Genomic DNA, 55,692 nt, shown 5'->3' on the forward strand with positions numbered 1-55,692 from the left:
CCTGCAATACCACGGGCGGTCAGCCAATTTCCCTTGCCAACCTGCGAGCCGCTTCGGCATTGGCGCGACAGGCTGGAATTCCGATGGTCATCGACGCCACGCGCTTTGCCGAAAACGCCTGGTTCATTCGAGAACGTGAAGCGGAATACGCGAATACAAGCATTCCAGACATTGTTAGAGAAATGATGTCCTGCGCCGATATTGCGGTGATGTCTTCCAAGAAAGACGGGCTGGTCAATATCGGCGGTTTCTGCGCTTTTCGTGAAGACGAAAGTCTTTTTAGGTCGGTTCAGGAGCGTTGCGTGGTCAGAGAAGGTTTTATTACCTATGGCGGTCTGGCGGGCGAGATCTGGCGGCGCTTGCAGTCGGGCTGGAAGAAGCGATGGATCTGGAATATCTCAAATACCGCGTGGGGCAAGTGGCATATCTTGGAGAGCAATTGCGCTCAGCAGGAATTCCGATTCAATTTCCGACTGGCGGACATGCGGTTTTTGTCGATGCCGCAGCTTTGCTTCCGCATATTCCGTCAGAACAATTCCCTGCTCACGCATTGGCGTGCGAGCTTTATATCGAGTCTGGTGTGCGCGCAGTCGAAATTGGCTCCTTGTTGCTGGGCCGCAATCCGCATACCGGCGTGCAGGAAAAAGCGCCACTCGAATCCATGCGGCTCACCATTCCGCGACGGGTTTATACGAACGACCACATGGACTATGTAGCCGACGCATTGGCCGCGGTATCGAAACGCGCGAATTCCATACGGGGCTTGAAATTTACTTATGAACCCGAATTGCTGAGAAATTTCACGGCAAGGTTCGAGTGGGCGAGCGCATGACCTGCCGCGTCGCTGTTCTGGCACGTCGACGACGCAACATCCACCCCCGAATGCCGCCCAAATGACAGTGCCTCTCATCCAGGGCCATACTGCCGGCTCTTTGTACTCCGACACAGCAACCGCATGACCACCAATGCCACGCGCTCCGAGCGCGACACCTTCGGCCCCATCGACGTTCCCGCCGACAAGCTGTGGGGCGCGCAAACGCAGCGCTCACTGCAGAACTTCGACATCTCCGGCGAGCAGCAGCCGCGCGAGATCATCAAGGCGCTGGCGCAGGTCAAGCGCGCGTCGGCCGTGGTGAACCACGCGCTGGGCCTGCAGGACGAGAAAAAAACCAAGGCCATCGTGGCCGCGGCCGACGAGGTCATTGCCGGCAAGCACCCCGGCGAGTTCCCGCTGGTGGTGTGGCAGACCGGCTCGGGCACGCAGACCAACATGAACGTCAACGAGGTGCTGGCCAATCGGGCCAGCGAAATCCTGGGTGGCGAGCGCGGCGAAGGGCGCCTGGTGCACCCGAACGACGACGTCAACCGCAGCCAGTCGAGCAACGACGTGTTCCCCACCGCCATGCATGTGGCGGCCGTGGAAGCCATCACGCACAAGCTGCTGCCCGCCATTGCCAAGCTGCGCGGCACGCTCGACCAGAAGGCCAAGGACTTTGCCGACATCGTGAAGATCGGCCGCACCCACCTGCAGGACGCCACCCCGCTCACGCTGGGCCAGGAGTTCTCGGGCTACGTGGCGCAACTGAAGCACGGCGAAGCGCATGTGCGCGCCGCGCTGCCGCACCTGAGCGAACTGGCGCTGGGCGGCACGGCCGTGGGCACCGGGCTGAACGCACCGAAGGGCTATGCCGAGCAGGTGGCCGCGGAGCTGGCGCAGCTCACGGGCCTGCCTTTCGTGACCGCGCCCAACAAGTTCGAAGCCATGGCCAGCGTCGACGCGCTTGTGCACGCCCACGGCGCGTTGAAGACGCTGGCCGCCAGCATCAACAAGATTGCCAACGACGTGCGCTGGCTTGCGAGCGGCCCGCGCAGCGGCATCGGCGAACTGAGCATTCCGGAGAACGAGCCCGGCTCGTCGATCATGCCGGGCAAAGTCAACCCGACCCAGAGCGAGGCCGTCACGATGCTGGCCGCGCAGGTGTTCGGCAACGACGTGGCGATCAACATTGGCGGTGCGTCGGGCAACTTCGAGCTGAACGTGTTCCGCCCGATGGTGGCGCACAACTTCTTGCAGAGCGTGCGTCTGCTGGCCGACGGCATGGTGAGCTTCAACGACCACTGCGCGGTGGGCATCGAGCCCAACCGCGAGCGCATCACGGAGCTGGTGCAGCGCTCGCTGATGCTGGTGACAGCGCTGAACACGCACATCGGGTACGACAAGTCGGCGTACATCGCGAAGAAGGCGCACAAGGAAGGAACGAGCCTGCGCGAAGCGGCGATTGCTTCGGGGCACCTGACGGCCGAGCAGTTCGACGCATGGGTGGTGCCGGAGAACATGACCGGGCGCTGAGCCACCGACCTGGCGACGCCATGAACAAAGGACCCTCGCGGGTCCTTTCTTGTTTGTGGGCGATCGGTGCGCGATCGGTGCGCGATCAGTAGCCGATGGTGTAGCGCTGGCGCGAGTGCGTGGGCTTTTCCAACTCGTCGATGAAGGCGATCGCGTAGTCCTCGAAAGTGATCCAGCTGCGGCCTTCGGCGCTCACCAGCAGGTCGTCCTGCCCCAGGCGGAACTTGCCCGTGCGCTCGCCTTCGACAAACTCGGCGGAGGGCGACAGAAAGGTCCAGTCGAGCTCTTTCTCGCTGCGCAGCGCGTCCAGGAACACGCCGCCGGCCGAGGCTTCGGCGCGGTAGGCATCGGGGAAGTTGGGCGTGTCGATCACCTTCAGACCGGGCGCCGCGAACAGGCTGCCGGCGCCGCCGACCACCAGCAGGCGCTTCACGCCCGCGCGCTTTACCGGTTCGACGACGGCGGCAGGCGGCACGGTGGCGAAGTGCGCGGCGCTGAACACGGCGTCGTGGCCGGCCAGGGCTTTTTCGAGCGCGGGCGCGTCCAGCACGTCGAGGTCGACGGCCTTCACGTGGGCGCGGTCCGCCAGCTTGGCGCTGGCCTTGCGGGCAATGGCCGTGACGGTGTGGCCGCGGCGCAGAGCTTCTTCAAGCAGTTGGCTGCCGGCGCGGCCGGTGGCTCCGATGATGGCGATGTGGCTCATGAGGGACTCCTGTGAAAGGTCGAAAAACCCGGAAAAGATCGGAAGGGACCGGAAGGGACCGGATGGGGTGATCCCATCTTAGGTTTCCGATTTCGAAAGAAAAACCTCGATTTGCGCGTTTGTTTATTTCTAAAATCGTGCGAATGGACCGATTGAATGCAATGCGCGTGTTCGTGAACGTGGTCGATGCGGGCAGCCTTTCGGCCGCTGCCGACAAGCTCGACATGTCACGCCCCGTGGTCACCCGCTATGTGGCCGAGCTGGAGCAATGGACCGGCGCGCGGCTGCTTCACCGCACCACGCGCCGCCTGAGCCTCACGGCCGCCGGCCAGGAGCTGCTGCCGCGCTGCCGCCAGGTGCTGGAGCTCACGGGCGACATGCAGGCCGCCGTGCGCCACCCGGCCGAAGCGCCGCGCGGGCAGTTGCGCATCACGGCCAGCACCTCGTTCGCGCAGGCCCAACTGGCCGATGCAGTGGCCGACTATGTGCTGCTGTACCCGGGCGTGGCGGTCGACCTGGTGCTGCTCGACCGCGCGGTGAACCTGGTGGACGAGCGCATCGACCTGGCGATTCGCGTGGCGGCGGAGATCGACCCCAACCTGATTGCGCGTCGGCTCACCGACTGCCGCTCTGCGGTGTGCGCGTCGCCGGGCTACCTGAAGGCGCACGGCCAGCCGCTGCATGTGGCAGAGCTGGCGCAGCGCAACTGCCTCACGCATTCGTACTTCGGTCGCAGCCTGTGGAACTTCACGCGCAAGGACACGGGGGAGCCGGCCTCGGTGGCGGTGGGCGGCAATGTGTCGGCGAACGATGCGGCCAGCCTGATGGTGCTGGCCCGCGCGGGCGCCGGGGTGGCGATGCTGCCGACCTACCTGGCGGCGCCACTGCTTCAGTCGGGGGAGCTGGTGCGGCTGTTCGACGAGTTCGAGCCGCAGGTGGTCGGCATGCATGCGGTGTACGCCTCGCGCAAGCACATGCCGTCCACGCTGCGCACGATGCTCGACTTTCTGGCCGAGCGGTTCACCGACGTGCCGGATTGGGATGTGCCGGGCGTGCCGAACTTGCCGCGTGCCATTGCATAGGGCACGCGGGCTTTTTCGGTCAGTGAGGCGCGCCGACCTTCGTCGCGTTCGCGGTCATCAGCTTGTCGGTGTACGCAATGGCGATGGCCGACAGCAGAAAGGTGATGTGAATCACCGTCTGCGCAATCAGCACGCGGTCGGTGTAGTTGTCCGCGTTGATGAAGGTCTTGAGCAGGTGAATCGAGCTGATGCCGATGATGGCCGTGGCCAGCTTCACCTTCAGCACCGACGCGTTCACATGGCTCAGCCACTCGGGCTGGTCGCGGTGGCCTTCCAGGTTCATGCGGCTCACAAAGGTTTCGTAGCCGCCCACGATCACCATGATGAGCAGGTTGGAGATCATCACCACGTCGATCAGCGCCAGCACCACCAGCATGATGACCGTCTCGTTCAGCGCGCCGACCGGGGCGGCGGTCTTGTAGCCGATGCTGGTGATGAGGGCCTGCAGCGCGGTCTGGCTGCCGAACGCGGCCTCCACCAGATGCAGCAGTTCGACCAGAAAGTGCACCACGTACACCGCCTGCGCCACGATCAGCCCCAGGTACAAGGGCAGTTGCAGCCAGCGGCTCGCAAAGATCAGCTTGGGCAGCGGCCCCATGGGCACGGTCCGGCGGATGGGCGGGTTCAGAGGATCGAAAGGATCTGGAGCGGACATCGGGAGGGTGGTCGTGGAGGACGAAGGATTCTAGGGGTGCCCCCGTGTCGCCCTCGTGATAACCCTGCGAACTAACATCGGACAGCCCGCCCCCCGTCAGTGACCCGTAAGTGCGGCGGTCGACATTACGCCCGCATTCCATCCAGGAGACAAAGAGCATGAGCACCCCATCGAAGAACATTCAATCCGTGCTGGTCGAGAACCGCGTGTTCCCGCCCGACGCCCGCGCCACCGAAGGCGCACGCATCTCCGGCATGGCCGCCTACGACGCCCTGTGCAAGGAGGCCGAGCAGGACTTCGAGGGGTTCTGGACCCGCCTGGCCAAGGACAACCTGCAATGGACCAAGCCCTTCACCCGCACGCTGGACGAGTCGAAGGCACCGTTCTACGAATGGTTCGGCGACGGTGAGCTCAACGCCAGCGCCAACTGCCTCGACAAGCACATGGGCACCCCGGTCGAGAACAAGACCGCCATCGTCTTCGAGGCCGACGACGGCACGGTCAGCAACGTCACTTTCAAGGAACTGCTGGCCCGCGTGAGCCAGTTCGCCAATGCGCTGAAGGCCGCGGGCATTCAGAAGGGCGACCGCGTCGTCATCTACATGCCGATGACGGTAGAGGGCGTCATCGCCATGCAGGCCTGCGCGCGCATCGGCGCCACGCACAGCGTGGTGTTCGGCGGCTTCTCGGCCAAGGCGCTGCAGGAGCGGATCATCGACGCGGGCGCGGTGGCGGTCATCACGGCCAACTACCAGCTGCGCGGCGGCAAGGAGCTGCCGCTGAAGGCGATCGTGGACGACGGCATTGCCCTGGGCGGGTGCGAGTCGATCAAGACGGTGTTTGTGTACGAGCGCACGCCCACCGCATGGGCGCGCGTCGAAGGCCGCGACAAGACCTTCACCGAAGCGCTGCAAGGCCAGAGCACCAGTTGCCCGCCCGTGCCGGTGAATGCCGAGCACCCGCTGTTCATCCTCTACACCTCGGGCTCCACCGGCAAGCCGAAGGGCGTGCAGCATGCCACCGGCGGCTACCTGCTGTGGGCCAAGCTCACGATGGACTGGACCTTCGACATCAAGCCCGAAGACGTGTTCTGGTGCACCGCCGACATCGGCTGGATCACCGGCCACACCTACGTTGCCTACGGCCCGCTCGCGGCCGGCGCCACGCAGGTGGTGTTCGAGGGCATTCCGACCTTCCCGCATGCGGGGCGCTTCTGGCAGATGATCGAAAAGCACAAGGTGAGCGTGTTCTACACGGCGCCCACGGCCATTCGCTCGCTCATCAAGGCGGCCGAGGGCGACGAAAAGGTGCACCCGAAGAACTGGGACCTGACGAGCCTGCGCATCCTGGGTTCGGTCGGCGAGCCGATCAACCCGGAAGCCTGGATGTGGTACCACCGCCATATCGGCGGCGAGCGTTGCCCCATCGTCGACACCTTCTGGCAGACCGAAACGGGCGGCCACGTCATCACGCCGCTGCCGGGCGCCACGCCGCTGGTGCCGGGCTCCTGCACGCTGCCGCTGCCGGGCATCATGGCCGCCATCGTCGACGAAACGGGCAAGGACCTGCCCAATGGCGCGGGCGGCATGCTGGTCATCAAGCGGCCCTGGCCCTCGATGATTCGCACGATCTGGAACGACCCCGAGCGCTTCAAGAAGAGCTACTTTCCAGAGGAGATGGGCGGCACCATCTACCTGGCCGGTGACGGCGCGGTGCGCAGCGAAGACCGCGGGTACTTCCGCATCACAGGCCGCATCGACGACGTGCTGAACGTGTCGGGCCACCGGCTGGGCACGATGGAAATCGAGTCCGCGCTGGTGTCCAAGACCGACCTGGTGGCCGAAGCCGCGGTGGTGGGCCGGCCCGACGACGTGACGGGCGAGGCGGTGTGCGCCTTCGTGGTGCTCAAGCGCAGCCGACCGACCGGCGAGGAGGCCAAGCAGATCGCCAACGAGCTGCGTGCCTGGGTCGCCAAGGAGATCGGCCCCATCGCCAAGCCCAAGGACATTCGCTTTGGCGACAACCTGCCCAAGACGCGCAGCGGCAAGATCATGCGGCGCCTGCTGCGCAGCATCGCCAAGGGCGAGGAGATCACGCAGGACACCTCCACGCTGGAAAACCCGGCGATCCTGGAGCAGCTGTCGGAAAAGCTCTGACGCTGCGCGCGGTGTAAACGCGCTTTACACGCCCTGTAGGACGTGGCCGTTAATGCGGCCATCTGCGCCGAACGGGCTGCTTCGCTGAGGTAAAACCATTGGAGTCACCGTGCGGCTTGCAGCGCACGGGCATTTGCAATTTCTGCATTTGCGCCCGGTGTGTTTTCGATCTTTCCGAAGGAGGCCCCCCATGGGCGTGAGATCCGCTTTTCTTTTCGTCATCGTGCTGCTCATCGCAGCACTGGCCGCGCTGAACTGGGGCGCGCTGTCGGCGCCTTCGGAGGTGTGGCTGGGCTTCATGACGGTGACCGCACCGCTGGGCCTGCTGATGCTGGGCCTCACCGTGGTGCTGGCCGCGTTCTTCCTGGTCTACGTGCTGTACCTGCACAGCTCTGTGCTGCTGGACACCAAGCGCCACACCAAGGAAATGCAGGTGCAGCGCGACCTGGCCGACAAGGCGGAGGCTTCACGCTTCACCGAGTTGCGCAACTTTCTCGAAGCGCAGGAGAACAAGCACATGGGCCAGAACGCCGACCGCCAGACGGCGCTGCTCGCGCGCCTGGATCAGCTCGAAACCGCGGTGCGCCTGCGCTCCGACCAGACCGACAACACGGTGGCCGCGCACATCGGTCAGCTCGAAGACCGCATCGAGCGCCGGCCGATGCCGCTGGACATCAACCCGCAGGCCTGATGGTGCGCTGACGCTCTGCTGAGCGTCACCAAGCACTTGCGCTCTGCGGAGCGTCGCTTGGTTACTTCGTCGACAACACCCAGGCCGCGAGCTTCTTGGCGTCGGCTTCGTTGACCTGGTTGTTCGCCGGCATCGGCACAGGGCCCCACACGCCGGAGCCGCCCTTCATGATCTTGCTGGCCAGGGTATCGACCGCGCCCTTGTCGTCCTTGTACTTGGCGGCCACGTCCTTGAACGAGGGGCCGAGCACCTTGCGCTCGACCGCGTGGCAGCTCATGCAGTTCTTTGACGTGGCCAGGGCCAGGTCGGCCAGCGCGGGTGCGGCAAGCGCCGTCAGGCCAAGGCCCAGGGCCACCGACAACAGGACTCTTTTCATGGGTTTAATTTGTTAATTGCTAGGTTACATTCGTCTCAACGCGATTGTAGGTAGCGCCGTGCACGGCGCGCGGCTGCGTTGCCAATACAAAACCTGAGGGATTCGCAATGTGGTTTCTGGCGTTGGGCCTGCTGGGCATAGCCCTCAAGTACTTTGAAGTGGGCATGGTGGCCGGCTGGAACTGGTTCATTGTGCTGTCGCCGTTCGCGATGGCGCTCGCATGGTGGGCCTGGGCCGACTGGTCGGGCTACACCAAGCGCCGGGTGATGGAGCGGCAGGACCAGCGCAAGCAGGACCGCATCAACCGGCAGAAGACCAACATGGGCACGAAGACCGGCCCTCGGCGCTGAAGCGGCCAGATCAGCCGTAGCGCCCGAAGCGCATGGGCAGCGAGACCGCCCCACGCGCATTCGGCGCGGCGCACCGGTTCCGCAAGGTCCCGGGCGCCTGATTCCTCAAACCATCAGAACTTGTCGAGCACCGCGCCCGAGCTGGCGCTCGACGCATTGAACGCGAACTTGGCCTGCACGCCGCGCGTGTAGCGCGGGGCAGGGGCCTTCCAGCCTTCGCGGCGCTTGGCAATCTCTGCCTCCGGCACGTTGAGCTCCAGCACCAGCTTGTGCGCGTCGATGGTGATCGAGTCGCCCTCGTTCACGAAAGCGATGGTGCCGCCCGCGGCCGCCTCAGGCGCCACGTGGCCCACCACCATGCCCCAGGTGCCGCCGGAGAAGCGGCCGTCGGTGATCAGGCCCACGCTTTCGCCCAGGCCCGCGCCAATCAGCGCGCCGGTGGGGGCCAGCATTTCAGGCATGCCCGGTCCGCCCTTGGGGCCCAGGTAGCGCAGCACCATCACGTCGCCGGCCACGATCTTGCCGGCCAGGATGGCGGCCAGCGCCGACTGTTCGTCGTCGAACACGCGCGCCGGGCCGGTGATGACAGGGTTCTTCAGGCCGGTGATCTTGGCCACCGCGCCTTCGGGCGACAGGTTGCCCTTCAGGATGGCCAGGTGGCCTTCGGCGTACATGGGCTTGTCGATCGGGCGAATCACGTCCTGGTCGGCGCGCGGCACGTCGGGCACGTCGGCCAGCACTTCGGCGATGGTCTGGCCGCTGATGGTGATGCAGTCGCCGTGCAGCAGGCCGGCCTTCAGCAGCACCTTCATCACTTGCGGAATGCCGCCGGCCTGGTGCAGGTCGACCGCCAGGTACTTGCCCGACGGCTTCAGGTCGCACAGCACCGGCACCTTCTTGCGCATGCGCTCGAAGTCGTCGATGGTCCATTCCACTTCGGCCGCGTGCGCAATGGCCAGAAAGTGCAGCACCGCGTTGGTCGAGCCGCCCGTGGCCATGATGACGGCCACGGCGTTCTCGATGGCCTTCTTGGTCACGATGTCGCGCGGCTTCAGGTCCTTTTTGATGGCCTCGATCAGCACCTTGGCCGACTCCTTGGCCGAGTTGGCCTTTTCGTCGTGCGGGTTGGCCATGGTGGACGAGTAGGGCAGCGAGATGCCCAGCGCCTCGAACGCGCTGGACATGGTGTTGGCCGTGTACATGCCGCCGCAGGAGCCGGTGCCGGGAATGGCGCGCTTCTCGATCTGCAGCAGGTCTTCGTCGCTCATGTTGCCCGCGGCGTTCTGGCCCACGGCCTCGAACACGCTCACGATGTTCAGGTCCTGCCCCTTGTAGCGGCCCGGCAGGATGGTGCCGCCGTACACGTAGATGGCGGGCACATTGGCGCGCAGCATGCCCATCAGGCCGCCGGGCATGTTCTTGTCGCAGCCGCCGACCACCAGCACGCCGTCCATCCACTGGCCGCCCACGCAGGTCTCGATGCAGTCGGAAATGACCTCGCGGCTCACCAGCGAGTACTTCATGCCTTCGGTGCCCATGGCCATGCCGTCGGAGATGGTGGGGGTGCCGAACACCTGCGCATTGCCGCCGGCTTCCTCGATGCCCTCGATGGCCGCGTCGGCCAGCTTCTGCAGGCCGGAGTTGCACGGCGTGATGGTGCTGTGGCCGTTGGCAACGCCCACCATCGGCTTCTTGAAGTCGCTTTCCTCGTAGCCCATGGCATAGAACATGGAGCGGTTGGGCGCGCGGCTCTTGCCTTCGACGATGTTGGCGCTGCGGCGGTTGATCTGGAGCGGTTTGGTGTCCATGGTGTTTCTTGTGTCGTGGGGTGGGGAAAATCGCGAAAGGGGGCACGAGGGGTCCGCGAGGGGCTCAAGTATCCGACTTCTGATTGATTGGTTCCAATCCGATTTGGGGTACGCATTGATATGCTCGGCATATGAAAGAAAGCCTGATCGACCTGCGGGCCTGGCGCCAGTTCGTGGCCGTGGCCGAGGAGCTGCACTTCGGCCGCGCCGCGCTGCGCCTGCACATGACGCAGCCGCCCGTCACGCAGGCCATCGCCCAACTGGAGAAGACGCTGGGCGTGGTGCTGTTCGACCGCACCCGCAGGCGCGTGGCGCTCACGCCCGCCGGCGAAGCCTTGCTGCCCGACGTGCGAGAGCTGCTGGCCCGCGCGCTGGCGTTGCCGGCCCGGGCGCGCGCGGCGGCGGCGGGGCAGGTGGGTCGGGTGCGCATCGCGTTCGTGTCGACTGTCGGCTTCGAGCAGTTGCCGGCCTGGGTGCGCGAATTTCGGGTGCTGTGCCCGGAGGTGGCGCTGGAGCTGGTCGAGGCCACCGGCGACGTGCAGATCGAAGCCTTTGCGCGCGGCGAGATCGACGCCGGCCTGATGCTGCATTCGCCCGGCGCCGCGCCGCCGGGGCTCGCGCGCCTGGCGGTGTCGCTGGAGCCGCTGGTGCTTGCGCTGCCCGAGCGGCATGCGCTGGCCCGCGTGCCGCGCTTGCAGTTGGCCGACGTGCTGGCCGAGCCGCTGGTCATTTTTCCGCGCCGCATCGTGCCTTCGCTGCACGACGCCATCTTCGACCTGTACCACGCGGCGGGGCGGGTGCCTCAGCTCTCGCAGGAGGCGATTCAGATGCAGACCATCGTCAATCTGGTGTCGGGCGGCATCGGCGTGGCCTGGGTGCCGGAGAGCGTCACGCAGTTTCGGCGTGCGGGCGTGGTCTACCGGCGTGCCGCCGAATTTGTGCCGGCCGCACGGCGACGCAGCGCGCCGGTGTTGCCGGCCTGCGAAACCAGCCTGGTGTGGCCCGAAGAGGCGAACAACCCGGCGCTGGCGCGGTTCGTGGCCTTCGTGCGGGAACGCGGGCGCTGACGCGAAAGCCGACACCCGGGCCCGAATGCCCCCGTGCCCGGCGCGACATCCGGCGCGGGCACAATCTGCGCCATGCTCATGTATCCGCAGATCAACCCCATCGCCCTGCAGCTCGGGCCGGTGGCCATTCACTGGTACGGCCTGACCTACCTGGCCGCGTTCGCACTCTTCTACTTTCTGGGCACACGCCGCTTGCACCATGAGCCGTACCGCTCGCTGGTCGGTGCCGGTGCCTGGCAGCGCAAGGACATCGAGGACATTCTTTTCCTTGGCGTGATGGGCGTCATCGTCGGTGGGCGGCTGGGCTATTGCCTGTTCTACAAGCCCGATTTCTATCTCACGCATCCGCTCGAAATCTTGTACGTGTGGCAGGGCGGCATGAGCTTTCATGGCGGCCTGCTCGGCGTGATCGGCGCGATGGTGTGGTTCTCGCATTCGCGTGCGCGCCCGTTCTGGCAGGTGATGGACTTCGTGGCGCCGTGCGTGCCAACGGGCCTGGCCGCGGGCCGCGTGGGCAACTTCATCAACGGCGAGCTGTGGGGGCGCTTCAGCAGCCCCGACCTGCCCTGGGGCATGGTGTTTCCGCAGAGCGGCTCGATGCTGCCGCGCCACCCGTCGCAGGTGTACCAGTTCCTGCTCGAAGGCCTGTTGCTGTTCGCGGTGATGTGGCTCTACGCGCGCAAGGAGCGCAAGCAGGGGCAGGTGGCCGCGGTGTTCCTCATCGGCTATGGCGTGCTGCGCTTCGTGGCCGAGTACTTCCGCGAGCCCGACGACTTTCTCGGCCTGCGCGCGCTCAGCCTGAGCCAGGGTCAGTGGCTCAGCGTGCCGATGGTCATTGCCGGCATCGCGCTGTGGTTCTGGTTCGGCCGCGCCGGCACCAAGACCGCCACCGCACGCGCCTGATCCGTAAGTTCGCAGGGTAAGTCCCAGGCCGCGCAACGGTTGCGCGGCCTTGCGCCGCATTGCTTGCAGGCTCAGAATTACGCGTAATTACAGGAAATTACGCGCGCATCGCGCACCTTGCCATCCGACGATTCCCATGCGCCTGGTCCCCAACTCACTGCACGACGAGGTCGCCGCCACGCTGCGCGAGCAGATCTTCGACGGCACGCTGGCGCCGGGCAGCTTCCTGGACGAGGCCGCGCTGTGCGAGCGGCTCGCCATCTCGCGCACCCCGCTGCGCGAAGCGCTCAAGGTGCTCACCGCCGAAGGCCTGCTGCGCCACGAACCACGGCGCGGCTGCTTCGTCAACGAGGTGACCGAGCGCGACCTCGACGAGATCTTCCCCGTCATTGCGCTGCTCGAAGGCCGCTGCGCCTACGAGGCCGCGCGCAACGCCAGCGACGCCGAGCTGCACGAGCTCGACGCGCTGCACGAGCGGCTGGTGCGCCATGCCAAGGCCCGGCGCATCAACGACTACTACGCCACCAACCACATCATTCACGAGGCGATCATCCAGCTCGCCGACAACAAGTGGCTGGCGCAGGTCATCGGCGACCTGCGCAAGATATTGAAGCTCGCGCGGCTGCAACAGCTGCATGCGCCGGGGCGGCTGGAGCAGAGCCTGTCGGAGCACCTGGCCGTGTTCGCGGCGCTGAAGGCGCGCGACAGCGAAGGCGCCGACGCCGCCATGCGCACCCACATGACACGCCAGCGCGAAGCACTGCGCGAAGTGATGCGCCATCAAAAATCCAGGGTGATGCCGTGACGGCCCCCGCCAACATCGGAGTCCCCCAATGAGTGCGACCGAATGGTTCCAGGCGCGGCTGCGTTCTGGCGAAAAGTCCAAGGTGCCCGTGGCGCCTGAAGGTGCCGCCAAAAGCGCACCCAAGAACGCGCCCAAGCCCAGCGAACGCTCCAGCGCCGAGCGGCTGCAGGTCACGCTGCGCAAGGCCGATGAAGCCTTGACGCCGCGCGCGCTGCGCCGCGTTCTCACCGACCTGCAGGCCGTGATCGACCCGCGCGTGAGCGAGGTAGAGGGCGGCCGCCGGGCCCACGCCATTGCGCAGGCTTACCGCGCCGCCACGCCCGAGGAGCGGCGCGACTACTGGGCGCTGATGAGCGAGCATTTCGCCGCCGATGCGCAAAAGCTCAAGACCGCCCGCGACCAGCACCAGAGCGCGGTCGGCACGCCCGACGAAGGCCAGGCCGAGTTGCGCCTGCGCCGCGCGCTGGTGTCGCCGCGCATGCGCCTGCTGCAGCGCTTTGCGGTCGAGCCCGAGGGCATGCGCTTTCTGGTCGACCTGCGCGCCGACCTGCTGCCCAACCTGAAGGCCGACAAGCGCCTGCTGTCGCTCGACGCCGAGCTGGAGCAGCTTTTTTCCACCTGGTTCGACGTGGCCTTTCTGGAGCTGCGCCGCATCGACTGGGACTCCCCGGCCTCGCTGATCGAGAAGCTCATTCGCTACGAGGCGGTGCACGACATCAAGAGCTGGTCCGACGTGAAGAACCGGCTCGACGACAGCGACCGCCGCTGCTACGGCTTCTTTCATCCGCGCCTGCCCAACGAGCCGCTCATCTTCGTGGAGGTGGCGCTGGTCGACCGCATCAGCGACGGCATCACGCCGCTGTTGGACGAGGCCGCCGTGCCGGTGCTGCCGGCCAAGGCGACCACTGCCATCTTCTATTCGATCAGCAACACCCAGACCGGCCTGCGCGGCGTGAGCTTTGGCGACTCGCTCATCAAGCGCGTGGTCGAGACGCTGCAGGACGAGCTGCCGCGCCTGAAGGCCTTTGCCACGCTGTCGCCGATTCCGGGCTTTCGCACCTGGCTCGCGAAGAACGCCGCCGACCTGCTGCAGCGGCTGGACGACAAACGCGAGGCCGAGCTTGGCCGCCTCGTCGGCTCGCTGCCGCCGACCGCCGAGCGCCTGCTCGCGGCCGTGGACGCGGCCCCCACCTTCGACACCAAATCGCCGCTGCGCCAATGGCTGCTGCAGGCCGCGGCCGAGTACCTGGGCCGCGCGCTGGTCGACGGCACACCGGCCGACCCGGTGGCGCGCTTTCACCTGGGCAACGGTGCGCGCGTGGAGCGGCTGAACTGGGCCGGCGACCCGTCGCCCAAGGGGCACAAGCAGTCTTACGGGCTCATGGTCAACTACCTCTACGACCTCAAGCGCCTGGACAAGCACCGCACCTGGCTGGCAGACGGCAAGGTGGCGGTATCGGGGGACATCGAAAGCCTGTACTTCAAGAAGGGCTGACGGCGTACGCAAGCCGGCAACGGTGCCACAGAGAAACAGCACGCCGGCAGCCGCATGGGGCGGCAAGATCCACAACGACAAGGAGATGAGACAAATGAACCCAGGTTTTCAACGCCGCGACGTCCTGCGCGTGGCCGCCGCCGGTGCGGCCGTTCTGAGCGGTGCCGCGCGCGCCCAGCAAGCGTGGCCGACCAAGCCCGTGACCATGGTCGTGCCCTTTCCCGCGGGCGGCGGCACCGACGCGTTCGCGCGGCCGCTGTCGGGGCAGTTCTCGCGGCTGACCAACCAGTCGCTCATCATCGACAACCGCGGCGGGGCCGGCGGCACGCTGGGTGCGAGCGTGGCCTCCAAGGCCTCGGCCGATGGGTACTCGCTGTTCATGGGCGCGGTGCACCACGCCATTGCGCCTTCGGTCTACCCACGGCTGGACTACGACATCGAAAAAGACTTCGTGCCGCTGATGCTGCTGGCCAATGTGCCGCAGGTGGTGGTGGTCAACCCCAAGCGCGTGCAGGCCACGAGCATCAAGGAGCTCATTGCGCTGGCCAAGGCCAACCCCGGCAAGCTGAACTACGGCTCGGCAGGCGCGGGCACCTCGCACCACCTGGCGGGCGAGCTGTTCAAGCTGCAGACCGGCACCTTCATCACCCACATTCCGTACCGCGGCGCGGGCCCGGCGCTGGCCGACCTGATCGCGGGCAATGTCGACCTGATGTTCGACGGCCTCGGCTCCTCCGCCCAGTACATCAAGAGCGGGCGCATCAAGGCGCTGATGGTGGCCGGCGCCAAGCGCAACCCCGCGTTCCCCGACGTGCCTTGCGCCGCCGAGGTCGGCCTGCCCGACTACACCGTGACCACCTGGTACGGCCTGTGGGCACCCAAGCGGCTGTCGGCCGAGCTGCAGCCGCAGATCGTCGACGAGATGAAGAAGATTCTGGCGGCCGACGACATCAAGAACATCTGGGCGCAAAACGGCTCCGAAATTCCGACCCTCACCGGGCCCGCATTCGGCAGTTTCGTGAGCGCCGAAATCAAGCGCTGGGCCACGGTGGTGAAGGCCTCGGGCGCGCGCATCGAATGACGCTGGGCAGCAGCATTTCCCCGCGCAGTGAAGGCGCCGTTGCGCTGCATCGTGAAGGCGCCATCGCGTTCGTCACGCTGTCGAACCCCGGGCGCCTGAATGCCATGACGCGCGCCATGTGGCGTGAGCTGCGCGCGGTGTTCGACGGCCTGCAGCAGGACCTGCTTCAGAACGACAGCGGCCTGCGCTGCGTGGTGGTGCGCGGCGATGGCGCTGCCTTTTGCGCGGGCGGCGACATCTCCGAGTACCCGTCGTTCCGCTTCGAGGAAAGCAGCCTGCGCGCGTTTCACGAAGACGAGGTGTGGGCCGCGTTGCAGGCGATGCTCGATTGCCCGGTGCCGCTGGTCGCGCAGATCGAGGGCGCCTGCATGGGCGCGGGTGTCGAAATGGCGAGCTGCTGCGACATTCGCCTGGCCGGCGCGGGCGCCAAGTTTGGCGCGCCCATCGCCAAGCTGGGCTTTCCGATGGCGCCGCGCGAAGCCGCGCTGGTGCACGGTGCCATCGGCGATGTGCTCGCGCGCGACATGCTGCTGGCCGCCGGCGTGCACGGCGCGCAGCGGCTGTACGACGCGGGCTTTTTGTTGAAGGTGCTGCCCGACGACGAATTGCCTGCCGCCGTGCAGGCGCATGCAGAGCGCATTGCGGGGCTCGCGCCGCAAACCGCGCGGCTGCACAAGAAGACCTTTGCCGCGCTGCGGGCCGGCGCCACCTCTGCAACCTCTGCCACCTCTCTGAACGGTCTGCACGGTCTGCTGGCCACCGCCTACGACTACGCCGACTCCCCGGAGCACCGCGAGGGCATCGCCGCCTTTCTCGCCAAGCGCACCCCCAATTTCTGAAGTACCCGCCCACAGAAGAACCGATGAAGAAGACCGCCAACGCCAACCTGTTCGCCGCCCTGCGCGCTGCTTTCCCCGCCGACCTCGACAGCATTGCCGTCGAGACCGAAAGCGGCCTGTTCTATTCGTGGCGCGACCTGGAGCGCGCCAGCGCCATGATCGCCAACCTGCTCGACGCGCTCAATCTGGAGAAGGGCGCGCGCATTGCGGTGCAGGTCGAGAAATCGGTCGAGGCGATGCTGCTGTACCTGGCCACGCTGCGCGCGGGCTATGTGTTTCTGCCGCTGAACACCGCCTACCAGAGCGCGGAGATCGAATACTTCATCGGCAATGCCGAGCCGGCCGTGGTCGTGTGCACCAGCCGCAATGCGGCATGGGTCGCGCCCATTGCCACCGCGGCAGGCACCCGGCATGTTTTCACGCTGGACGACGACCGCACCGGCACGCTGCTGGAAGTGGCCGCGCTGTGCAGCGACCAGCATGCCGTGGCGCAGCGCAAGCCCGACGACATGGCCGCCATTCTGTACACCAGCGGCACCACCGGGCGCAGCAAGGGCGCAATGCTCACGCACCGCAACCTGCTGTCCAACGCGGAGGTGCTGAAGGACTACTGGGGCTGGACCGAAGGCGACGTGCTGATCCACGCGCTGCCCATCTTCCATGTGCACGGCCTGTTCGTGGCGCTGCACGGCGCGCTGCTCAACGGCAGCAAGATGCTGTGGTTCTCCAGGTTCGACCCCAAGCGCATCGTGCAGAAGATGCCCGAGGCCACGGTGTTCATGGGCGTGCCCACGCTGTACGTGCGGCTGCTGGCCGAGGCCGGCCTCACGCGCAAGGCGGTGCGCAACATGCGCCTGTTCATCGCGGGCTCTGCGCCCCTGCTCATCGAAACCTTCGACGAATGGCGCGAGCGCACCGGCCACACCATCCTGGAGCGCTACGGCATGAGCGAGACGGCCATGCTCACGTCCAACCCCTACACACCGGCGCAGGGCGAGCGCCGCGGCGGCACGGTGGGCTTTGCGCTGCCGGGCGTGCAACTGCGCGTGCGCGACGACAGCGGGCGCGGCTGCACCACCGACGAAATCGGCAACATCGAAGTCAGCGGCCCCAATGTGTTTTCGGGTTACTGGCGCATGCCCGAGAAGACGAAAGAAGAGTTCACCGCCGACGGCTTCTTCAAGACCGGTGACGTGGGCAAGATCGACGGGCTGGGCTACATCACCATCGTCGGGCGCAGCAAGGACCTGATCATCAGCGGTGGCTACAACGTGTACCCGGCCGAGATCGAGGGCTACATCAACGAGATGGCCGGCGTGGCCGAAAGCGCCGTGGTCGGCGTGCCGCACCCCGACTTTGGCGAGGTGGGCGTGGCCATCGTCATTGCCAAAGCGGGCGCGTCGCTGGACGCGGACGCCATCGTGGCCGAGCTGAAAGCCAAGCTCGCCAACTTCAAGATTCCCAAGCACTGCGTCGTGGTGCCGGAGCTGCCGCGCAACACCATGGGCAAGGTGCAGAAGGCGCTGCTGCGCGCGGAGCACAAGGGGTTGTTCGCGGCCTAGGCTTTGGGGGTGGGGTCGGGTGTGGGGTCGGGCGTGGGTTCGGCCCGCTGGAACACGATGTCCGGCACGGCGGGCTCGAACGGCGCCGCGATGCGGTCGATGCGGCCCTCGCGGTCGTACAGGAAGCTCAGCGCCAGTTCGTCGGGGTGGAACTCGGTGGGCCGGTACGGCGTGGTGAACACGTCGTAGTGCCAATGCGCGAGCGGGCCCGAGCAGGTGCGCCAGCGCCAGGCCAGTCCGCCGGCCTCGCGTGAAATTTCGATGCGCCCGTAGGCCGGGTGGTCGTAGTGACCGGTGTAGTCGTCCAGCGCGTGACTGGGCTGCGTGCCGGTGCGGCGCTTGTCTTCACGGGTGCTGCGCTCCTTGTGCTGCTGCGCAATGAACTCGCGCCGCTTCGGCATGAGGCGGGCGAACCAGTCGATCGGCTCGCGCCCGCTGACCTGGTCGAACACCGCATAGGTGAGCATCGACGTGACCACGCTCGGCGCGCGGTTGGTCAGCACCACCACGCCGGTGCGGTGTTGCGGCATCACCGTCATGAGCGTGCCCAAGCCCAGCCACGAGCCCGAATGGCCGTAGGTACGGTCGCCGCGGTAGTTCTCGCAGAACAGGCCGAAGCCATAGTGCGAGTCGCCAATTTCGGGCTGCTCGGAGCGCGCCATGTGCACATGCGGCGTGCACATCTCGCGCAGCGATTTCACCGACAGCAACTGCTGCCCGTTCACCTTGCCTTCGTCGAGCAGAAAGCGCGCCCATTTCGCGATGTCGGTCACCGACACGTTCATGCCGCCGCCCGCCGTGGTGCGAATGGGCCACAGCGGGGAGGGCGTGCATTCATTGCCGACCATCGCGTGCGGGCGGGCCGCGTCGTCAGCGGCGGCCAGCGCCTCGATGGTGAAGCCGACGTTCTGCATGCCCAGCGGCGCGAGCAGCCGCTCGGTGGTGAAAGCCTCCCAGCTCTGGCCGCTCAGGCGTTCGGTGACCATACCGGCCACCATGTAGCCCAGGTTCGAATACTGGAAGGTGTCGCGCAACTCGCGGCTCGGTGCAAGGTGGCGCAGCAGCGGCAGCATCTGCGCGCCGTCCAGGTCGCCGGGCATGTGCACCCAGTCGTGCCGCGGCAGGCCGCTGCGGTGGCACAGCAGGTCGCGCACGGTGAGCCGCTCGGTCGCCAGTGCGTCGTGCAGTCGGAACTCGGGAATCACGTCTCGCACGGGGCGGTTCCATTCGAGCCTGCCTTCGTCGACCAGCAGGCCCAGGCCCGCCGCGGTGAACGACTTGGTGATGGAGCACAGCAGAAACTGCGTGTCTGCCGTCACCGGATCGGCGCCGCGCATGTCGCGCACGCCGTAGCCTTTTTGCAGCACCACCTCGCCGTCGTGAATCACCGCCAGCGCGAGGCCGGGAATCTTCCACTCCTGCATCGAGGCCTGTACGAGGTTCTCCAGGTTCTCCAGCTTCTCCAGATCGCTCCACATGTCGGGGCCTTGCCGTTGGGGTAGGGGCGCGAATGCTAAGGCATCTGCGCTCCTGCCCGCGGCGCGGAACGCCTTCAGCCCATGCCGTTCATCAGCCCTGTGCGTGCATGGCAGTTGATGTACTCGTAGCTCTGCGCATCGGCCGTCAGCACCGACACCTCGTGGTACACGCGCAGCTGCAGCTGAAAGTTCAGCGCCTGCACATAGCGCATGAAGCTGCCGAAGATGGCCACGTGCGTGGGGTGCGACTCGGCCCAGCGCTCCATGTCGGCCAGCGAGCGCCAGTAGCTCAGGCCGAAAGACTTCTGCAGCGGTGCACCCTGCGCGTCCAGGTGGTGCATGTAGCGGTTGCTGTAGCAGCCGATGCCCAGGCCCTGGTCGCGCAAGAAGTCCATGCCTTCGCGCAGCACCGGCTCCATGTCGTCGAGGTAGAGCGCGCGTTCCTGGCCGGCGGTGTCGGTCCATTCCTGTCCCGATCGGATCACCGCAATGTTCTCGTGGCCCGCAATGCGCACGCGCTGGCCTGGGACCGGCGTGCCGGCGGTGACCGCGCGCGTGCCCGACGGCACCATCGCGTCCGTCTGCGACAGCGGCACGCGGTCGCGCATCGACCCCCAATAGCCGTGCTCCTGCAGCTCGCCGCTGAGTTCACCCATTACCACGCCCACGCCTTCGAAGCGGTCGGGTGTGTTGAACATGGTCTCGAAGCGCTCGACCTGCGGTGAGGCCACTTCGCGGAAGTAGCCCAGGCCCTCGGACAGCCGCTCGTCGGAGCGCCACCATGCATCGATGGCGGGCGTGGCGCACCAGCGTGCATACGCTGCCGCATCGCTCCAGTAGGCGATCGCCACCATGTTGTCGAAGCCGTCGGCGTCGACGAAGTGCGCCAGGTCGTGGTGGCCCGGCCCCTCGGGCAGGGCGAAGTCGCGGGCGATCTTCATCAGTGCGGCGCAGGCGCGGCCCTGCATTGCCGTACCGCGCGACTGCACGCCGAAGTAGCCCATCACCACCTGCGTCACGGCGGTTGGTGCGCGGGCCGACCACACGGGGTAGGGCGGGGTGTAGTCGTCTTCCACGCGCCGGTGGCGCTTGCGGGGGCACCTCAAGTGCTCGGCGATGGCGGATTCCATGGCGCGCTCTTGCTGCTCAGGCCGCGGCCGTTTCGGCAACGCTGGTTTCTGGCTCGCTGCTCTCCGGCTCCGGCGTGCGCTGCACCACCACGGCTTCACGGCGCGTCTTGTTCAGCAGCAGTTGGGTTACGTCGGGGCGCGAGTAATGGCCGCTCGGGTCGGCCGCGGCCTTGGCGAGCGAGATCATGCCCAGGTCGATGTCGGCGATCACCAGCCCTTCTTCGTCTTCGGCCAGCGGCGTGCCCAGTGGCGAACCGTCGGGCCCGTAGATGCGCGCATAGCCACCGCCGATGCCCAGCATCTGCTGCTTGCCGGCGTCTGTGCACATCAGCTCGCTCATGGCCTTCGACACGGTGGCGCAGGGCGCCAGCACAAAGCAGCCGCCCTCGACCGCATACACCTGGCTGGCCGCGTTGTTGACCTCGTGGCCCAGCGCATGGGCTGCGCCGCGGTACAGAGAAAAGCTCGGCCAGGCGCCGCAGTGAATCTGCTCGTTCTGCGCATACATCGCGTACTTGCTCAGCGGCTGCAGGTGCTCCCAGCAGCACAGCGAGCCGATGTTGCCGATGGGCGTGGGCACCACATGCAGGTCGGAGCCATCGCCTTCGCCGAACACGGTGCGCTCCACGTGCGTGGGCTTGAGCTTGCGGCGCGTCTGCACCGTGTGGCCCTGGTCGTCGATGAGGGCCTGCGCAATGTAGAGGCTGCCCGCGGCCTTCTCGCTGTAGCCGAGCGACAGCCAGATCTTGTGCTTGCGCGCCGCGTCTTTCAGTCGGTCGAACTCGGGCGAGCCGATGACCAGCGAGTTGTCGTGGTACCGCTGCACAAACTGCATGCCCCAGGCCGGCGAGTCGAGCCAGATCCACCACGGGTAGCCGGGCACCCAGGTCTCGGGAAAGGCGATGAGCTGCACGCCTTGTTTGGCGGCCTGCGCCATCAGGTCGATGGTCTTGTCGATGGTGGCGTCGAGGTCGAGGAACACGGGCGCGGCCTGCACGGCGGCGACACGCAGCTTGGGGTGAACGGTGGTCGGCATGGTGTTTCTCCAGGGGCAGTGAAAGTGCAATGAATGAGCAAGTGACGTAACGGACCGCATGTGCAGCGCACCGGGTTTGCGCTGTGGCATGCGGGTTGCTTGAAGCGTAGATTCGCGGCGCCGGAACGCCTTGACCCGGATTGGCGGCGTTCTTGTTCCAGCGTTGCATGCCGTGTTCTTGGCCTTCCACAGCCTTTCTTCAAGCCCTTCGAGGAATCCCATGACCCAGTTGCTCAGCACCGACGCCGTCTCGCGCGACCAGCGGCTTGCCTACTGGACCGACATGATCTGCAACGTGTACGTGCAGCTCGAATGCGACGCCGTGCATGCCGACGACAGCGGCGACTTCACCGGCAGCATCCGCCAGCACACGCTGCCCAGCCTGGACATGTCGGTGGTCACCTCGGGTCCGCAGAAGGTGGTGCGCACGCCGGGGCACATCGCGCATTCGAGCGACGACTTCTTTCTGGTGAGCATCCAGGCGCGCGGGCAGGGCGTGGTGCGCCAGGACGGGCGCGACGCGGTGCTGTCGGCGGGCGACTTCGCGCTATACGACAGCACGCGGCCTTATGAATTGCTGTTCGAGGAGGCGTTCGAGCAGATCGTGCTCAAGCTGCCCGGCGATCGGCTGCGCAGCGAACTGCGCGACACCGAGTCGCTGACGGCCACCACGGTGTCGGGCCGCGAAGGGGCGGGGCACCTGCTGCTGGGCATGATCCGCACGCTGCGCGAAGACATCGACACGCTGCAGCCCGCGTCAGCGCTGGCGGTGGCGCATGGCGTGCAGAACATTCTGGTGGCGGGGTTGCAAACGCTGCCCGCGGCGCGTGCACCGTCGCTGAGCAACCTCACGGCGTACCACCTGGCGCGCGTGAAGCGGCACATCGACGCGCAACTGGCCGACCCGATGCTGTCGGTGGGCACGCTGGCGGCGCAACTGGGGGTGTCTGTGAGCCACATTCACCGCGTGTTCAAGAGCGAGCCGCTCACGCCGTCGCAGTACATCTGGGAGCGCAGGTTGGAGGCCTGCAGCCGCGACCTGCTGGAGCCGCGGCTCGCGGGCCGCCCGGTCGCGGAAATTGCCTACGGCCGGGGCTTCAACGACGCGGCGCATTTCAGCCGCGCGTTCAGGGAGCGCTTCGGCTGCTCGCCGCGCGAGTGGCGGCAACAGGGTGTGAGTTCGCGCATCCAGTAGGGTGGCCGTTCGGCCTGCCAGGCCTCAGCCGTGCAGACCCTTCCACAGCATGTACGCCGCCAGCAGGTACAGGATGGTCGCGAACACGCGCTTCAACTTTTTCACCGGCAGGCTGTGCGCGGCCCTGGCACCCAGCGGCGCGGTGCACACGCTGCACGCGGCAATCACCACCAGCGCAGGCAGCCAGATGTAGCCGAAGGCACCGGCCGGCAAGCCTTCGACCGAATGCCCCGCAATGACATAGCCCAGCACATTGGCCACCGCAATCGGAAAGCCCAGCGCCGCGCTGGTGGCCACCGCGTTGTGGATGGCCACGTTGCACCACGTCATGAACGGCACGCTGATGAAGCCACCGCCCGCGCCCACCAGGCCCGAGATGAAGCCGATGGCGCCACCGGCCGCAAGCTGCCCGCCGGTGCCCGGCATCTGCCGCGTCGGCTTGGGTTTTTTGTCCAGAAACATCTGCGTGGCCGAGAAGCCGACGAACAGCGCGAAGAAGATGGCCAGCGCCGTGCCCTTGAGCAGCGCGAACACGCCCAGGCTGCCAATGAGGCTGCCGATGACGATGCCCGGCGACAGCCGCTGCACGATGTCCCAGCGCACCGCGCCGCGCTTGTGATGCGCGCGCACGCTGGACACCGACGTGAAGATGATGGTGGCCATCGACGTTGCAATCGCCATCTTCACCGCCAGGTCGGCCGGCACGCCGCGCTGGCCCATGATGATCGTGATGAACGGCACCATCAGCATGCCGCCGCCGATGCCCAGCAGGCCCGCGAGGAAGCCAGTGCCCAGGCCGAGCAGGGCCAGTTCGGCAATCAAGAGGGGGTCGAGCAGGGCGGCGAGGTTCACGGTGGCGTCAGAAGGGAAAGTGCTGCTGCAAAAAGCAACGGCCCCGTGCAACTGGTGCAAGGGGCCGTGGCCGGAAAAGGTGTCTGCAGATGGTGTGCCGGACCCGCATCCTGAACCAGGGTTCAGGTGGGCGAGGGCAGCAAGACTTCGGGTTCATCTAACGCGAGATGATCACGCCCGTCTAGCGATGTACCAAGCCCGGCTCCGGAGAGCATTGGAACAAGGAAATATTAAGCCCGACACGTCTGCAGACAAGGCGGATTTTACGCCCCGTATGCGCCCACCGCGCTCATTCAGAGCAAATGTCCATCGCCGGCCAGGGCCTGATCGAGTCTTTGAATGAGCTGGCCGGCTTTGGTGTCGGTTTCGGTGGTATCTGTGCTGGGTGTGCCTGCGGCAACCGCCGCGGGCGCGGCGGCGGCGGCTTCAGTGGTCGCGGCCTGTTGCGCGGCCAGGTCGAACGCCAGGTTCAGCGACGCCAGCACCGCGATGCGGTCGCGGGCCTTCACTTTGCCTGCATCGCGGATCTTGCACATGGCCGCGTCCACGCGCTCGACGGCTTCGCGCAGTTGCGCCTCGCCACCGTCGGGACAGCCGAGCAAATAGCTCTGGCCCATGATCTGAACTTCAATCTGCTTCATGCGGGGGAATCTTGGGAGGGGGGTTCTACCGGCAACCGCTCCAGCAGGGCGTCCAGGCGTGTGCGGGCCGCTGCAAGCCGCGACTTCAGGGCGTCGCGTTCGCGTGCCAGCGCATCGACCTGTTCCTGCAACAGCGCATTGGTGCGCTGCACCTCTTCGTGACGCACAAGCAGGCGTTCAACGCGCTCGGCGATCTGGTCGATGGGGCTGGAGGCGGGCATGGTTGGCGATTGTAGTTTCCTGGGAAAGCGGTCTTGCCGACGCCGGGCGCAGCCGCCAGCGTGGTCGGCATTCTGCGGCCTCGCGTGCCACCGATCAAACCTTTCATGCCTCGCTCAGGCGCACATAGGTGGCCAGCAACGCGCTCTTGGCGACCACGCCCAGCAGCACCGGGTTGGCCGTGCTCTCTATCACCGGCAGCCGCTCGCCCAGGTGGTCCAGAAAGCGCTGCAGTGCTTCGCCCAGGCCGGTGTCGGCGGGGATCGGCTGCAGCGCCTGCGACAGCAGTGCGCCCGCGGTGGTTTCGGCAGGCGCGGTGCCCAGCGCGCCAAGCGGCACCACGCCCAGGTAGCGGTTGCCCTCGTCGACCACATACAGGTACTTCACCGGGTGCTGCAGAAAGAGCTTGCTCATCGCTTCGCGGTCTGCGTGCGGGCCGACCACGGTTTCGGCCGGCTGCACCAGGTCGCGCATGTGCAGGCCGCGCAGGCGCAACTGCGTGTCGCGCTGTTCGTTGCGGCGCAGCGTGATCTCGTACATGGAGCCCGCGTTGGCCGAGCGCGCCACAAAGTACGCGATGACGCTGGCCGCCATCAGCGGCAGCATGACCTGGTAGCTCAGCGTCATCTCGAAGATCATCAATATCGCCATCAGCGGCGCCTGCGTGGCGCCCGCCAGAAACGCGCCCATGCCCACGATGGCGTACGCAAACGGTGCCGAAGTGGCGGCCGGCCACAGCGCCTGCACCCCCTGACCGAACAGCGCACCCACCATGCAGCCGAAGAACAGCGCCGGCGTGAACACGCCGCCGACCGCGCCCGACCCCGCGGTGGCCAGCGTGGCCGCCGTCTTGGCGACCAGCACCATCGCAATGAGCGCCCAGGGCCACGGCGTGTGCAGCACCGCGTTGACCACGCTGTAGCCGTTGCCCCACACCTCTGGCATCGGCACCGATATGGCGCCCATCACCAGCCCGCCCAGCGCCAGCCGCAAAGGCAGCGCAAGCGGCAGCCGCGAGAACAGCGCGCGGCTGCCCTGCAGCGCGCGCAGGAAGCCGATGGCTGCAAAGCCCAGCAGCACGCCGAGCACGCAGAACAGCACGACCTCGGTGCCGTGAATTTCGGGGAAGGCCGGCATCCTGTAGGGGGGCTGGTAGCCGGGCAGTGAGCGCATCGCCACGTTGGCGACCACCGACGCAATGATGATCGGCCCCACGCTTTCCATGGCAATGGAGCCCAGCACGATCTCCGCGACGAAGAAGGCGCCCGCAATGGGCGCGTTGTAGGCGGCGGTGAGGCCTGCCGCCGCGCCGCAGGCCACCAGCAGACGCAGCCGCTCGACCGGAAAACGAAACACGCGCCCCAGCAGCGACGCCGCCAGCGCGGCCAGCTGCACCATCGAGCCTTCGCGCCCGATGGAGCCGCCGGTGCCGATGCTCACCAGCGACGACGCACTGCGCACCAGCGTTTGCGCCACCGGAATGCGCCCGTCGCCCAGCACGATCGCTTCCATGTAGTCGGAGGTGGCGCTGCGCACCGCCACGCGCTTGGCCAGCACCAGCAACCCGCCCGCCACCAGCCCGCCCAGCGTGGGGCAGGCCACGCGCGCCCACCATGGCAGGCGCTTGGCCATGGCCACCAGCCCGTCGCCGGGGCCGAGCAGCAGGTGCTCGAAGTGATAGAGCGCCGCGCGAAACAGTTCGGTGGCCAGGGTACCGAGCAGCCCCGCTACGATGGCCCACAGCAGCATCGACTGCCAGCCGGAACCACCCAGCATGCGCTGCAGCGCCGAACGAAGATTCAAAAATACCGAGGCGGGCCGCATCATGGGCGCCGATGTTAGCGGCGGTGCGCAACTTTCGACTTAAAGCTGGATCTCTGGGCCTAAAATGCCGGCCGTTGGTGCTCGCGGCGTGGTTCACACGGCGCAGTTCAACGGGAAGCAGGAGTGAACGCCCCCCGACCTCAGGTCGGTACCCGGCCGAAGCCGCCTGCGCTGCCCCCGCAACGGTCAAGCAGACGGCGCCGCAAGGCGCCAACCCCTTTCCATTCAAGCCACTGGGCGCCCTGAAACAGGTGCCTGGGAAGGCGGTAGGGGTTGTTCTGCCAGCCCGGATACCGGCCAACAAGGCGGCTGCCGCATGCATCGAAGCATGGGGTGGCCATGGTGCCCATGGCGCTGGCGGGGAGGCCGGCGAGGGGTATAGACGTTCGTTCGGTCCATTCAATGATTTCCCACGTTTGCTTTTCCAGCGGCCGCGCACCTGCGCGCCGTGTTCGCCTCGCTTGCTTGCCACTGGCACTGGCTTGCGCATTTGGCGGCCTCGTCCATGCCCAGGAGGCACCCGCCCTGAGCGAAACGGTGGTCACCGCCAACCGCACGCCGCAGGCGCTGTCGGAACTGGTGGGCGACGTGTCGGTGGTCGATCGCCAGGCCATCGAGCGCAGCGGCGCAACCGGCGTGGCAGACGTGCTGGCGCGCCTGCCCGGCATCGAGATCAGCCGCAACGGCGGCGTGGGCAACACCACCAGCCTGTTCATCCGCGGCGCGGAAACGCGCTTCACGGCGGTGTACCTGGACGGCGTGCGCATCGACTCGCAATCCACCGGCGGCGCCGGCTGGGAAGGCATTCCGCTGTCGCAGATCGACCGCATCGAAGTGCTGCGCGGCCCGGCCGCCGCGGTGTACGGCTCTGACGCCATTGGCGGCGTCATTCAGCTCTTCACGCGGCGCGGCGAAGAGGGCGTGCGCCCCTACGCGGGCATCGGCATCGGCAGCAAGGGACTGCGCCGCATCGAAGGCGGCGTGAGCGGCAAGTCGGGTCTGTTCGACTATTCGTTCGGCGTGGCGCATGAAGAAAGCAAGGGCTTCAACGTGCAGCCCGTGGACAAGCGCACCCCCAGCAAGGACGGCTTCACCAGCCCCGACCGCGACGGCTACCACAGCACCTCGGGCAATGTGAAGCTGGGCTTTCAGCTCACGCCCGACCAGCGCCTGGACGCCACGCTGCTCACCAGCGACACCACGGCCGGCTACGACGCCACCGTGTCCTACCGCACCAAGCTGCCCATTCAGTTCCGCGACGACGAGGCGAACAACACGCTGCGCACCGCGGGCCTGACCTGGTCTTCGAAGTGGAACGACATCTACAGCACCCGCCTGCAGGTGACTGACTCGCAGACCGTGTACAAGACGCAGCCTTCGTTCTACCGCACCGAAACCAACCTGCGCGGCTACCTGTTCCAGAACGAATTTCGCTTTGGCCCGCACCTGGTGACGGCCACCTTCGAGCGCCGCGAAGACGCTCTCGTCAACGCGGCCACCACCTCGGCCAAGCTGCTGTCGCGCGACCGTTCGCAGGACGCGCTTTCGCTGGGTTACGGCTTCGTGCAAGGCCCGCATTCGCTGCAACTGCACGCGCGCCATGACAAGGACAGCGAGTTCGGCGGCAAGACCACCGGCAGCGCGGCCTACGGCTACGCCATCACGCCCGCGCTGCGCTTCACCGCCTCGGCCGGCACCGCCTTTCGCGTGCCCACGCTGTACCAGCGCTTCAGCGAATACGGCGTGTCCACGCTGCGCCCCGAGACCAGCCAGAACGTGGAGCTGGGCATGAACTACGCCCAAGCCGACACCACCGCCGGCATCGTGGTGTACCGCAACCGCGTGCGCAACCTGATCAACTTCGTCGGCACCGCCACCGGCTGCGCCTCCAGCTTCGGTTGCTACACCAACGTGAACCGTGCCACGCTGCAAGGCGCCACGCTGTCGGCCAGCCAGCGCTTCGGCGACGTCACCCTGCGTGCCTCGTTCGACGTGCAGGACCCGAGGGACACCGCCACCGGCAACCTGCTCGCACGCCGCTCCAAGCGCCACGGCACCGTGGGTGCCGACTGGCGCGTGGCGGGCTGGACGCTGGGCGCCGAAGTGCAGGCCTCGAGCCAGCGCTACGACGACGCGGCCAACACCGTGAAGCTGGGCGGCTACACGCTGCTGAACCTGTCGGCCAGCACCAAGATCACGCGCGACCTGAACCTGGTGGCGCGCCTCGACAATGTGGGCAACAAGGACTACCAGTACGCGCGGCTTTACGCCAATGCCGGCCGCACCGCGTACGTCGGCCTCAAGTGGACCCCTCAGTAAAAAAAGCCCCGACCCCCCACGGCACCGGCGACGCCGTTGCAGCCACCTGCGCCGCGGTGCTGGTGGCCGCGCCTGCCTCCGGGCAAGGCAAGACCACCGTGGCCGCCGCGCTCGCGCGGCTGCACGCGCGCCAGGGCCGGCGCGTGCGTGCCTTCAAGTGCGGGCCCGACTTTCTCGACCCGCACTGGCTGGCGCTTGCCACCGGCGCACCGGTGCACTCGCTCGACCTGTGGATGACCGGCGAGGCCGACTGCCGCGCGCGCCTGCGCGCCGCGGCGCGCGAGTGCGACCTGGTGATCGTGGAGGGCGTGATGGGCCTGTTCGACGGCACGCCCAGCGCGGCCGATCTGGCCGTGCGCTTCGGCCTGCCGGTGCTGGCGGTGATCGATGCGCACGCCATGGCCGGCACCTTCGGGGCGCTGGCCTACGGGCTGCAGAACTTTCGACCCGGCTTGCCCTGGGCCGGCGTGCTGGCCAACCGCGTGGCCAGCGAGCGGCATGCGGGCATGCTGAAAGACGCGCTGCGCGAGCCCGCGCAGTGGCTGGGCGCCTTGCCGCGCGACGCGGGCTTCACGCTGCCTGAACGGCACCTGGGGCTGGTGCTGGCCACCGAGCTGGACGACGCGATGGCGCGGCTCGATGCTGTGGCCGATGTGCTGGCCACTACGCCGCTGGGCTTGATGCCGGTGGCGCAATTGCCGCAGGTCAGTTTCGAGCCGGTTGCAGGCGATGGCATCGATCCAGCCGACCCCGCCGTGCCGCCTCTTTTGGCCGGCCGCACCATCGCCATTGCGCGCGATGCGGCGTTCTCCTTCATCTACCCCGCGAACCTGGATGTGCTCACCGCACTGGGTGCGCGGCTGTCCTTTTTCTCGCCGCTCGCCGGCGATGCCTTGCCCGCATGCGACGCCGTGTGGCTGCCCGGCGGCTACCCCGAGCTGCATGCCGAGGCGCTCTCTGCATGTACGCCGATGCGCGACGCGCTGGTGGCCCATGTCGCGGCCGGCAAGCCGGTGTGGGCCGAATGCGGCGGCATGATGGCGCTGTTCGACGAGCTCGCCACGCAAGGCAACGCGCAAGACAGCGCACAAGACCATGGGCATGTGCCTCGCACGCACCGCATGTGGGGCCTGCTGCCCGGCAAGGTCAGCATGCAGAAGCGGCTGGCCGGCCTGGGCCCGCAGCAGCTCACGCTGGGCACGCACAGGTCGCACATGCACACGCTGCGCGGCCACACCTTCCACTACTCGCTCGCCGACACGCCGCTGCCCCCCGCAGCCCACACCGCCCGGCCCGGCCTCACGCAGGCCGTGGGCGCGCGCAGCGGCGAGGCGCTGTATGTGCACGGCCCGGTGCGCGCGAGCTATTTCCATGCATGGTTCGCGTCCAGCCCGCAGGCCACCGCCTGCCTTTTCAGCGCCATGCCCATCGAGTTGGAGCGCCATGCCACTGTCGACTAAGCCCAAGCCCCTCCACAGCGCGACGACTGGCTCGCACGAATTCATCCTCGGCGGACAGAAAAGCGGCAAGTCCCGCCGCGGTGAGCAACGCGCCATCGATTGGCTCGCCGCCGCGCCCCGGCACCGCGCCGTGATGATCGCCACCGCGCAGGCCTACGACGACGAGATGCTGGAGCGCATCGTGCGCCACCAGGCCGACCGCGCCGAGCGCCTGCCGGGCATGCGCACCATCGAGGAGCCCATCGAGCTGGCGCGCGCCATCGTCACGCAAAGCACGCCAGAGACGCTGGTGGTCGTCGACTGCCTCACGCTGTGGCTCACCAACCTGATGATGCCGATGCCCTGCGAAGACGCGCGCCCCGCCACCCGCACCCCGGCCACGCACGCCGGCTTGCTGCTGGCGGCCCTGCGCGATGCGCCCGGCCCCGTGGTGCTGGTGGGCAACGAGATCGGCCTGGGCGTGATTCCGCTCGGCCGCGAGACGCGTGCCTTCGTCGATGCACTGGGCCGCCTGAACCAGGACGTGGCCGCCGCCTGCCACCGCGTCACGCTGATGGCGGCCGGCCTGCCGCTGACGCTGAAGGCGCCCGCCGCATGAAGCAATTTCGTTCGCTGCTTGCGCTGTGCCTGGCACTTTGCGCCTTCACCGTCCAGGCCGTCCACGCGCTGGAAGTGGTCGACGAGCGCGGCGTCAGCGTCAGCCTGCCGCAGCCACCGCAACGCATCGTTTCGCTGCTGCCGTCGCTCACCGAATCGGTGTGTGCGCTGGGCGCGTGCGGCCGGCTGGTGGGCGTCGACCGCTATTCCAATTCGCCCGATCAGGTGAAGGCGCTGCCGCAGTTGGGCGGCGGCATCGACCCCAACGTGGAAGCCGTCGTCGCGCTCAAGCCCGACGTGGTGCTGCTCGCCAAGTCGTCGCGCGTCACGCAGCGGCTGGAGGCGCTGGGCGTGAAGGTGCTGGTGCTCGAGCCCAAGAGCCATGCCGATGTGCGCCGCGTGCTCGACAAGCTCGACCAGGTGCTCGGCACGCACGAGGCGCCCAGGGTGTGGCGCGTGATCGACACCAGCGTGTCGGCCGCCGCGCAGTCGCTGCCCGCGAGTGCGAAGGGGCTGCGCGTGTACTTCGAGGTGAACAACGCGCCCTACGCGGCGGGCGAGTCGTCGTTCATCGGCGAGACGCTCACGCGGCTGGGCGTGAAGAACATCGTGCCGGCGGCGCTCGGCCCGTTTCCCAAGCTCAACCCCGAGTACGTCGTGCGCGCCAACCCCGACCTCATCATGGTCAGCGTGCGCAGCGCGCAGGGCCTGGAGCAGCGGCCCGGCTGGGCCGGCATTCGCGCGGTGCGCGAAGGGCGCATCTGCCGCTTCAGCCCCGAGCAGTCCGACGTGCTGGTGCGCCCCGGCCCGCGCATGGACGAGGCCGCGCGCCTGATGGCGCAATGCATCGCCGAGCAGAGCAGCAAGGGCGGCCAGCGTTGAACGCCGCGCTCAGGCACACGGCCCATCTGCGCCGGGTTCTGCTGATCGGCGTGGGCCTGCTGGTGCTGGGCGCCGTGCTGATGCTGCTGGGCCTGGGCATCGGCAGCACCGGCTTCGAGAGCCTGCTGTCGGCCCGGCACGACCCGGTGGCGCTGCAGATCGTGTGGGACATCCGCCTGCCGCGCACGCTCGGCGCGTGGCTGGCCGGCGCGTTGCTGGGGCTGGCGGGCGCGGTGGCGCAGGGGCTGTTTCGCAACCCGCTGGCCGACCCGTACCTGCTGGGCAGTGCCTCCGGCGCGTCGCTGGGCGTGGCCGTGGCGCTGCTGATGTTCGGCGGCTCGGCCGCCAGCGCGCAATGGGTGATGCGGCTGGGCCTCACGGGCGCGGCCTTCGTTGGCGCGGTGCTGGCGGTGATGCTCACGCTGATGCTTGCGCGCGGCGTGCAGCAGACGCTGCGCCTGCTGCTGGCCGGCGTGATCGTCGGCGTGGTGCTCGGCGCCGCCAAAGACCTGATCACCATCGCCTCGGCCGACATCCTGCAGGCCCTGCAGGGCTTCGTGCTCGGCAGCACCGGCCTGGTCGGCTGGAGCGCCTGCGCGGTGATGGCCATGGTGGGCGCGGTGTGCCTGTTGCTCGCCTGGGCGCTGGCGCCGGTGCTCGACGGGCTGGCGCTGGGCGAGGCCACCGCGCGCAGCCTGGGCCTGCCGCTGGGCGCGATGCGCGCGGCGCTGGTCGTGGTGCTGGCGCTGGCCACCGGCGCCGCCGTGGCGCAGACCGGCCTGATCGCCTTCGTCGGCCTGGCCGCGCCGCACCTGGTGCGCTCGGTCGTCAAGACCACGCATGCGCGGCTCATCGTGCTGTCGGCCTTGATGGGCGGCCTGCTGCTGATGGCGGCCGACCTGCTGGCGCGCTGGCTCATCGCGCCGCAGGAGCTGCCCGTGGGCGTGCTCACCGCGGTGCTGGGCGGCAGCTACCTGCTGTGGCTGATGCACCGGCGCGCCGCGCGGAGCGGGGTGGCATGAGCGACACGAACGACATCCACGCCAGGAACAACGCGGTGACACCCGCCCTCGAAGCCCGCGGCTTGAGCGCCACGCTGGGCGCCACCGAGGTGCTCCACGACATCGACCTGCAACTGTCGGCCGCCCGCTGGACCAGCATCGTCGGGCCGAACGGCGCGGGCAAGTCGACCTTGCTCAAAGCCATGGCCGGGCTGCTCGCGCACCGTGGCCAGGTGCGGCTGTTCGGCGACCTGCAGAGCAAGGTGCCCGCGCGCATCCGTGCCCAGCGCCTTTCCTGGCTGGGCCAGAGCGGCACCGGCGAGGGCAGTGCCGACGACCTGCTGGTGTACGACGTGGCCATGCTGGGCCGGCTGCCGCACCAGCGCTGGCTGGCCGCGCCCAGCGTGGCCGACCGCGACGCCGTGGAGCGCGCCTTGCGCAGCACCCAGGCCTGGGACTGGCGCGACCGGCCGCTGGGCCAGTTGTCGGGTGGCGAGCGCCAGCGCGTGCTGCTGGCGCGCGCGCTGGCGGTCGAGGCCGAACTGCTGCTGATGGACGAGCCGCTCGCCAACCTCGACCCGCCGCACCAGGCCGACTGGATGCAGACCGCCCGCGCGCTGGTGGCCGTGGGCAAGACGGTGGTCAGCGTGCTGCACGAACTGCCGATGGCGTTGGCCGCCGACGAGCTGGTGGTGATGAACCATGGCCGTGTGGTGCACCACGGCGGCTGCAGCGACCCCGCCACCCACACCGCGCTGGAGCAGGTCTTCGACCACCGCATTCGGGTGCACCGCGTGGCGGACCAATGGATTGCGCTGCCGAGGTAGCGCCAGTCCGTGCGAAACAAGGAACCCAGGAACCCCCCATGCAGATCGAAACCCCTCCCAGCGAAAAGCCGTACGAAAAGCCCGAGGGCGAGCGCCGCGGCATCGTCATCGTCAACACCGGTGACGGCAAGGGCAAGAGCACGGCGGCCTTCGGCCTGGCGTTGCGCGCCCACGGCCGCGGCAAGGCCGTGAAGATCTATCAGTTCATGAAGGTACCGTCGGCTCGTTTCGGCGAGCACCGCATGTTCGAGCAGATCGGTATTCCCATCGAGGGGCTCGGCGACGGGTTCAGCTGGAAGAGCCAGGACCTGGAGCGGTCCGGTCAACTGGCGCGCGACGGATGGGAAAAAGCCAAGGCCACGATTCTGTCGGGTGACTTTTTTCTGGTGGTGCTCGACGAGATAACGTACCCGCTTATCTATGGCTGGTTGCCGCTCGAAGGTGTGCTCGAGACTTTGCGTGCGCGGCCCAAGCATGTGCACGTGGTGCTCACGGGGCGCCGTTGTCCGCCTGAGTTGATCGAGCTGGCGGACACGGTGACGGAGATGACCTTGGTCAAGCACGCGTTCAAGGCTGGCATTCCGGCGCAGCGTGGCATTGAGGACTGACGTGAATCGCCGTTGTTCGGGTGTTCTGGCTGGGAGCCGTTCAGGGCGCGCCCACGCCGACGGGGTACCTTGCTCCGCGAATGTCCCCCGGGGCTGCGCCCCTCCTCCTTTATTTCGCTGCGCAAGGCACCCCATCGGCGTGTGCGTTGTACAGAGCCGGGGGTGATCGTGCGATCACCGACAGCGTGCCCAGGTGCACAGGGCGTCGGGTGCTCCCCGCAGCGAAATAAAGGAGGAGGGCGAAGCCCGGGGGACATTCGCGGAGGGGAGTACCCGGCGGCCTGTGCACACGCCCTGAACAACATCGCCCTGAACCGCACCAAGGCCAAAAAAGGGCGCGGCACAGCCGTTTAAAAAATTGACGCACCACGCTTTCCCGGAAGACCAGGCCCAGGCCGTCTACCGCGCCATCCACGAACGCCGCGACATGCGCCATTTCGCAGGTGGTCAAGTCGACCCTGAAGTGTTGCGACGGCTGCTCGACGCCGCACACCATGCGCCCAGCGTCGGTTTCATGCAGCCCTGGCGCTTCATTCGCATTCGGGGTGAAGGGCTGCGACAGCAACTGCACCGCGTCGTCGAACACGAACGCGTGCTCACCGCCCGTGCCCTTGGCGAACGCGAAGACGAGTTCATGTGCCTCAAGGTGCAAGGCCTGCTCGACGCCGCCGAACTGCTGGCAGTGACGCTGGCCGACGGCAGAGAAAAACACGTGTTCGGCCGCCGCACACTGCCGCACATGGATTTGGCATCGGCATCGTGCGCCATCCAGAACCTCTGGCTCGCGGCACGCGCCGAAGGGCTGGGCATGGGGTGGGTGTCGCTGTTCGACCCGGTCGAAGTGTCGGTGCTGCTCGGCCTGCCCGAAGGCGCCGAACCCATCGCCTTGCTGTGCCTGGGACCCGTGCACGATTTTTATGAACAACCGATGCTGCAACGCGAACGCTGGGCCCAGCGCGCGCCGCTCGCCTCGCTGGTGTTCGACGAAGGCTGGGGCCGGCCTTCGGACCTGTTCGACAGCCCCTCCACGGAAACCCCCTGATGCTTGCCTTCGACACCGTTATCTTCGAGCTGGCGCGCCTGTTCCTCTGGCCCGTGACGCTGGGCGTGCTGCTGTCCTTCGTGTATGCCGTGTACTGCCTCGGTGCCTTCGGCATCGAGTACGTGCAGCGCCGCCGCGACCCCCTGCGCGTGCTGGTGCTGCAACGCCACGCCGGCGCAAGCCAGGAGCAGATGGAGCTGGTGGTGCTCAAGCAGCTCGAAGGCGTGCGCCTGTGCAGCCGCGTGGCACCGATGCTGGGGTTGATCGCGACCATGATCCCGATGGGGCCGGCGCTGGTGGCCGTGGCGTCGGGTGAGTCGCAAGGCGTGGCGCAGAGCCTGGCACCGGCGTTTGCCAGCGTGATCGTGGCGCTGGCCTCGGCGTCGATCACCTTCGTGGTCTACACCGTGCGCCGCCGCTGGCTCATGCGCGAACTGGTGACGGTGCTGGATGCGCGGGACCGGCTGTCATGACCCGGCGCCAGTTTTCGATACTGAGCAGCCTGGACACCGACGACGACGACCCGGTGCTGTCGACCATCAACCTGATCGACGTGTTCATGGTGGTGATCGGCATGCTGATGATCGCGGTCATCAACAACCCGATGAACCCGTTCGCGCACGACAAGGTGACGGTCATTCGCAACGAAGGCCAGCCGAACATGGAGATCATCACGCGCGAAGGCCAGAAGATCACGCGCTTCAAGGCCAGCGGCGCGACGGGGCAGGGCGATGGCGAGAAGGCCGGCACGGCGTGGCGGTTGAAGGACGGGTCGATGGTTTATGTGCCGGCGGATGCTGTGCCGGCGGGTGCACCGGCGGCTGCGGCACCGGCTACGGCTGCGGCACCGGCCCAGGGCGGGAAGTGACGCGGGTTTTCTTCTGCTTCCTGCTGGCCCTTCTCGGGCTGCTGGGGGTGCAGGCACCGGCCCATGCGCAGCATGTCGCCTCGCATGCCGCCTCGCATGTCGTGGTGCTGAGCACGTCGCTGGTGTCGCCAGCGCGCGTGGTGCGGCTGCAGGCTGCGGCGCGCGAGGCGGGTGTGCCGCTGCAGGTGGTGTCCGCGTCGGCGGATTCGCCCGAGACGCTGGCCGCGGCGCTCGAAGGCGCTGCACTGCTGGTCATCGATGCGCCGTACCTCAGCGTGGCGCAGGCCGCTGCGGCGCGCTTCGGCGACACCATCGCCCAACGCGCCACGCCTTACGTGCTGATCGGCGAATTCGCCCTGGTGGCCAAGGCGCAGCCTTCCGTGGCCGCGCCATTGGCGGCCGAGCGCGGTGTCGATGCCGCCTGGGCGCAGCGGTTGCGCGAGTACTGGCGCTTTGCCGGCGCGGCCAACCTTGGCGCGGCCATGAAGGCGCTCACGCAGCCCGGCAAGCTCGCAGGTTTGCCGGCTCCGGTGCCCGTGCCGCTGGCCGGCCTCTATCACCCCGGCTGGCCGCGCATCGAGACCGACATCGCCGCCATCGACGCACTGCCAGGCAACAGCAACGGCACCGTTGCCATCGCCGTCAACGGCGCCACGGTTACCGGCGACGACACCGGCTGGCTCGACGCCCTCATTACCGCGCTCGAACAGCGTGGCCTGCGCGCCTACGCCTTCTACGGCCCGCGCCAGCAGAAGGACCTGTTCTTTCGCATGACGCATGCGGGCGATCAGCGCGTGGCCGATGCCATCGTCAATGCCTCGCTGGTGTTCAGCCCCAACGAACGCAAGGCCGAGCTGGAGCGCATCGGCGTGCCGGTGCTGCAGACCTTGCCGTCGCTGGCGATGGACGCCGCGCAGTGGGCGCAGAGCAAGGACGGCCTCTCGCAGACCGACATTGCCGCGTACTACAGCCCGAGCGAGCTGGCCGGCATGACCGACCCGATGCTCGTGAGCGCACGCGACGCCGCGGCCGGCACGCTGCAGCCGCTGCCCGCGCAGATCGACGCCGTGGCCGCCAAGGCCGCCGCCTTGTTGCGCCTGCAGCGCACGCCGGCCGGGGAGCGCAGGGTGGCGATGCTGGTCTACAACTACCCGCCGGGCGAAGCGAACTTTGGCGCGTCCTTTCTCAATGTGCCGCGCAGCGTGAACAACATGCTCGCGGCCATGAAGTCGGCCGGCTACCGCACCGAACTGCCCGGCACCGACGCGCTCATCGCGCAGGTGCAGGCGACCATGAAGGCCTACTACCCGAGCGGGCAGGGCGATGAACTGCAGCCGCTGCTCGCGCGCAATCTGGCCGACGCGATGCCGCTGTCGCGCTACGTCGCATGGTTTCGTGCGCTGCCCGCTGAAACGCAGCGCCGCATCGAAAGCTACTGGGGCCCGCCCGAAAAGTCGACGCTGCTGCGCCCGGTGGGCGTGGCGGGCGAGCCGGCTTTCGTGATTCCGCGCGTGCAGTTCGGCAACGTGGTGGTGCTGCGCCAGCCGCCGCGCTTCGAGCCCGGCACGCAGGTGGCGGACAAGGCCGCGCAGGTGTACCACCGCTCGGCCATTCCGCTGAGCCACAGCTACCTGGCCACCTACCTCTGGCTGCGCACGCAGTTCGGCGCCAGCGCGGTGGTGCATGTGGGCACGCACGGCACGGTGGAATGGTCGGCGGGCAAGGAGCGTGGGCTGTCGGTGCAGGACGATCCGCTGCTCGCGCTCGGCGACCTGCCCAATGTGTACCCGTACATCATGGACAACCTGGGCGAGGCCACCACCGCCAAGCGCCGAGGCCGCGCGACGATGGTGAGCCATTCGACACCGATGTTCGCGCCCGCGGGCTTTCGCCCCGGCGTGCAGGAGATGCACGAGCGCATGCACGACTGGGAAACGCTGTCGCCCGGGCCGGTGAAAGCCGCGCTGGAAAAGCAGCTGACGGGCGAGTTCGTCGCGCAGCACTACGACCGCGACCTGCAGTGGCCTCCCGCGCGCATTCGCGCCGACTTTGCGGGCTTCATCGCCGTGCTGCACCCGTACCTGGACGAGCTGGCGCAGACCGCGCAGCCGCTGGGCCTGGCGACCTTCGGTCAGGCCCCCGACGCCGAACGCCGGCGCATGACCGTGCTGCAGATACTCGGCAAGCCGCTGGTCGCGGCGCTGGGCGAAGACATCGACGAGGCCTTCCTGGTCGATGCGAAGAACGTGGCCGCTTCGCGGCCTGCGCGCTGGGTGGCACTGGCGCTCACCGACGCGCCGGCTGCCATCGCCATGGGCAAGACCGACGCCGACAGGCAAGCCCTTCAGGCCCTGGCCGAGCGTGCGCAAAAGCTCGACGACGTGCTCGCGCACAACGAGGAAATCGACGGCCTGCTGACCGCGCTGGACGGCCGCTACCTGAAGTCCAGCTACGGCGGCGACCCGGTGCGCAACCCCGACAGCCTGCCCACCGGGCGCAACCTCTACGGTTTCGACCCGAGCCGCGTGCCGACGCGCGCCGCCTGGGACGCGGGCGTCGCGGCCATGGACGCGTGGATGGCCGACCATGCGAAAACCCATGCCGGCAAGGCCCCCGAGAAGATCGCCTTCACGCTCTGGGCCGGCGAGGCCTCGCGCCACCAGGGCGTGCTGGAGAGCCAGGCCTTCTATGCCATGGGCGTGAAGCCGCGCTGGGACGAGGGCGGTCGCATGACGGGCATCGAGCTGATTCCCGCGGCGGTGTTGAAGCGCGCGCGCATCGACGTGCTGCTGAGCGTTACCGGCTCCTACCGCGACCAGTTTCCCAACGTGATGCGCTGGCTCGACGAGGCGGTGCAGCAGGTGGCCGCGTTGCGCGAGCCCGGCAACGCCGTGGCCCTGCACAGCGAGGCGCTGGCGAACAAGCTGCGCGCGCAAGGCGCATCGGCACAGGAGGCGCAGCGCTGGTCGACCGCGCGGGTGTTCTCCAACGAACAGGGCAGCTACGGCGCGGGGCTGGAAGAGGCCGCGCTGGCCAGCGATGTGTGGAAGAACCAGCAGCGCGGCGGCGGCGATGCGCAGATGGCGCAGCTCTACATCGACCGCATGGGCCACGCCTACGGCAAGGGCCTCGACGGTGCCGTGCGGCCCGGCGCGTACGCGGGCAACTTGGTGCAGGTCGATGCGGCGCTGATGGCGCGCAGCTCCAACCTGTACGGCGTGCTGACCAACGACGATCCGTTCCAGTACCTCGGCGGCATCGCACAGGCCGTGCGCCAGCTCACGGGCAAGGAGCCGGCGCTGTACGTGCAGAACCTGCGCGACGGCGGCGCGGTGCGCACCGACACCGCGGCCGGCGCCATCGCCCGAGAAATGCAGACCCGCTACCTGCACCCGCAATGGATTGCGGCGCAGAAGGCCGAGGGCTACAGCGGCACGCTGCAGGTGCTGAAGACCGCGCAGTTTCTCTGGGGTTGGCAGGTGACCGCGCCGGCCGCCGTGCGGCAGGACCAGTGGCAGTCGCTGCACGACGTGTATGTGCGCGACAGGTACAAGCTGGGCACGCGCGAGTGGCTGGAAGGCGACAACCGCGCCGCCTTTGCGCAGACGCTGGAACGCATGCTCGACGCGGTGCGGCTGAACTACTGGAAGCCCGACGCCGCCACGCGGCGCGAGCTCGCCCGCGCCTATGCACAGACGGTGCAGGCGAGCGGGTTGCGCGAGCGCAATGCGGGCGTGCAGCGGTTCGTGCAGGCGGAGCTGGCTTCAGCGGCGCCGTCTGCTTCATCGGTGCCGTCGCCGTTGTCTGCGCCTTCAAGGCCACGGCCCGTGGTCGAACCCGTGATCGCTGCCACGCCTTCGCCCGACGCTGTGCCGGCGCCCGTTTCTACGGAGCCGGCGCCAGGCAGCACCCAGCCGGTGAGCGGCCTCAAGCTCGAAGCCACGCCGGCCGAATCGCCGCCGCCCGCCGCCGAGTCCGTCGTGCTCCGGCTCTGGGTGGCGCTGGGCGCGGCGTTGCTCTTGGCGTTCGGTGCATGGAGGCAATGGCGCCGCGGTTTGAAGCCTGCCCGCACGCCTTCCTGATTCGCGAAAATGACCGGACTCATGCCGCACCTGAACCTTGAACACGCCCTTGCCGTGGCCGCCGCGCTGTGGATTGCGCTGGCCATCGACCGCTGGCTGGGCGAGCCGCCCGCGCGGCTGCATCCCGTCGTGTGGATGGGCGGCTACCTCGGCTGGATCGGTTCGCGCGTCGCGCCGCGCATGCACCAGGCCAAGCCCGTGGACCTGGCGATGTTTTTCATCGGCGCCTTGACGTGGTGCGTGGGCGCGGCATGCGTCGCGGGCATTGCGATGTCGCTGCAGACCGTCGTCACGCTGTCGGTGCCCGCGTGGGCCATGGCTCTGCTGCTGGGCCTGCTGCTCAAGCCGCTCTTCGCCTGGCGCATGCTGCGCGACGAGGTGCTCGCGGTGGAGGCCGCATTGGCCGTGTCGCTCGACGACGGGCGCAAGCAACTCGCCCGGCTGGTGAGCCGCGATGTCTCCCTTCTCAGCGAGCGCGAAGTGCGCGAAAGCGCCATCGAATCGCTGGCAGAGAACCTCAACGACTCGCTCGTGGCGCCGGTGTTCTGGTTCGTGCTGTTCGGCCTGCCGGGCGCGGCGCTGTACCGCTTTGCGAACACTGCCGACGCCATGTGGGGCTACCGCGGCGAGCGCAACGGGCGCGACTGGACCTGGTTCGGCAAATGGGCCGCGCGCGCGGACGACGTGCTGTCCTGGGTGCCCGCGCGCATCACCGTGCTGCTGCTGGCGCTGGCGGCGTGGCGTTGGCCGGTGGGGCTGCGCGGCGAGGCGCGCCGCACGCCGTCGCCCAACAGCGGCTGGCCGATGGCGGCCATGGCGCTGCTGCTGGGCGTGCGGCTGGCCAAGCCGGGCGTGTATGCGCTGAATGCCGAGGGCAGGGCGCCTTCGGCGGCGGACATGCAACGCACCGCACAGTGGGGCGAGCGGGCCGCGCTGGCGCTGGCCGTGCTCGCCTCGCTGGCGATCGTGGCGACGACGGGATGGCGCTGGTCATGACGGCCACGCTGCACGGCGGCCCGGATGCATCCGGCGCCGCGCTGCATGACTTCTCGACCAACGGCAATGCGGTGGGGCCTTGCCCGGCCGCACTCGACGCACTGCACTCGGCAGACGCCGCGCACTATCCCGACCCGCACTACACCGCACTGCGCGTCAAGCTCGCGGCCTTCCATGGCGTGGCCGTGGAGCGCATCGTGATCGCCGCGAGCGCGAGCGAGTTCATCCACCGCATCAGCGCGGCCGTGATGCAGCAAGGCGGCCGCAAGGCCTGGCTGCCGCCGCACAGCTACGGCGACTACGAACGCGCGGCGCAGGCCTGGGGCTTGCAGGTGCTGCGCGCACCGCAGGCGCCGGCAGACGCGGCGTTGCGCTGGTGCTGCGAGCCTTCGAGCCCGCTGGGGCAACTGCAAGCGGACCTGCCGCAGCACGCCGCAATGACCGATGGCGTTTGCGTGCTCGATTTGGCCTACGCGCCGTTGCGGCTCGAAGGGACACCCTCGCTGAGCGCCGCGCAGCGCAACCGCAGCCGCGCGTGGCAGATGTGGACACCCAACAAGGCCATGGGGCTGACGGGCATTCGCGCTGCCTATGCCATTGCACCCGAGCAAGCGGATGCGGGCCTGTTGCAGCGCATCGAATCGCAGGCGCCTTCGTGGCCGCTGGGCACGCACGGTGTGGCGCTGCTGGACGCCTGGGTGAGCGACGCAGCCCAGCAATGGCTTGCGCAAAGCCTGCAGACCTTGAGGGAGTGGAAATCTCAGCAACGCGAGGTCTGCGAATCGTTGGGCTGGGAATGCTTTGCGAGCGACGCGAACTTTTTCTGCGCGCGCACGGAGCGCCCGTATGCCACGGGTCACGCATTCGCCGAAGCGTTGCGCGCCGACGGCATCAAGCTGCGCGACTGCGCCTCCTTCGGCCTGCCGGGTCTTGTGCGCCTGGGCGTGCTGCCGCCCGCGAGCCAGCGCGCCCTGAAAGAGGGGTGGACACGCGCCGCCGCTTGCACCGACCATTGAACCGTCCTTCGAACGGGAGAAGCCATGCTCTACGCCATCACCACGCTCTTTCTGTGCCAACTGGCCGGCGAACTGCTTGTGCAGTGGCTCGGCCTGCCCATTCCCGGTCCGCTGATCGGCATGGTGCTGTTGTTCATCGGCCTGCTCGTGCGACGCGGCGTGCCGCAGGCGCTGAGCGACACCTCGGGCCATCTGCTGCGCAACCTGATGCTGCTGTTCATTCCGGCCGTGGCCGGCGTGATGCTCCACTTCCAACGCGTGGGCCAGGAATGGCTGCCGTTTCTCGCGGCGGGCATCGTGGGCGCGGCCTTCACCATGACGGTGACGGCACTCACCTTCCGCTGGATGATCCGCATCACCGGCAAGAGCGCCGAATGACCGCGCCGGCCAAGCTGTCCGAAATCTGGGTGTTCCTGGCCCAGTCGCCGCTGCTGTGGCTCTCGCTCACGCTGCTGGCCTACCTGGGCGCGCTGTGGCTGCACACGCGCAGCGGGCGCAACCCGGTGGTCAATCCGGTGCTGGTGGCGGTGGTGCTGATCGTGGGCGTGCTGCTGCTCACGCGCACACCGTACGAAACCTATTTCGAAGGCGCGAAGTTCGTGCACTTTCTCATCGGCCCGGCCACGGTGGCGCTGGCCGTGCCGCTGTACAGCCAGATCGCGCGGTTGCGGCGGCTGTGGCTGCCCATTGGCGTGGCGCTGCTGGTGGGCTCGGTCGCGGCCATCGTGTCGGCCATCGGCATTGCATGGGTGCTGGGTGGCTCGCACGCGCTGCTGATGTCGCTCGCGCCCAAGTCGGCCACCATGCCCATTGCCATGGGCGTGGCCGAGAAGATCGGCGGGCTGCCTTCGCTGGCGGCGGTGGCCGCGGCCGTGGCGGGCATTTCGGGCGCCATCATGGCCACGGGGCTGCTGAACCTGCTGCGCATCAAGGAGCCCGCGGTGCGCGGTTTCGCGGTGGGCATGGCGGCGCACGGCATCGGCACGGCGCGCGCCATTCAGGTGAACGAAACGGCGGGTGCCTTCTCCGCGCTGGCCATGGGGCTGAACGGCATTGCCACGGCCCTGCTGGTGCCGCTGATCGTCAAGCTCATGGGGGTCTGAGAAGGACCAAGGACCCAAGGACCCAAGGACCCAAGGACCGATCGACGTGCCGCTGTACCGCTCCCGCCCCCTCACCGATCCGCGCCCGATGGAGCTCGTGTGGCCCGACAGGCGCTATCTGCCGGGCTACGTGTCGGCGCTCAATCGCGGCTGGTCGCGCGACGAGTCGCGGCCCGAGTCGGGCTCTGAAGAGCGGGCCGCCATCGAGGCGGACGCCACGCTGTTCCTCGCGAGCCTGGTCGACCGCGAGGCCCTGGGCGCGCCCATCACCATGCCCGACGGCACGCAGGTGCCGCGCCTGCCGGGCTACAAGTGCTGGATGTGGGACGGCGAGTTCTGCGGCAGCATCGACCTGCGCTGGAAGCCCGGCACCATCCATTTGCCGGCCTACTGCCTGGGCCACATCGGCTACAACGTGGTGCCGTGGAAGCAGCGCAAGGGCTACGCCACACGCGCGCTTGGCGCCATGCTGATGCTGGCCGCCAGCGAGGGGCTGAGCCGCATCGAAATCACGACCAGCCCGGACAACTTCGCTTCGCAAAAAGTGATTCTGGCCAACGGCGGCGTGCTGGCCGACACCTTTCTCACGCTGCCGAGCCAGGGCAGCCTGACCAAGTACCGCTACTTCATCTACCTCTGAATTTTCAGCTTCAGGAACAAACCGACATGGCCCAGTACACCGCGCAGATCCTCTGGGAGCGAGGCGAGCAGGACTTTCTCTCCAACACCTACAGCCGTCGGCACTCGCTGCGTTTCGACGGCGGGGCGGAGGTGCCGGGCTCGTCGTCGCCGCACGTGGTGCCGCTGCCCATGTCCGACGCGTCGGCGGTCGACCCGGAAGAGATGTTCGTGGCCGCGCTGTCGAACTGCCACATGCTGTGGTTTCTCACGATGGCGGTGAAGCGCAAGTTTATCGTCGACCGCTACTTCGACTCGGCGACCGGCGTGATGGAAAAGAACGCCGAGGGGAAGATGGCGATGACCGTGGTCACGCTGCGGCCCGAAGTCAGCTTTTCAGGCGCGAACCTGCCCACGCAGGAGCAGATCGTGCAAATGCACCACCGGGCGCATGACGAATGCTTCATCGCGAACTCGGTGAAGACCGAGGTGCGGTGCGAGCCGGTGTTCTGACCCCCACGCATCCACACGGTTCGCACCACCTCAACGAACCACCTCAGCGCACGACCTCAACGAACCATCGCGTTGCGCTTCATCTCCAGCTGCGTGATCAGCCGCTGCAGCCGGCCTTCCACGCTGCCCGGCAGCGCCAGAAACCTGAAGCCGAGCTGGTAGCGCAGCTTGCCGTTGGGCAGCGTGGAAGGGCGCTGCGACACCAGCTCCAGGTCGAGCGACAGCCGCCCCAGCGTGCCCAGCGAGAGCTCGCAGTTGCGCAGGAAGGTGCCGATCGGCAGGATGGCCACGCGCTCGTCCATGGTGCGCATGCCCACGCCGCCCAGCGACAGGTCGTGCACGTCGAAGCGAAACGCATCGCCCTTGGGCCAGCGGCCGGTGCAGGTGAACGAATCGAGCGGCGTATCGACGCGGAAGTACTCGCGGCGCTGCAGGTAGAACAGCACCTCGGGAAAGTCGACCTCGAAGGCGGGCAGGCCCTCGAAGCGGTTCTCGCGCGGCGTGGCGGTGGCGAACTCGACGCGCACGCCGTCCGGCTGGGCGCTGAAGTGGCAGCGCGGCGCGGCCAGCAGGCCCTGGTTCTGCTCCGTGGAGGCGCCCCAGTCGAAGGTGAAGGTGCGGGCGCGCACGTCCACGTCGAGCAGCTGCGTTACCAGCTGGCCGCCGGCGTACTGCACGGTGAGAAAGTCGCTGCTGTTGACGAGGTTGCGCAGCCGCGCGCCAATTTCCAGCGGGTTGCGGCGGCCGTATTCGCTGCTGCCGATGTCCGGCGGGGTCTGCGTCTGGCTGGGTGCGTCGGCCTGGCCGTTCGACTGGTTGTCCATGGGTTTGCGGGAAGGTATGTTTGTGCGGGCGCGGCTTGGGTGAAGCCGCGCCACGCGCGTTCGTGCCGGAGATTGCAGCGCGCTCCGGTCTCGGTTGGCCTGGCTCTCCATCAATAGCGGCAGCTGGCGGCCAAACTTTAGGGTGCGGCGGGGAAATATTTGCTGCGCCGCCCAATACACCGCCCAATGCACCGTCCGCTGCACCGCTTCATTCGGGGCCGATCAGCGCCGCTGCAGCCTCGGATTCTTCGCGAACAGCTCCGCCGTCCAGTCCACGAACGCCCGCACCTTGGCGCTCAGGTGCCGGTTGGGCGGGTACACCACGTGAATGGGCAGCGGGTCGCGCTCCCAGTCGGGCAGCACCTCGACCAGCTCGCCGCTTTCCACCAGCGGCTCGGCCATGAAGGTGATGCACTGCGAAATGCCGAAGCCGCCCAGCACGGCCGTGATGTGCGCGTTGCTCTCGTTGACGGACACACGGTAGTGCCCGTTCAGCTCGATGTGCTCGTCGCCCTTCTTGAACTCGTGCGGGTACACGCGCCGCGTGGTGCCCGAGAAGTAGCTCACCACCACGTGGCGCTTTTCGATTTCGTTCGGGTGCTGCGGCATGCCGTAGCGCTTGATGTACGCGGGCGACGCCACGGTCATGAAGTGCAGCGTGCCGATGCGCCGCGCCACCAGCGACTGGTCGTTCAGCTCGCCCGCGCGAATCACGCAGTCGACGTTGTCGCTGATCAGGTCGACGGCGCGGTCGCTCACGCCCAGGTCGACTTGAATGTCGGGGTAGCGGTCGCAGAAGCTGGCCAGGTGGGGCAGGATGATCAGCCTGGCCACCGAGGTGCCGATGTCGATGCGCAGCCGCCCCGTGGGGTTGGCCTGCGCATTGGTCATGCTGGCTTCCATGTCGTCGAAGTCGTTCAGCAGGCGCGCCGCGCGCTCGTAGTAGGCCGCGCCGTCGGGCGTGACCGTCACGCGCCGCGTGGTGCGGTTGAGCAGCTTCACGCGCAGGCGCGCCTCCAGCGCCTGAATCTGCTTGGTGACCGTGCCTTTGGGCAGGGCGAGCGAGTCGGCTGCCCGGGTAAAGGTGCCGGCCTCCACGACGCGGACAAAGATCCGCATGGCCTGGATTTGATCCATCGAATGCCTGTTCTGGGGTACCCGGCCCACACCGGGGGAGGCGGATTCTCACACAAGCGGGCAAATCCCCGTTGACCACGCGATTGTTAGCGGTTTGGAAACAGAGTAGGGGCATCAACCCTGTTTAAGGGCCCATGCCGCGCCTTATATTTCATCCATCGCCCATTCCCCGAGGTCGCCAATGTCACCCGCTCCATCGTCCCTTTCTGCCGAAGCTGCCGTTCGCGCCGCCACGCAAGGCGTGGAAGCCGATCTGTCGATCGAGCTGCCCGGCCGCGAGCCGGTGGGCGCCCGTGTGTACGGCCAGCGCTCCAAGGGCGACGTGGTTCCGCTGGTGCTGCACTTTCATGGCGGCACCTTCGTGTGCGGCAACCTGGACAACGGCCGCAACGTGGCCCGGCTGCTGGCCGGTGCCGGGGCGGTGGTGGTGTCGGTGGCCTACCCGCTGGCGCCTGAGTCGCCTTTCCCTGAGCCCATCGAGGTGGGCTACGCCGCCCTCGAATGGCTCTACAAGCAGCGCACCAAGCTCGGTGGCAAGGGTGCGCAGGTGTACCTGGCCGGCGAGGAAGCCGGTGGCAACCTGGCCGCCGCGGTGGCGCTGATTGCCCGCGACCGCGCGCATCCGCCGATTGCCGGGCAGATTTTGCTGTCGCCCATGCTCGACCCGTGCGCCGGCACCGCTTCGCTGCGCAAGGTGACCAACGACGCCACCGAGTGCCGTTGGGCCAGCGGCTGGGAAAAGTACCTCAGCTGCCCCTCCAACGCCACGCACCCCTATGCGGTGCCCAGCGGCTCGCTGCGGCTGGCCGCGTTGGCACCCGCGCTGGTGCTGGTGGGCGCGGACGACGCCATGCACGACGAGGCCATGGCCTTTGCCAACCGCCTGCGCGGTGCCGGCATCGAGGTGACGAGCAGCGTGCTGCCCAGCGCCGCGAACTGGCCCAAGGCGCTGTACGACACCGAGAACACTGCCTGCGTGGCCTGCGAGGCCACCGTGCAACGGCACTTCCGTGAGTTCTTCAGCGCGACCACGCCGCCCCCCGCGGCGTCCAACCACCCCAGCTAGCCCTCAGCCCACCCCGGCTGCCTGAACAACACGCTGCCCACGCGGCAGCGTGCAGGGGCCCTCTTTTTTCTGAATTTCGCCTCCTGGTGCCAAAAAGCGCCGGGCTGGCCTGTTGCATCCCAAAAGTCATCGAGAAGGACGAACCATCATGTCGAACAACGAAAAAAAGCAGTCTTCCACCGCCCCCCGGGCGCTGTGGCCCGCCGTGACCGGCCTGACCGCGGTGCTGGCAGTGGCCGCCGCCGTGCTGGGCATGCACAGCTTCAAGGCCGAGGCCAACAACGCCCCGGCCGCGCCCCCGGCCACGCCGGTGTCGGTGGCCATCGTGGCGTCGAGCGAAATCAACGCCTGGGACGAGTTCTCTGGGCGGCTCGAAGCCGTGGAACGCGTCGATGTGCGCTCCCGCGTGGCGGGCGCCGTGCAGTCGGTGCATTTCCGTGAAGGCACGCTGGTGAAGCAGGGCGAGCTGCTGGTCACCATCGACCCCGCGCCGTACGCGGCCGAGGTCGAGCGCGCCGAAGCACAGGTGGCCTCCGCCCAGGCCCGCCAGTCGTTCAGCCGCAGCGAGCAGGAGCGCGCCAAGCGCCTGTGGGACGACAAGGCCATTGCCCAGCGCGAGTACGACGAGCGCGTGAACGCCGGCAGCGAGGCCAACGCCAACCTGCGCGCGGCGCAAGCCCAACTGCTGACCGCGCGCCTGAGCCTGGGCTACACGCAGGTGCGTGCCCCGGTGTCGGGCCGCATCGGCCGGGTCGAGGTGACGGTGGGCAACCTGGTGGCCGCCGGCCCCGGCGCGCCGGTGCTGACCACGCTGGTGTCGGTGAGCCCGATCTACGCGAGCTTCGATGCCGACGAGCAAGTCATCACCCGCGCCCTGAAAGACCTGCCCAGCGGCTCCAGCGCCCGCGGCAAGATCGACACCATTCCCGTGCAGATGGGCACCGCCGGGCTGGACGGCACGCCCTTCACCGGCAAGCTGCAGCTGATCGACAACCAGGTCGACGCCAAGAGCGGCACCGTGCGTGTGCGGGCCTCGTTCGACAACAAGGACGGCGCGCTCATTCCGGGCCAGTTCGCCCGCATCCGCATGGGCCAGGCCCGCAACGACACCGCGCTGCTGGTGAGCGAACGCGCCATCGGCACCGACCAGAACAAGAAGTTCGTGATGGTCGTGGGTGAAGACAACAAGGCCGCCTACCGCGAAGTGACGCTGGGCGCCTCCATCAACGGCCTGCGTGTCGTGAGCAAGGGCCTGAAGGCGGGCGAGCGTGTGGTGGTCAACGGCCTGCAGCACATCCGCCCGGGTGCGCTGGTGGCGCCGCAGCAAGTGACCATGGACGCCAAGGCCGACCCGAAGCAACAACAACCGGAACGCGTGGCCGAGGCCGCCAAGTCCTGATTTCGCAGGAGGGCGCATCCGCGCCCGCCGGAGAACAAACATGAATCTTTCAAAATTCTTCATCGACCGGCCGATCTTTGCCGGCGTGCTGTCGCTATTGATGCTGATAGCCGGCCTGATCGCGCTGCGCGGGCTGCCGATTTCGGAGTACCCGGAAGTCGCGCCGCCTTCGGTGGTGGTGCGCGCCCAGTACCCGGGTGCCAACCCGAAGGTGATTGCTGAAACGGTGGCCACGCCGCTCGAAGAGCAGATCAACGGCGTCGAAGGCATGCTCTACATGGGCAGCCAGGCCACCACCGACGGCGTGCTCACGCTCACCGTCACGTTCCGCCTGGGCACCGACCCCGACAAGGCACAGCAGCTGGTGCAGAACCGCGTCTCGCAAGCCGAGCCGCGCCTGCCCGAGGAAGTGCGCCGCCTGGGCATCACCACCGTCAAGAGCGCCCCTGACCTGACGATGGTGGTTCACCTGGTTTCGCCCAACAACCGCTACGACATCAACTACCTGCGCAACTACGCGGTGCTGAACGTGAAGGACCCGCTCGCGCGCATCGAAGGCGTGGGCCAGGTGCAGATCTTCGGCGGTGGCGACTACTCCATGCGCGTGTGGCTCGACCCGCAGAAGGTCGCGCAGCGCGGCCTCTCGGCCAGCGACGTGGTGGCCGCCATCCGTGGCCAGAACGTGCAGGCCGCGGCCGGCGTGGTCGGCGCATCGCCGGGCCTGTCGGGCGTGGACATGCAGCTCTCCATCAATGCGCAAGGGCGCCTGCAGAGCGAAGAAGAGTTCGGCGACATCATTGTGAAGAGCGGCACCGACGGCGCCGTGACCCGCCTGCGCGACATCGGCCGCCTGGAGATGGGCGCGGCCGACTACTCGCTGCGTTCGCTGCTGAACAACGACCCGGCCGTGGGCATGGGCGTGTTCCAGGCACCAGGCTCCAACGCGCTGGACATCTCGTCCAACGTGCGCAAGACGATGGAAGCGCTCAACAAGAACATGCCCGAAGGCCTGGAGTACCGCATTGCGTACGACCCGACGCAGTTTGTGCGTGCGTCCATCGAATCGGTGATCCACACGCTGCTGGAGGCCATTCTGCTGGTGGTGCTGGTGGTGATTCTGTTCCTGCAGACCTGGCGCGCTTCCATCATTCCGCTGCTGGCCGTGCCGGTGTCGGTGATCGGCACTTTCGCGGTGCTGCATGTGCTGGGCTTTTCGATCAACGCGCTGAGCCTGTTCGGGCTGGTGCTGGCCATCGGCATCGTGGTGGACGACGCCATCGTGGTGGTGGAGAACGTGGAGCGCAACATCGAGGCCGGCCTCACGCCGCGTGAAGCGACCTACCGGGCGATGCGCGAAGTGTCGGGCCCCATCATCGCCATCGCGCTGGTGCTGGTGGCCGTGTTTGTGCCGCTGGCTTTCATCAGCGGCCTCACGGGTCAGTTCTACAAGCAGTTCGCGGTGACCATCGCCATCTCGACGGTGATCTCGGCTATCAACTCGCTCACGCTGTCGCCCGCGCTCGCTGCCTTGCTGCTGCGCGGCCACGACCAGCCGAAAGACGCGCTCACGCGCGGCATGGACAAGGCATTCGGCTGGCTGTTCCGCGGCTTCAACCGTTTGTTCCATCGTGGTTCTGAGGCCTACAGCGGCGGCGTGAAGAGCGTCATCTCGCGCAAGTCGCTGATGCTGGTGATCTACGTGGCACTGGTCGCGGTGACCTTCGGCCTCTTCAAGGCCGTGCCCGGCGGCTTCGTGCCGGCGCAGGACAAGCAATACCTGATCGGTTTTGCCCAACTGCCCGACGGCGCCACACTCGACCGCACGGAAGACGTCATCAAGCGCATGGGTGAGCTCATCAAGAAGAACCCGAACGTGGAAGACGCCATCTCGTTCCCGGGCCTGTCGATCAACGGCTTCACCAACAGCTCCAACTCGGGCATCGTGTTCGTCACGCTCAAGCCCTTCGACGAGCGCAAGCGCACCGATCAAAGTGGTGGTGCGGTGGCAGGCCAGTTGAACGGTGCCTTCTCCAGCATTCAGGACGCCTTCATCGTGATGTTCCCGCCGCCACCGGTGGCGGGCCTGGGCACCACGGGCGGCTTCAAGCTGCAGCTGGAAGACCGCGCGTCGGTCGGCTACGACCAGATGGACCAGGCGGTGAAGGCCTTCATGGCCAAGGCGCAGGCCGCCCCCGAGCTGGCCGGCATGTTCACGAGCTGGCAGGTCAACGTGCCGCAGCTGTATGCGGACATCGACCGCACCAAGGCGCGCCAGCTGGGCGTGCCGGTGACGGACATCTTCGACACCATGCAGATCTACCTGGGCAGCCTGTACGCGAACGACTTCAACAAGTTCGGCCGCACATACAGCGTGCGGGTGCAGGCCGACGCGCCTTACCGCGCCCGTGCCGAAGACGTGGGCCTGCTGAAGGTGCGCTCGACCTCCGGCGAAATGGTGCCGCTGGCCGCGCTGATGAAGGTGAATTCGACCTTCGGCCCGGAACGCGCCATGCGCTACAACGGCTACCTTGCCGCCGACATCAACGGCGGCCCGGCCCCCGGCTATTCGTCGGGCCAGGCGCAGGACGCGATCACCAAGATTGCGGCCGAGACGCTGCCCAAGGGCGTGAGCTTTGAATGGACCGAGCTGACGTACCAGGAAATTCTGGCCGGCAACTCCGCCTTTCTGGTGTTCCCGCTGGCCATCTTGCTGGTGTTCCTGGTGCTGGCCGCGCAGTACGAGAGCCTGACGCTGCCGATCGCGATCATCCTGATCGTGCCGATGGGCATCCTGGCCGCCATGACGGGTGTGTGGATCTCGGGGGGTGACAACAACGTCTTCACGCAGATCGGGTTGATCGTGCTGGTGGGGCTGAGTGCGAAGAACGCGATTCTGATTGTGGAGTTCGCACGGGAGCTCGAATTTGCCGGGCGAACCCCCGTGCAAGCCGCCATCGAAGCCAGCCGCCTGCGCCTGCGCCCGATTCTCATGACCTCGCTGGCCTTTGTGATGGGTGTGCTGCCCCTGGTGCTGTCGACCGGCGCCGGCTCGGAAATGCGCAAGGCGATGGGTGTGGCGGTGTTCTCCGGAATGATCGGCGTGACGGCCTTCGGCCTGTTCCTGACGCCGGTGTTCTATGTGCTGCTGCGCCGCCTGGCGGGCAACAAGCCGCTCAAGCTGCATGGCCAGGTGCCGCACGGCGAAGAGTTTGTGTCGGGCGAGCATCCGGCCACGCCGAGCGCACCTGCCTCGCAAGGTCCGCACGGTGGTTCGGGTGGCGGTGGGCTGCACCCGGTGCCCGCATCGCCGCGTCCCTCGCACGGTTCGCATGACTGATCGAGAAGAAAGTTGATCATGAAATTCTCAGTACAACCTCTGGTGAAACCCCTGAATGCGTTTCGCTCGGCCTTGCTGCCGCTGATGGCGGCCCTGGTGCTCGCAGGCTGCGCCACCGTGCCCGCGGGCGTGCCGCAAATCACGACCACGGCGCAGTTCAAGGAGCAGGGCGCGGCGCCGCCCGCGGGCTTCACGCGGGCGCTGCCCGCCGAAGCCCAGGCGCGCGGCGCCTGGTGGCTGGCGTTCAACGACCCGGCGCTCAACGCGCTGGTCGAGAAGGCCGACGTCGACAACAACAACATCCAGGCCGCCGCCGCGCGGCTGGCCGAAGCCCGTGCCTTGGCACGCAGCGCCCAGGCCGACCGCCTGCCGCAGATCGGCCTGGGCGCCGGTGCCAATCGGGGCGCGGGTCTGGACAAGGCCACGGCCAGCGTGCGCCCGGCCACCATCACCAATGTGGGCGCCACGTTCTCCTACGAGCTGGATCTGTTCGGGCGGCTTTCGGGGGCCAGCAACGCGGCCAAGCTGGACGCGGCCGGCCGCGAGGCGCTGCTGCAGAGCACCCGCCTGGCGGTGCAGGCCGAGGTGGCGCAGACCTACCTGCAGCTGCGCGCGCTCGACGCCGAACGCGCCCTGGTGCGCGAACAGGTCGAGGCCTACCGCGACACGCTGCGCCTGACGCAGCGCCGCGAGCAGGCCGGCGACATTGCCGAGCTGGACGTGGCCCGCGTGCAGACCGAGGTGTCGTCGACCGAGTCCGACGCGCTGGCGCTCGACCGCCAGCGCGCCCAGGTCGAACATGCGCTGGCCGTGCTGGTGGGCGATTCGGCCTCCAGCTTTGCGCTGCGCTCCGACGAATGGTCGACCGCGCTGCCGTCCATTCCGCCCGGCGTGCCCGGCACGGTGCTCACGCGCCGGCCCGACGTGTCGGCCGCGCAAAGCGCCGTGCTGGCCGCGCAGGCCCGCGTGGGCGTGGCGCAGACCGCATGGTTTCCGGACATTTCCCTGACCGGCGCCGCCGGCTATGCCTCGCCGGAAATTGGCGACCTCTTCAAGTGGTCGGCCCGCTCGTGGGGCGTGGGTGCGCTGCTGTCGCTGCCGCTGTTCGACGGCGGCCGGCGCGAGGCGGGCGTGCAGAGCGCCAATGCGCAGCTCGACGGTGCGCTGGCCGGCTACCGCACGCAGGTGCTCGTGGCGTTCCAGGAGGTGGAAGACCAGCTGTCGTCCATCCGCATCCTGCAGGAGCAGTCGGTGGTGCAGGCGCAGGCCGTGACCTCGGCCACGCGCGCCACCAGCCTGTCTGACACGCGCTACCGCAACGGCTACATCAGCCAGCTCGATTTGCTGGACGCGCGCCGCAGCGAGCTGCGCAACCGCCGCCAGGCGCTGCAGGTGAAGTCGGCCCAGTACCAGGCGGCCGTGGGCCTGGTGCGCGCCATTGGCGGGGGCTGGGACGTTCCCGCGGTACAGCACGTGGCGGCACGTTGATCTGAGGTTGATAGCCGCAGCGAAAAATTTGAAAGCCTGAACGTCGAAAGGCGGTCTTTGCGCCGCCGTGGGTTCAGCCTTTGCCGGCTGTGCCTGCGGCGGCGCTTATTTTTTGCAGCTCCGACACGCCCATGGCCAGCGCGTTGGAGTAGCTGACCTGCGGCTTGGTGGCCGCTTTGTAGACGCGGTAATCGAGCGTTTCGGACGAGTCGCCGCCATGGTGGGCTTCGAGCAGCGTCCAGAAGAACTGGCCGGGTTCACGTTCTTCGACGGCAAGGGCCAGATCGTTCAGGGCGGGCATGGGTGGCGGGTGCATTGCGTTGTGTGACCCTGTGTCTACGCAAAAAGCATACTTTTGGATGCATAGGCCACGCTTGCGACGCCCAAGGCGTGAAGAATGTCTCATTTTTCGCGCGCAAGGCCGGCTCAAACCCCGCTCAACGACAATCCGCCGATGAGTTCAAAGGCGAAAAGCGGACCGGCGCAGTGCGTCATGGTCCTGGGCACCACCAGCGGTGCCGGCAAGAGCTGGCTGGCCACCGCGCTGTGCCGCTGGTACGTGCGGCGCGGCCTGAAAGTAGCGCCTTTCAAGGCGCAGAACATGAGCAACAACGCCCGCGTGGTGGGCGGCGGCGAAATCGGCAGCGCCCAGTACTTTCAGGCGCTGGCCGCCAATGCGGTGCCCGATGTGCGAATGAACCCGCTGCTGCTCAAGCCCGAGCGCGACACCCACAGCCAGGTGGTGCTGATGGGGCAGGTCAGCGAAGAACTCTCCGCCTTGCCCTGGCGCGGCCGCAGCGAGCGCGTGTGGCCGCAAATTGCGCAGTCGCTGGACGAACTGCGCGCCGACAACGACGTGGTGGTGATCGAAGGCGCCGGTTCGCCCGCCGAAATCAACCTGATGGCCAGCGACATCGTCAACATGCGCGTGGCCCGGCACGCCCAGGCGCGCTGCCTGCTCGCAACCGACATCGACCGCGGCGGCGCCTTTGCCCATCTGTACGGCACCTGGGCGCTGCTGCCGGAGGCCGACCGCGCGCTGCTGCGCGGCTTTGTGCTCAACAAGTTCCGTGGCGACGCCTCTTTGCTGGCGCCCGCGCCGCAGCAACTGCAGGCGCTGACCGGCGTGCCCACGGTGGCGGTGCTGCCGATGTGGTGGCAGCACGGCCTGCCGGAAGAAGACGGCGTGTTCGACGACCGCAGCCGGGCGAGTGGCACCGTCACGCGCACCGTGGCGGTCATCGCTTATCCGCGCATCAGCAACCTCGACGAGTTTCAGTCGCTGAAGAACGTGCCGGGCGTGCGCCTGGTGTGGGCCCGCACGCCGGCCGACGTGCACGGCGCGGACTGGATCGTGCTGCCCGGCTCCAAGCACACCAGCGGCGACCTGGCCTGGCTGCGCGCGCAGGGGCTGGACGCCGCCGTGGCCGCGCACGCCGAGCGTGGCGGCGCGGTGCTGGGCATCTGCGGCGGGCTGCAGATGCTGGGCGAGGCGCTGGTCGATCCGCACGGCATCGACGGCAATGCGCCGGGCCTGGGCCTGCTGCCGCTGGTGACAGTGTTCGCACGCGAGAAAACCGTGCGCCACCGTGCCGCGACCTTCGGCGAACTCACGGGCGCCTGGGGCGCGCTGTCGCGCGTGCCGGTGGCGGGCTACGAAATTCACCACGGGCAAACGGCCGCGCATCCGCAGATGGCGCAGCACGGCGAGGCCGTGATGCCCGACGGACTGGCCTGGCAGAACGCGCGCGGCAATGTGCTGGGCATTTATCTGCACGGCCTGTTCGAGGACCCGGGCGCGCTGCATGCGTTATTCGGCACGTCCACGCCCACGCTGGACGCCACCTTCGACGGCCTGGCCGATTTCATCGACACCCATTTCGACGCCGGCGTGCTTGCCGGATTGATTGCATGACCGAATTAATTTCCGCAATTCCCGCAATTCCCGCAATTCCCGCAATTCCCGCAATTCCCGCAATTCCCGCAATTGAATCAATTGCGCCAGTTTCCGCTAATTCTCACGCGCCCGTAATTCAGGAAATTGAATTGATTCCCGTAATTCCCGATCTCGCAGATGCCGATTTAATTGCCCGCCTGCAAAGCGCAATCGACAACAAGACCAAGCCGCTCGGCGCGCTCGGCCGGCTGGAGGCGCTGGCCCTGCGCATCGGCTCCATCCTGGGCAGCGCGCAGCCGGTGCTCGAGGCGCCC

51 protein-coding genes, 1 pseudogene and 1 riboswitch (2 of these 53 cut by a window edge) are annotated in these 55,692 nt (G+C 67.7%); of the genes and pseudogenes, 38 read left to right on the forward strand and 14 right to left on the reverse strand.

Annotated features, from left to right (window positions below; translation table 11 throughout):
- From VLK31_RS07285 to fumC, 3 genes and pseudogenes are all read left to right on the forward strand, one after another.
- Window positions 1-365, forward strand: a pseudogene (locus tag VLK31_RS07285) (tryptophanase) (its annotated part extends 559 nt beyond the left edge of the window); the annotation flags it as partial.
- A 17-nt stretch (window positions 366-382) separates the two neighbouring features.
- Complete coding sequence (locus tag VLK31_RS07290) at window positions 383-832, forward strand: beta-eliminating lyase-related protein (protein ID WP_409168038.1); 450 nt, start codon at window positions 383-385, stop codon at window positions 830-832.
- A 123-nt stretch (window positions 833-955) separates the two neighbouring features.
- Window positions 956-2,350: a class II fumarate hydratase gene (fumC, locus tag VLK31_RS07295; protein ID WP_409167714.1), complete on the forward strand. Its 1,395-nt coding sequence runs from the start codon at window positions 956-958 to the stop codon at window positions 2,348-2,350.
- 85 nt (window positions 2,351-2,435) lie between these two features.
- Here the strand turns inward: fumC and VLK31_RS07300 are convergent, their stop codons facing one another.
- Window positions 2,436-3,053, reverse strand: a complete 618-nt coding sequence (locus tag VLK31_RS07300; RefSeq protein ID WP_409167715.1) for an NAD(P)-dependent oxidoreductase — start codon at window positions 3,051-3,053, stop codon at window positions 2,436-2,438.
- Between the two features lie 143 nt (window positions 3,054-3,196).
- Here VLK31_RS07300 and VLK31_RS07305 point away from each other — a divergent pair, with 143 nt between their 5' ends.
- A complete protein-coding gene (locus VLK31_RS07305; RefSeq protein ID WP_409167716.1) occupies window positions 3,197-4,135 on the forward strand; it encodes a LysR family transcriptional regulator in 939 nt (312 codons plus the stop codon).
- A gap of 19 nt (window positions 4,136-4,154) precedes the next feature.
- Here the strand turns inward: VLK31_RS07305 and VLK31_RS07310 are convergent, their stop codons facing one another.
- Window positions 4,155-4,790 (reverse strand): YqhA family protein, encoded by a 636-nt coding sequence (locus VLK31_RS07310; RefSeq protein WP_409167717.1) that lies wholly within the window; start codon window positions 4,788-4,790, stop codon window positions 4,155-4,157.
- 158 nt (window positions 4,791-4,948) lie between these two features.
- Between VLK31_RS07310 and acs the strand changes: the two genes are divergently transcribed.
- On the forward strand, window positions 4,949-6,946 hold the full coding sequence (gene acs, locus VLK31_RS07315; protein ID WP_409167718.1) for an acetate--CoA ligase: 1,998 nt from the start codon (window positions 4,949-4,951) through the stop codon (window positions 6,944-6,946).
- A gap of 190 nt (window positions 6,947-7,136) precedes the next feature.
- Window positions 7,137-7,637, forward strand: coding sequence for a LapA family protein (locus tag VLK31_RS07320; RefSeq protein ID WP_409167719.1), 501 nt, complete (start codon window positions 7,137-7,139; stop codon window positions 7,635-7,637).
- A gap of 61 nt (window positions 7,638-7,698) precedes the next feature.
- On the opposite strand, the gene VLK31_RS07325 is transcribed toward VLK31_RS07320, so the two are convergent.
- Window positions 7,699-8,013, reverse strand: coding sequence for a c-type cytochrome (locus VLK31_RS07325; RefSeq protein ID WP_409167720.1), 315 nt, complete (start codon window positions 8,011-8,013; stop codon window positions 7,699-7,701).
- Between the two features lie 107 nt (window positions 8,014-8,120).
- On the opposite strand from VLK31_RS07325, the gene VLK31_RS07330 reads away from it, so the two are divergent.
- Window positions 8,121-8,363 carry a TIGR04438 family Trp-rich protein gene (locus VLK31_RS07330; RefSeq protein ID WP_409167721.1) on the forward strand — a complete coding sequence of 81 codons (243 nt, stop codon included), beginning with the start codon at window positions 8,121-8,123 and terminating at the stop codon, window positions 8,361-8,363.
- A gap of 113 nt (window positions 8,364-8,476) precedes the next feature.
- Here VLK31_RS07330 and ilvD read toward each other — a convergent pair whose 3' ends face one another.
- Window positions 8,477-10,171 (reverse strand): dihydroxy-acid dehydratase, encoded by a 1,695-nt coding sequence (ilvD, locus tag VLK31_RS07335; protein ID WP_409167722.1) that lies wholly within the window; start codon window positions 10,169-10,171, stop codon window positions 8,477-8,479.
- A gap of 131 nt (window positions 10,172-10,302) precedes the next feature.
- On the opposite strand from ilvD, the gene VLK31_RS07340 reads away from it, so the two are divergent.
- The 7 genes from VLK31_RS07340 (at window position 10,303) to VLK31_RS07370 (ending at window position 17,923) form a co-directional block, all read left to right on the forward strand.
- A complete protein-coding gene (locus VLK31_RS07340) occupies window positions 10,303-11,238 on the forward strand; it encodes a LysR family transcriptional regulator (RefSeq protein WP_409167723.1) in 936 nt (311 codons plus the stop codon).
- Window positions 11,239-11,310: 72 nt separating this feature from the next.
- Window positions 11,311-12,141, forward strand: coding sequence for a prolipoprotein diacylglyceryl transferase (gene lgt, locus VLK31_RS07345; RefSeq protein WP_409167724.1), 831 nt, complete (start codon window positions 11,311-11,313; stop codon window positions 12,139-12,141).
- 136 nt (window positions 12,142-12,277) lie between these two features.
- Complete coding sequence (locus tag VLK31_RS07350) at window positions 12,278-12,946, forward strand: GntR family transcriptional regulator (protein WP_409167725.1); 669 nt, start codon at window positions 12,278-12,280, stop codon at window positions 12,944-12,946.
- 28 nt (window positions 12,947-12,974) lie between these two features.
- Window positions 12,975-14,441: a malonyl-CoA decarboxylase gene (locus VLK31_RS07355; RefSeq protein ID WP_409167726.1), complete on the forward strand. Its 1,467-nt coding sequence runs from the start codon at window positions 12,975-12,977 to the stop codon at window positions 14,439-14,441.
- Between the two features lie 94 nt (window positions 14,442-14,535).
- Complete coding sequence (locus VLK31_RS07360; RefSeq protein ID WP_409167727.1) at window positions 14,536-15,522, forward strand: Bug family tripartite tricarboxylate transporter substrate binding protein; 987 nt, start codon at window positions 14,536-14,538, stop codon at window positions 15,520-15,522.
- Window positions 15,519-16,361 carry an enoyl-CoA hydratase/isomerase family protein gene (locus VLK31_RS07365; protein ID WP_409167728.1) on the forward strand — a complete coding sequence of 281 codons (843 nt, stop codon included), beginning with the start codon at window positions 15,519-15,521 and terminating at the stop codon, window positions 16,359-16,361. The genes VLK31_RS07360 and VLK31_RS07365 overlap by 4 nt, the downstream gene beginning before the upstream one ends.
- A 23-nt stretch (window positions 16,362-16,384) precedes the next feature.
- Window positions 16,385-17,923 (forward strand): malonate--CoA ligase, encoded by a 1,539-nt coding sequence (locus VLK31_RS07370; RefSeq protein WP_409167729.1) that lies wholly within the window; start codon window positions 16,385-16,387, stop codon window positions 17,921-17,923.
- On the opposite strand, the gene VLK31_RS07375 is transcribed toward VLK31_RS07370, so the two are convergent.
- The 3 genes from VLK31_RS07375 to VLK31_RS07385 all read right to left on the reverse strand — a co-directional run bounded on the left by VLK31_RS07375 (window position 17,920) and on the right by VLK31_RS07385 (window position 21,567).
- The gene (locus VLK31_RS07375) at window positions 17,920-19,401 is read right to left on the reverse strand and encodes a serine hydrolase (RefSeq protein ID WP_409167730.1); all 1,482 of its coding nucleotides are present in this window, start codon (window positions 19,399-19,401) and stop codon (window positions 17,920-17,922) included. The genes VLK31_RS07370 and VLK31_RS07375 overlap by 4 nt on opposite strands.
- Window positions 19,402-19,475: 74 nt before the next feature.
- Window positions 19,476-20,531, reverse strand: a complete 1,056-nt coding sequence (locus VLK31_RS07380; RefSeq protein ID WP_409167731.1) for a phenylacetaldoxime dehydratase family protein — start codon at window positions 20,529-20,531, stop codon at window positions 19,476-19,478.
- Window positions 20,532-20,547: 16 nt separating this feature from the next.
- Window positions 20,548-21,567 (reverse strand): carbon-nitrogen hydrolase family protein, encoded by a 1,020-nt coding sequence (locus VLK31_RS07385; RefSeq protein WP_409167732.1) that lies wholly within the window; start codon window positions 21,565-21,567, stop codon window positions 20,548-20,550.
- Between the two features lie 220 nt (window positions 21,568-21,787).
- On the opposite strand from VLK31_RS07385, the gene VLK31_RS07390 reads away from it, so the two are divergent.
- Complete coding sequence (locus tag VLK31_RS07390) at window positions 21,788-22,762, forward strand: helix-turn-helix domain-containing protein (RefSeq protein WP_409167733.1); 975 nt, start codon at window positions 21,788-21,790, stop codon at window positions 22,760-22,762.
- Window positions 22,763-22,786: 24 nt separating this feature from the next.
- Here VLK31_RS07390 and VLK31_RS07395 read toward each other — a convergent pair whose 3' ends face one another.
- From VLK31_RS07395 to VLK31_RS07410, 4 genes are all read right to left on the reverse strand, one after another.
- On the reverse strand, window positions 22,787-23,614 hold the full coding sequence (locus VLK31_RS07395; RefSeq protein WP_409167734.1) for a sulfite exporter TauE/SafE family protein: 828 nt from the start codon (window positions 23,612-23,614) through the stop codon (window positions 22,787-22,789).
- Between the two features lie 293 nt (window positions 23,615-23,907).
- Window positions 23,908-24,255, reverse strand: a complete 348-nt coding sequence (locus tag VLK31_RS07400) for a cell division protein ZapA (protein WP_409167735.1) — start codon at window positions 24,253-24,255, stop codon at window positions 23,908-23,910.
- Entirely contained in the window at window positions 24,252-24,476 is a 225-nt protein-coding gene (locus tag VLK31_RS07405; RefSeq protein WP_409167736.1) for a DUF904 domain-containing protein, read from the reverse strand. Before VLK31_RS07405 ends, VLK31_RS07400 begins: the two co-directional genes overlap by 4 nt.
- Window positions 24,477-24,579: 103 nt before the next feature.
- Complete coding sequence (locus VLK31_RS07410) at window positions 24,580-26,301, reverse strand: ClcB-like voltage-gated chloride channel protein (RefSeq protein ID WP_409167737.1); 1,722 nt, start codon at window positions 26,299-26,301, stop codon at window positions 24,580-24,582.
- A gap of 55 nt (window positions 26,302-26,356) precedes the next feature.
- Window positions 26,357-26,615: riboswitch (cobalamin riboswitch) on the forward strand.
- Between the two features lie 85 nt (window positions 26,616-26,700).
- On the opposite strand from VLK31_RS07410, the gene VLK31_RS07415 reads away from it, so the two are divergent.
- The 17 genes from VLK31_RS07415 to VLK31_RS07495 all read left to right on the forward strand — a co-directional run bounded on the left by VLK31_RS07415 (window position 26,701) and on the right by VLK31_RS07495 (window position 44,230).
- Entirely contained in the window at window positions 26,701-28,617 is a 1,917-nt protein-coding gene (locus tag VLK31_RS07415; protein ID WP_409167738.1) for a TonB-dependent receptor domain-containing protein, read from the forward strand.
- A gap of 56 nt (window positions 28,618-28,673) precedes the next feature.
- Entirely contained in the window at window positions 28,674-30,077 is a 1,404-nt protein-coding gene (locus tag VLK31_RS07420) for a cobyrinate a,c-diamide synthase (protein ID WP_409168039.1), read from the forward strand.
- Window positions 30,061-30,675 (forward strand): bifunctional adenosylcobinamide kinase/adenosylcobinamide-phosphate guanylyltransferase, encoded by a 615-nt coding sequence (locus VLK31_RS07425; protein WP_409167739.1) that lies wholly within the window; start codon window positions 30,061-30,063, stop codon window positions 30,673-30,675. Before VLK31_RS07420 ends, VLK31_RS07425 begins: the two co-directional genes overlap by 17 nt.
- On the forward strand, window positions 30,672-31,556 hold the full coding sequence (locus VLK31_RS07430; protein WP_409167740.1) for an ABC transporter substrate-binding protein: 885 nt from the start codon (window positions 30,672-30,674) through the stop codon (window positions 31,554-31,556). The genes VLK31_RS07425 and VLK31_RS07430 overlap by 4 nt, the downstream gene beginning before the upstream one ends.
- On the forward strand, window positions 31,517-32,578 hold the full coding sequence (locus VLK31_RS07435) for a FecCD family ABC transporter permease (RefSeq protein ID WP_409167741.1): 1,062 nt from the start codon (window positions 31,517-31,519) through the stop codon (window positions 32,576-32,578). The genes VLK31_RS07430 and VLK31_RS07435 overlap by 40 nt, the downstream gene beginning before the upstream one ends.
- A complete protein-coding gene (locus tag VLK31_RS07440) occupies window positions 32,575-33,384 on the forward strand; it encodes an ABC transporter ATP-binding protein (RefSeq protein ID WP_409167742.1) in 810 nt (269 codons plus the stop codon). The genes VLK31_RS07435 and VLK31_RS07440 overlap by 4 nt, the downstream gene beginning before the upstream one ends.
- A 38-nt stretch (window positions 33,385-33,422) precedes the next feature.
- Entirely contained in the window at window positions 33,423-33,992 is a 570-nt protein-coding gene (gene cobO, locus VLK31_RS07445) for a cob(I)yrinic acid a,c-diamide adenosyltransferase (protein ID WP_409167743.1), read from the forward strand.
- Between the two features lie 358 nt (window positions 33,993-34,350).
- Window positions 34,351-35,034: a 5,6-dimethylbenzimidazole synthase gene (gene bluB, locus VLK31_RS07450; protein ID WP_409167744.1), complete on the forward strand. Its 684-nt coding sequence runs from the start codon at window positions 34,351-34,353 to the stop codon at window positions 35,032-35,034.
- Window positions 35,034-35,507 (forward strand): MotA/TolQ/ExbB proton channel family protein, encoded by a 474-nt coding sequence (locus VLK31_RS07455; protein ID WP_409167745.1) that lies wholly within the window; start codon window positions 35,034-35,036, stop codon window positions 35,505-35,507. Before bluB ends, VLK31_RS07455 begins: the two co-directional genes overlap by 1 nt.
- Entirely contained in the window at window positions 35,504-35,902 is a 399-nt protein-coding gene (locus VLK31_RS07460) for a DUF2149 domain-containing protein (RefSeq protein WP_409167746.1), read from the forward strand. Before VLK31_RS07455 ends, VLK31_RS07460 begins: the two co-directional genes overlap by 4 nt.
- Complete coding sequence (gene cobN, locus VLK31_RS07465) at window positions 35,899-39,984, forward strand: cobaltochelatase subunit CobN (protein WP_409167747.1); 4,086 nt, start codon at window positions 35,899-35,901, stop codon at window positions 39,982-39,984. The genes VLK31_RS07460 and cobN overlap by 4 nt, the downstream gene beginning before the upstream one ends.
- Before the next feature lie 9 nt (window positions 39,985-39,993).
- On the forward strand, window positions 39,994-40,980 hold the full coding sequence (cbiB, locus tag VLK31_RS07470; protein ID WP_409167748.1) for an adenosylcobinamide-phosphate synthase CbiB: 987 nt from the start codon (window positions 39,994-39,996) through the stop codon (window positions 40,978-40,980).
- Window positions 40,977-41,996 carry an aminotransferase class I/II-fold pyridoxal phosphate-dependent enzyme gene (locus VLK31_RS07475; protein ID WP_409167749.1) on the forward strand — a complete coding sequence of 340 codons (1,020 nt, stop codon included), beginning with the start codon at window positions 40,977-40,979 and terminating at the stop codon, window positions 41,994-41,996. Before cbiB ends, VLK31_RS07475 begins: the two co-directional genes overlap by 4 nt.
- Before the next feature lie 24 nt (window positions 41,997-42,020).
- On the forward strand, window positions 42,021-42,374 hold the full coding sequence (locus VLK31_RS07480) for a CidA/LrgA family protein (RefSeq protein WP_409167750.1): 354 nt from the start codon (window positions 42,021-42,023) through the stop codon (window positions 42,372-42,374).
- A complete protein-coding gene (locus tag VLK31_RS07485; protein ID WP_409167751.1) occupies window positions 42,371-43,099 on the forward strand; it encodes an LrgB family protein in 729 nt (242 codons plus the stop codon). Before VLK31_RS07480 ends, VLK31_RS07485 begins: the two co-directional genes overlap by 4 nt.
- A 46-nt stretch (window positions 43,100-43,145) precedes the next feature.
- Entirely contained in the window at window positions 43,146-43,739 is a 594-nt protein-coding gene (locus tag VLK31_RS07490; RefSeq protein WP_409167752.1) for a GNAT family N-acetyltransferase, read from the forward strand.
- Window positions 43,740-43,765: 26 nt separating this feature from the next.
- Window positions 43,766-44,230 (forward strand): OsmC family protein, encoded by a 465-nt coding sequence (locus VLK31_RS07495; RefSeq protein ID WP_409167753.1) that lies wholly within the window; start codon window positions 43,766-43,768, stop codon window positions 44,228-44,230.
- 56 nt (window positions 44,231-44,286) lie between these two features.
- Here the strand turns inward: VLK31_RS07495 and VLK31_RS07500 are convergent, their stop codons facing one another.
- Window positions 44,287-45,054, reverse strand: a complete 768-nt coding sequence (locus tag VLK31_RS07500) for a flagellar brake protein (protein ID WP_409167754.1) — start codon at window positions 45,052-45,054, stop codon at window positions 44,287-44,289.
- A 222-nt stretch (window positions 45,055-45,276) separates the two neighbouring features.
- Window positions 45,277-46,191 (reverse strand): LysR family transcriptional regulator, encoded by a 915-nt coding sequence (locus VLK31_RS07505; RefSeq protein ID WP_409167755.1) that lies wholly within the window; start codon window positions 46,189-46,191, stop codon window positions 45,277-45,279.
- A gap of 181 nt (window positions 46,192-46,372) precedes the next feature.
- Here VLK31_RS07505 and VLK31_RS07510 point away from each other — a divergent pair, with 181 nt between their 5' ends.
- From VLK31_RS07510 to VLK31_RS07525, 4 genes are all read left to right on the forward strand, one after another.
- Complete coding sequence (locus VLK31_RS07510) at window positions 46,373-47,257, forward strand: alpha/beta hydrolase (RefSeq protein WP_409167756.1); 885 nt, start codon at window positions 46,373-46,375, stop codon at window positions 47,255-47,257.
- A gap of 148 nt (window positions 47,258-47,405) precedes the next feature.
- Window positions 47,406-48,656: an efflux RND transporter periplasmic adaptor subunit gene (locus VLK31_RS07515; RefSeq protein WP_409167757.1), complete on the forward strand. Its 1,251-nt coding sequence runs from the start codon at window positions 47,406-47,408 to the stop codon at window positions 48,654-48,656.
- A gap of 40 nt (window positions 48,657-48,696) precedes the next feature.
- Window positions 48,697-51,993 carry an efflux RND transporter permease subunit gene (locus VLK31_RS07520; RefSeq protein WP_409167758.1) on the forward strand — a complete coding sequence of 1,099 codons (3,297 nt, stop codon included), beginning with the start codon at window positions 48,697-48,699 and terminating at the stop codon, window positions 51,991-51,993.
- Window positions 51,994-52,011: 18 nt separating this feature from the next.
- The gene (locus tag VLK31_RS07525; RefSeq protein ID WP_409167759.1) at window positions 52,012-53,481 is read left to right on the forward strand and encodes an efflux transporter outer membrane subunit; all 1,470 of its coding nucleotides are present in this window, start codon (window positions 52,012-52,014) and stop codon (window positions 53,479-53,481) included.
- 73 nt (window positions 53,482-53,554) lie between these two features.
- Here VLK31_RS07525 and VLK31_RS07530 read toward each other — a convergent pair whose 3' ends face one another.
- Window positions 53,555-53,797, reverse strand: a complete 243-nt coding sequence (locus VLK31_RS07530; protein ID WP_409167760.1) for a hypothetical protein — start codon at window positions 53,795-53,797, stop codon at window positions 53,555-53,557.
- Between the two features lie 138 nt (window positions 53,798-53,935).
- On the opposite strand from VLK31_RS07530, the gene VLK31_RS07535 reads away from it, so the two are divergent.
- Complete coding sequence (locus VLK31_RS07535; protein ID WP_409167761.1) at window positions 53,936-55,396, forward strand: cobyric acid synthase; 1,461 nt, start codon at window positions 53,936-53,938, stop codon at window positions 55,394-55,396.
- 125 nt (window positions 55,397-55,521) lie between these two features.
- Window positions 55,522-55,692, forward strand: partial view of a nicotinate-nucleotide--dimethylbenzimidazole phosphoribosyltransferase gene (gene cobT, locus VLK31_RS07540; protein ID WP_409168040.1) — the 5' portion only. 867 nt of this gene lie beyond the right edge of the window; only the first 171 of its 1,038 coding nucleotides appear in the window; its start codon is at window positions 55,522-55,524; the stop codon falls past the right edge of the window.

It is taken from the genome of Variovorax sp. H27-G14, assembly GCF_046156345.1.
Classification (GTDB): Bacteria; Pseudomonadota; Gammaproteobacteria; order Burkholderiales; family Burkholderiaceae_C; genus Variovorax.

What these genes read in the sequence shown, in the direction of transcription:
- VLK31_RS07290 (WP_409168038.1), top strand. Translation starts at nt 383, where the DNA reads ATGGATCTGGAATATCTCAAATACCGCGTGGGGCAAGTGGCATATCTT.
- fumC (WP_409167714.1), top strand. Translation starts at nt 956, where the DNA reads ATGACCACCAATGCCACGCGCTCCGAGCGCGACACCTTCGGCCCCATC.
- VLK31_RS07300 (WP_409167715.1), bottom strand. Translation starts at nt 3,053, where the DNA reads ATGAGCCACATCGCCATCATCGGAGCCACCGGCCGCGCCGGCAGCCAA.
- VLK31_RS07305 (WP_409167716.1), top strand. Translation starts at nt 3,197, where the DNA reads ATGGACCGATTGAATGCAATGCGCGTGTTCGTGAACGTGGTCGATGCG.
- VLK31_RS07310 (WP_409167717.1), bottom strand. Translation starts at nt 4,790, where the DNA reads ATGTCCGCTCCAGATCCTTTCGATCCTCTGAACCCGCCCATCCGCCGG.
- acs (WP_409167718.1), top strand. Translation starts at nt 4,949, where the DNA reads ATGAGCACCCCATCGAAGAACATTCAATCCGTGCTGGTCGAGAACCGC.
- VLK31_RS07320 (WP_409167719.1), top strand. Translation starts at nt 7,137, where the DNA reads ATGGGCGTGAGATCCGCTTTTCTTTTCGTCATCGTGCTGCTCATCGCA.
- VLK31_RS07325 (WP_409167720.1), bottom strand. Translation starts at nt 8,013, where the DNA reads ATGAAAAGAGTCCTGTTGTCGGTGGCCCTGGGCCTTGGCCTGACGGCG.
- VLK31_RS07330 (WP_409167721.1), top strand. Translation starts at nt 8,121, where the DNA reads ATGTGGTTTCTGGCGTTGGGCCTGCTGGGCATAGCCCTCAAGTACTTT.
- ilvD (WP_409167722.1), bottom strand. Translation starts at nt 10,171, where the DNA reads ATGGACACCAAACCGCTCCAGATCAACCGCCGCAGCGCCAACATCGTC.
- VLK31_RS07340 (WP_409167723.1), top strand. Translation starts at nt 10,303, where the DNA reads ATGAAAGAAAGCCTGATCGACCTGCGGGCCTGGCGCCAGTTCGTGGCC.
- lgt (WP_409167724.1), top strand. Translation starts at nt 11,311, where the DNA reads ATGCTCATGTATCCGCAGATCAACCCCATCGCCCTGCAGCTCGGGCCG.
- VLK31_RS07350 (WP_409167725.1), top strand. Translation starts at nt 12,278, where the DNA reads ATGCGCCTGGTCCCCAACTCACTGCACGACGAGGTCGCCGCCACGCTG.
- VLK31_RS07355 (WP_409167726.1), top strand. Translation starts at nt 12,975, where the DNA reads ATGAGTGCGACCGAATGGTTCCAGGCGCGGCTGCGTTCTGGCGAAAAG.
- VLK31_RS07360 (WP_409167727.1), top strand. Translation starts at nt 14,536, where the DNA reads ATGAACCCAGGTTTTCAACGCCGCGACGTCCTGCGCGTGGCCGCCGCC.
- VLK31_RS07365 (WP_409167728.1), top strand. Translation starts at nt 15,519, where the DNA reads ATGACGCTGGGCAGCAGCATTTCCCCGCGCAGTGAAGGCGCCGTTGCG.
- VLK31_RS07370 (WP_409167729.1), top strand. Translation starts at nt 16,385, where the DNA reads ATGAAGAAGACCGCCAACGCCAACCTGTTCGCCGCCCTGCGCGCTGCT.
- VLK31_RS07375 (WP_409167730.1), bottom strand. Translation starts at nt 19,401, where the DNA reads ATGTGGAGCGATCTGGAGAAGCTGGAGAACCTGGAGAACCTCGTACAG.
- VLK31_RS07380 (WP_409167731.1), bottom strand. Translation starts at nt 20,531, where the DNA reads ATGGAATCCGCCATCGCCGAGCACTTGAGGTGCCCCCGCAAGCGCCAC.
- VLK31_RS07385 (WP_409167732.1), bottom strand. Translation starts at nt 21,567, where the DNA reads ATGCCGACCACCGTTCACCCCAAGCTGCGTGTCGCCGCCGTGCAGGCC.
- VLK31_RS07390 (WP_409167733.1), top strand. Translation starts at nt 21,788, where the DNA reads ATGACCCAGTTGCTCAGCACCGACGCCGTCTCGCGCGACCAGCGGCTT.
- VLK31_RS07400 (WP_409167735.1), bottom strand. Translation starts at nt 24,255, where the DNA reads ATGAAGCAGATTGAAGTTCAGATCATGGGCCAGAGCTATTTGCTCGGC.
- VLK31_RS07405 (WP_409167736.1), bottom strand. Translation starts at nt 24,476, where the DNA reads ATGCCCGCCTCCAGCCCCATCGACCAGATCGCCGAGCGCGTTGAACGC.
- VLK31_RS07410 (WP_409167737.1), bottom strand. Translation starts at nt 26,301, where the DNA reads ATGATGCGGCCCGCCTCGGTATTTTTGAATCTTCGTTCGGCGCTGCAG.
- VLK31_RS07415 (WP_409167738.1), top strand. Translation starts at nt 26,701, where the DNA reads ATGATTTCCCACGTTTGCTTTTCCAGCGGCCGCGCACCTGCGCGCCGT.
- VLK31_RS07425 (WP_409167739.1), top strand. Translation starts at nt 30,061, where the DNA reads ATGCCACTGTCGACTAAGCCCAAGCCCCTCCACAGCGCGACGACTGGC.
- VLK31_RS07430 (WP_409167740.1), top strand. Translation starts at nt 30,672, where the DNA reads ATGAAGCAATTTCGTTCGCTGCTTGCGCTGTGCCTGGCACTTTGCGCC.
- VLK31_RS07435 (WP_409167741.1), top strand. Translation starts at nt 31,517, where the DNA reads ATGCATCGCCGAGCAGAGCAGCAAGGGCGGCCAGCGTTGAACGCCGCG.
- VLK31_RS07440 (WP_409167742.1), top strand. Translation starts at nt 32,575, where the DNA reads ATGAGCGACACGAACGACATCCACGCCAGGAACAACGCGGTGACACCC.
- cobO (WP_409167743.1), top strand. Translation starts at nt 33,423, where the DNA reads ATGCAGATCGAAACCCCTCCCAGCGAAAAGCCGTACGAAAAGCCCGAG.
- VLK31_RS07455 (WP_409167745.1), top strand. Translation starts at nt 35,034, where the DNA reads ATGCTTGCCTTCGACACCGTTATCTTCGAGCTGGCGCGCCTGTTCCTC.
- VLK31_RS07460 (WP_409167746.1), top strand. Translation starts at nt 35,504, where the DNA reads ATGACCCGGCGCCAGTTTTCGATACTGAGCAGCCTGGACACCGACGAC.
- cbiB (WP_409167748.1), top strand. Translation starts at nt 39,994, where the DNA reads ATGACCGGACTCATGCCGCACCTGAACCTTGAACACGCCCTTGCCGTG.
- VLK31_RS07475 (WP_409167749.1), top strand. Translation starts at nt 40,977, where the DNA reads ATGACGGCCACGCTGCACGGCGGCCCGGATGCATCCGGCGCCGCGCTG.
- VLK31_RS07480 (WP_409167750.1), top strand. Translation starts at nt 42,021, where the DNA reads ATGCTCTACGCCATCACCACGCTCTTTCTGTGCCAACTGGCCGGCGAA.
- VLK31_RS07485 (WP_409167751.1), top strand. Translation starts at nt 42,371, where the DNA reads ATGACCGCGCCGGCCAAGCTGTCCGAAATCTGGGTGTTCCTGGCCCAG.
- VLK31_RS07495 (WP_409167753.1), top strand. Translation starts at nt 43,766, where the DNA reads ATGGCCCAGTACACCGCGCAGATCCTCTGGGAGCGAGGCGAGCAGGAC.
- VLK31_RS07500 (WP_409167754.1), bottom strand. Translation starts at nt 45,054, where the DNA reads ATGGACAACCAGTCGAACGGCCAGGCCGACGCACCCAGCCAGACGCAG.
- VLK31_RS07505 (WP_409167755.1), bottom strand. Translation starts at nt 46,191, where the DNA reads ATGGATCAAATCCAGGCCATGCGGATCTTTGTCCGCGTCGTGGAGGCC.
- VLK31_RS07510 (WP_409167756.1), top strand. Translation starts at nt 46,373, where the DNA reads ATGTCACCCGCTCCATCGTCCCTTTCTGCCGAAGCTGCCGTTCGCGCC.
- VLK31_RS07515 (WP_409167757.1), top strand. Translation starts at nt 47,406, where the DNA reads ATGTCGAACAACGAAAAAAAGCAGTCTTCCACCGCCCCCCGGGCGCTG.
- VLK31_RS07520 (WP_409167758.1), top strand. Translation starts at nt 48,697, where the DNA reads ATGAATCTTTCAAAATTCTTCATCGACCGGCCGATCTTTGCCGGCGTG.
- VLK31_RS07525 (WP_409167759.1), top strand. Translation starts at nt 52,012, where the DNA reads ATGAAATTCTCAGTACAACCTCTGGTGAAACCCCTGAATGCGTTTCGC.
- VLK31_RS07530 (WP_409167760.1), bottom strand. Translation starts at nt 53,797, where the DNA reads ATGCACCCGCCACCCATGCCCGCCCTGAACGATCTGGCCCTTGCCGTC.
- VLK31_RS07535 (WP_409167761.1), top strand. Translation starts at nt 53,936, where the DNA reads ATGAGTTCAAAGGCGAAAAGCGGACCGGCGCAGTGCGTCATGGTCCTG.